Source organism: Enterococcus nangangensis (genome assembly GCF_005405245.1).
GTDB classification, from domain to species: Bacteria; Bacillota; Bacilli; order Lactobacillales; family Enterococcaceae; genus Enterococcus_J; species Enterococcus_J nangangensis.
This window is the reverse complement of the sequence record NZ_BJDR01000003.1, coordinates 1-57,671: the sequence shown is the minus strand read 5'-3', so window position 1 is coordinate 57,671 and position 57,671 is coordinate 1. Positions and strand designations below refer to the sequence as shown.

Sequence of the window (57,671 nt, the reverse complement as noted above, 5' to 3'; positions counted from 1 at the left end):
TAAACGAAATTTGGGCTGTTGTTGTACCTGGCGCCTTGAGTGTTTATAACATGCTAATTATGAAAGCGTTTTTCGAGAGCTTGCCAGATTCATTAGAAGAAGCAGCGGCGATTGATGGCTTGAGTACGTATGGTATTTTCCTAAAGATTGTTTTACCCCTAAGTAAACCAATCATTGCCACCATGATTTTATTTTACGCCGTAGCCTATTGGAATTCTTGGTTTAGTGCATTCTTGTACTTCGATAAGCGGGAGCTCTTCCCAGTCACCGTTTATCTACGAAATATGGTGAAAGGAGCGACGACGGCACAGTCTACCGGGGGCATGTCTTCAGACAATGCACAGCAGGTTAGATCGAATATTAAAGCAGTAACCATGGTTTTATCGGTTTTACCAATTCTGACAGTATATCCTTTCGTACAAAAATATTTTGTCAGTGGGATTATGTTAGGGTCTGTTAAACAATAAAAGGAGGAAGAAAAATGTTCAAGAAAAAATTGTTTGTAGCATTTTCAATTGGGTTAGCTGTATTAGGTTTAAGTGCTTGTGGTAGTGGTGGCGATAGCAAGGATAAAGAGGCCACTGGAGATAGCGCGGCTGGTGTAGAAATTGATAAAGATCATTCTGCAGGAGCCATGGATGATTTTAAAGCGGGAGACACCTTTAAGGCAACTGAAGCAATTGATTTACCTTTAATGTACAGTGATCATGAAGCCTATCCTTATCAAAAAGATTGGCTGTTTAATACGGCACTTACTGAAAAAACTGATGTGACAATTGATCCCACGATTATTCCTCGCTCTGATTACGAACAAAAACGTTCTCTGTTAATCAGCTCTGGTGATGCTCCATATGTTATTACTAAAACATATCCTGGACAAGAAACGCCATTTGTATCCTCTGGTACAATTTTACCTATTAGTGATTATGTTGAATACATGCCTAACTATCAAGCTAAGGTTGAACAATGGGATTTACAAGATACTATTGATACTTTGAAACAAAGTAACGGTAAATATTACTTGCTTCCTGGTCTTCATGAAGTTGTTTGGCAAGACTATACGCTTGCTTACCGTACTGATATTTTAGAAGAAAATGGTTTAGATATTCCTGAAACTTGGGATGATTTCTATACTGTATTGAAGACTTTGAAGGAAAAATACCCTGATTCTTATCCATTTTCTGATCGTTGGACTGGTCAATCATTACTGAAAGTTGCGGCAGCTTCTTTTGGCACCAAAGGTGGTTGGGGTTACGATGCGAAAACTTGGGATGCTGATAAAAAACAATTCGTTTATACAGGAACGTCAGAACAATACAAGGAAATGGTTACGTACTTTAACAAATTAATCAATGAAGGTTTAATGGATCCTGAAAGCTTCACCCAAGATGATGATACTGCTTTACAAAAATTCTACACAGGTAAATCATTTGTCATTTCTACCAATGGTCAAGAATTAATTAATATGCAAACTTCAATGGATTCAACTTTAGGTGAAGGAAAGTACTCAGTTTCCAAAGGCTTGACTCCTGAAGGGCCTGCTGGAGCATATGTTCCAGAACACCGCTTAGAAAACGGGATTATGTTCTCTAGTAAACTTGCTGAAAGTAAGAACTTTAAAGCAACGTTACAATTTATTGACTGGTTGTTCTACTCTGATGAAGGTCAAGAATTTGCTAAATGGGGCGTTGAAGGTACAACCTACACTAAAGATGGTGACGCTTATAAGCTTGCTGCTGACGTTAACTTTAAAGGTTTGAATCCTGCAGGAACAAAAGATTTACAAAAAGATTTTGGCTTCTCTGGTGGTGTCTACTCTTATGGTGGTGCTAAGGAGTTGGTACGTTCAACAATGGATGAAACTGAAGTAGCTTGGTTAGATGAAATGGCGAAGTCTCGTAAAGAGTTAGCTTTAGATCCACCAGCACCATTTGATGACTTGGAACAAGAACAAGCTAACTTAATCGCTACTCCAGTTAAAGACTTTGTCGACCAATCTACTTTACAATTTATTGTAGGTCAACGCCCACTGGATGAATGGGATGCTTATGTGAAAGAAGCGAACGATAAAGGTGCTACGAAGTATATCGATATGGTGAACAAAGCACACGAAGAGTTTGAAAAGAATAACGAATAAGGTTTTTAGGAACCAGTTGGCCTCTGGTCAACTGGTTCGTTTTTTTAGAAAAGGAGCAAACAAATGGGAAATCAACATGAATTTACAGATGGCAAAATGTACAAAATTTCGGCGCGGGTGTATGAACTTTTACTTTTACAATTAGGTTTTATCATCACTAGTAGTCCGTTAATTTTTGCTTTTCTTTTTTTAGAAAAAGTAATCGATAATGTTTTGCTGTGGGGCTTGTTTGCCATCGTGTTGGGGCCTTCCCTTTCAGCAGTAGTCGCGGCCTTACTGACGGATCATCGAGAAGAGTATGCCCCCCTTGTTTTATATTTTAAAAAATATCGGGCTAATTTCTTAGATGCTTTGAAAGTAACTGTTCCTGTAGTGGCGATTGCAGTCGTTTTTATCGTAGATATCGCTTGGCAAATTCAAACGGCCTACAACTTTCTAGCCTGGTTTTTCTTGCTTGCGCTATTTTTACTAGGCGTCTATGCCATTTTTGCCGGGGTAATTAACGTGAAGTTTGCCTTTCGTTTGCGGGATTTGTTACGACTGTCGGCGTACTATATGTTTACCCAACTTAAGTTAACGTTAAAAATTGCCAGTTACTTAATTATTACGCTAGCCTTGATGTACTTTGTGACGGACTTTTTATTGATTTTATTTACAGTCGTTTTAATTTATCTGATTACTCAAGACTTTTTACCTGTTTTAAATGATATTCAAACTAAATTTGTTAAAAAAGGATAGAGGTGTTAAAAATGCAGTGGAAAACAACTTTTTACTATCGGCCACAAGATTATCGCACATGGCCGTCTTATATCAGTCCAGAAAAACAAGTATTACGTTTGAAAACGAATGTTAGTGGCCCGAAAATCAAACTGATTTTTGCCAATGAATTTGGGATTGAACCCTTAATTTTTGCTAAAGTAACGGTGACTTTAGGCAGTAAAACATTGGTTGTAACGAAAAACCATCAAGCAAAAATTGTTATCGCGCCAGGTGTCGTTTTCGAAAGTGACCCAATTGACCTTGCGATGGATTGTTTAGATGAATTGACGATTTGTACGTGGCTGGCTGTGCCCACAATTATCACCTCGGGTACTGTTACATATTCCCGTGCCGTTTTGAAGGTAGAAAACTTTAAAGGAGAAAGTCCCACGCCCATTTCCCAAGTAGAAGAATTTCGGATGGTACAAGAAAATCCGCGGATGTGTATGGTTTATGGTGTTGCTGGTGTGGTGACTTTAACGGCTAAAGGGAAAAATATTGCTGTTTTTGGCGACTCTTTAACGCAGCAAGGCTTTTGGATTGATGGCATGAAGGAACGACTAGTAGCAGAAGACCACCGTGAACTAGCAATTTTAAATATTGGGGTGGGGGGGAACCGTGTTTTAAAAGAAACGGACCACAGTGAAGATGGTTTTTACCGCCACGGTTACGCAGGACTTGCCCGTTTTGAAGCGGAAGTATTTTCGCCTCGTGTTCCGGATTATGTCATTATCAATCATGGGATTAATGATTTTATTCACCGCCAGTTGTACCCGCAACAAGACTTTGTCACCGCTAATGAAGTGATCGCTGGCTTAGAAAAGTATGTTGCGACGGCCAAAAGTTATGGCATTGCGCCCATTGGCGTAACCTTAGCGCCGATGCAAAAATCAATTTTTTACGAAGCACCGTTAGAGCGTGATCGCCAACTGATTAATACCTGGCTCCGGCGTAATCCTGAGCTTAAAGGGCTAATTGATTTAGATCAGGCGCTCCAAGATCCGACAGATCCAACATTATTGTTGGCCGCCGCAGATACTGGGGATGGGCTACATTTTTCGGCTAATGGGGGTCGACTAGCGGCTAAAGCTTTAGATTTAACACTCTTTGCTGAAACTAATTAGGAAATTATGGTTCGTTTATCGTACTAATCAACATTAAAAACAACAAGAGAGGATTAATAAAATGAAATTAAAACGTGATGCTGCTTGGCTAAAAAAAACGGTTAATCAGGAATTTGCTATTTTTATCGGTGGGGTGCAAGACCATGAAGACACTTTAAAAGAAGAAATTCAGCAATTATTTCCCCAAAGCCATTTAGTAACAAAAGAAGCTGCGAATTTTGTCATGGAAATTGCTGAAGCTGAAGTGTCAGGTGCAGAAGCTTATCGCATTACTAAAAATCAGGAACAAATTCTTCTCCAAGGTAGCGATTACCCTGGTTTACTCCATGGCTTTTTCCAAATCTATTTTAAATTAGTCACTCAACAAGAAATTAAAAATGAAACCGTGGTCCCCCAACAACATCTCCGGATGATTAATCAATGGGACAACGCCGATGGCAGTGTGGAACGAGGCTATGCTGGGGAATCCATTTTTTATCACAATGGTCAGTTCCGTCGTGATGATGAATTGGTGAAAGAATACGCCAGACTATTAGCTTCAGTAGGCATCAACGGTATCTCCATTAATAATGTTAACGTCCATGCTATCGAAACGAAATTTATCACGCCAGAGTATTTGCCAGATGTGAAACGGGTAGCGGATATTTTTGCAGCATATGGCATTACGACTTACTTGAGCTTAAATTATGCGGCACCTGTGGAACTTGGCGGCTTAAGCACTGCCGATCCTTTAGCGGAAGAAGTGATTGCGTTTTGGCAAAATACAGTAGCCGCGATTTACCAAGTTATTCCTAATTTTGGCGGTTTTATTGTTAAAGCTGATTCTGAAAATCGGCCAGGACCATTTACTTATGGCCGCAATCATGATGAAGGAGCCAATGTTTTAGGGCGCGCTTTAAAACCCTATGGCGGAAAAGTAATTTGGCGTTGTTTTGTTTATAACTGCAAACAAGATTGGCGGGATCATTCCATTGACCGGGCGCGGGCAGCTTTTGATAACTTTAAACCATTAGATGGTAAGTTTGAAGACAACGTCATTTTACAAATTAAAAATGGACCGATTGATTTTCAAGTACGGGAAGCGGTCTCGCCACTATTTGGCCAGTTACAAAAAACAAATCAAATTTTGGAATTTCAAATTGCCCAAGAATACACTGGCCAACAAAAACATATTTGCTATTTGCTCCCAATGTGGAAAGAAGTATTGGATTTTGAAACCTATGCTGATGAGGAAGCGCCTGTAAAAAAAGTGCTGGAGCACTTTTCCCCTGTGCCGGAAAATTCAGGGATTGCGGCAGTTGCTAACATTGGCTTTGATGACAACTGGACGGGTCATAAATTAGCCCAAGCTAACTTGTTTGGGTATGGCTTACTGATTGGGGCCAATGATTTATCCGCTGAAGCTATCGCCAAATTGTGGATTGCTTTAACTTTTGACTTAAGTCCGCAAAACCAAGATGCACTATTAGATATTTTAATGACCTCGCGGCAAACGTATGAAAATTATACGGCACCTTTAGGCGTAGGGTTTATGGTGGAACCCAATCACCACTATGGGCCTAATGTGGATGGCTATGAATATTCCGCTTGGGGCACGTATCATTACGCTGATCGTAACGGTATCGGGGTGGACCGTACCGCTAAAACAGGCACAGGTTATGTGAAACAATATTTAGGGGAAAATGTGGCCCGCTATGAAAATTTAGCTACCTGTCCCGATAATTTAATTTTATTTTTCCATCATGTAGACTACACCCATGTTTTACACAGCGGGCAAACGGTCATTCAACACATTTACGACACGCACTTTGCCGGCTATGAGACTGCCGAAGAGTACGCCCGTACGTGGGAACGGTTTAAAGAGGAAATGGATCCGGTAGCTTTTGCCAATGTACAGGAGCGTTTGCAAGAACAATTACGTTGTGGCCGCGAATGGCGGGACCAAATCAACACTTATTTTTATCGCAAGTCGGGAATTGCCGATGAACAAGGTAGAAAAATTTATTGAGGTGACTTATGAAAATTCAAAATCCAGTTTTAAAAGGATTTAATCCAGATCCGAGTATTTGTCGAGTCGGGGATGATTATTATATGGCCGTTTCCACTTTTGAGTGGTTCCCTGGTGTCCAAATTCATCATTCTAAAGATTTGGTTCATTGGCAGTTAGTCAGCCAACCTTTAAATCGTGTTAGCCAATTAAATATGTTAGGGGATCCTGATTCAGGCGGCGTCTGGGCCCCTTGCTTAAGCTACGCCGATGGGCAATTTTGGCTCATTTATTCCGATGTTAAGGTCGTGGAAGGGGATTGTTTTAAAGATGTGACCAATTATTTGGTAACCTGTGGGACGATTGACGGTGAGTGGTCAGAGCCAATTTATATGAATACCTCAGGCTTTGATCCTTCTTTGTTCCATGATCCTAGTGGCAAAAAATATTTCGTCAATATGGTGTGGGATTATCGCCCGCAAAACCACCGTTTTTATGGCATTGTTTTACAAGAGTACAGCGTTTTGGAAAAACGTTTAGTAGGAAAAAAAGAAATTATTTTTAAAGGGACAGACCTTGGTTTAACGGAAGCGCCACACCTTTATAAAATTGGCGACTATTATTATTTATTAGTGGCTGAAGGCGGCACTAAGTTTGAGCACGCAGCTAGTATTGCACGAGCTAAAGAAATTCACGGGCCGTACGAGGTGCATCCTGCTAATCCGATTTTGACTTCTTGGGCTGATTTGCGTAATCCACTACAAAAAGCCGGGCATGCCTCTTTAGTAGAAACACAAACTGGCGAATGGTACTTAGCACATTTGCTAGGGCGACCATTAAAACTGCCGCAGTTTAAATTATTAGAAAATCGCGGCTATTGTCCATTAGGGCGCGAAACCGGCTTACAAAAAATTGAATGGCACGATGCTTGGCCTTACGTGGTGGGTGGGCCTGCGCCTAGTGCAACGGTGGAAGCGCCTGATTTACCAGCGGTTTCGTTCCCTCAAGATTATCTAACGACAGACTCGTTTGATATGCCGCAATTAAATCATCATTTGCAAACGTTACGGATTCCTTTTACTGAAGAAATTGGTTCTTTGACAGCACGTCCTGGTTATCTGCGACTATATGGTGCCCAATCGCCCCATTCCACTTTTGTGCAATCCTTGGTGGCGCGGCGCTGGCAAGCTTTTCACTTTGAAGCGGAAACGTATTTAGAATTCACGCCAGAAAGTTTTCAACAATTTGCCGGCTTAATTTGTTATTACAATATTCGCAACTGGACGAGTTTCCATTTGACGATGGATGAAGAAAAAGGACGCATTTTAACTTTATTAAATTGCGATCACTTCCAAACGAGTACCCCATTGTATCAAAGAGAGATTGTTGTACCTGAGAAACAAACCGGCGTGTACTTAAAAGTTGTAGTGGAGGGCTTGACGTACCACTTCGAATATTCTTTTGACGGCCGCACGTTTACACCAGTGCCTGTAGAATTTGCTAGCTGGAAATTATCGGATGATTACGTGGATCAAGGGGGCTTTTTCACTGGTGCTTTTGTGGGGATGCATTGTGTAGACTTAACAGGTGAACACGTTGCCGCGGACTTTGATTACTTCCGGTACCAAGAAACAACTGAGTAATTTTAAAAGCGGAAGCTAAAGGCGGGGTTGGAGGTAAACGTTAGCGTTACCGGTCAGCCCTGTTGTTGTTAGTTGGAAAGGAATGACCATGAATTTAGGGGAGTTAGTAGGAACGTTTATTTTAATTTTCGGTGGGTTGGGCAGTGGCTTTTTATTTCCTAAAAGTAGTCGGTGGCTAGTGGGACTTTTTTGGGGCGTCAGTATTTTAATAGGGAGCGTAGCTGGTAGTGCTTTAGGGAGCGCTGATATGAACATTGTCTTTAGTTTGAGTAGCTTTCTTCAAGGTCAACTGAGCTTAGGTGAACTGGGGAGCAGATTCTGCGGTCAAGTAGTAGGTAGCCTTTTGGCAGTCAGTGCCCTAACCTTTTTATTTCGACAACAAGCACCTTTTGCGTTAAATAAGTTTGCCGCTGTTGCCAGCCAACCACAAAAAAGGAAAAATTTTGGCTGGGAATTTGTTGGCACCTTAGCCATGATGATAGCTGTAGCCCTCATTCACTTAGAGTCCACCACTAGTCTGTTACAAAATATCCAAGTAAGTCTTTTTATTGCCTTTTTAATTGGCTGTTTAGCACCAATTACCGGGGCATCTTTTAATCCAATTCGCGATTTTATTCCCCGCATCTTTTACTGCCGCCATTGTCATCAAGAACAAGAATTTGGTCGCAGTCTCTGCTCGTCTAATTTAGCTCCCCTTTGTGCTGGGTTAGTGGGCAGTCAATTTATTCCCCTATTACTCAATTGAAAAGGAAAATAGTGATGAAAAAATTATTTAATGAAGGTTGGGAGTTTAGCGAACAACCATTGGGTCAACCGACCTTTGATTTTACAACAGTCAAGGAAGCAATTTGGCAGAGTGTCCGGCTACCTCATGATTGGCTGATTACCGATAGTGAAAATTTATATCGTGACAGCGAAGGTTGGTATCGCAAAGCTATCTACCTGGACAAAACGCAAAAAAAAGCGGTCAACATGATTGAATTTGATGGGGTTTACGTCAATAGCCAATTTTTTATTAACCAACAATTAGTGGGAGAATGGAAAAACGGGTATACGAATTTTACCTTGGACTTAACTCCTTACTTAACTGTAGGCGAAAACGAAATTTTTGTCCGCGTTATTCATCAAGCCCCTAATTCCCGCTGGTACTCAGGAGCTGGTATCTATCGCAATGTTTGGTGGCACACGTTGCCGAATGTTTATTGTGCGCCGCATGAAATGTATCTCCATGAAGTGTTATTAGATGATGAGTTGAATGAATGGAAATTGGAAGTCGATTTATTTTTAAATAAGAAAAGTCACCGTGGCGAGGAAATCACCGTAAAAGAAGAAATCTTTTTTAAAAAGAAACGCCTTTTAGTGAAAGAAAATAATTTTAACTTTAAAGCAGCGGAAAAACAGAAAAAATTGCAAATGGTTACGTTATTAACCGATGTAAAGCGTTGGTCACCTGATGAACCAAACCTTTATGAAATCCAGCTGACGATTATTGGTAAAGATTTTAAGCAAGTTTTAAAAGAACACGTTGGCTTTCGGGATATTCAACTGACCCCTGATCGGGGGATGCTGATTAATGGGAAAGCTTTTAAAATCCAAGGAGTATGTCAACACCACGATTTGGGAGCGTTAGGGAGTGCCTTTAATCGCGATGCTCAAAAACGACAGTTGCATATTTTGAAAAAAATGGGTGTGAATGCCATTCGGACTGCCCATAATCCAGCAGCGGAAGAATATTTAAATTTAGCCGATGAAATGGGTTTTTTGATTCAATCAGAATTCACTGACGTTTGGAAACATCCTAAAACAACTTACGATTACGCCCAATATTTTACCGATTGGGTGGCAAAAGATGTGGCTAGTTGGGTTTGTCGTGATCGTAATCATCCTAGTGTGTTTATGTGGAGCATTGGGAATGAAATTTACGATACGCAAGGACGGGAAGATGGGTTAGCTACTTTGGAACAACTAGTCGCCTTAGTAAAAACCTATGATTACAAAGAAAATGCGGTGATTACTTTTGGTTCCAATTATTTACTTTGGGAAAAGACGCAAAAGATTGCGGATCACTTAAAGATTGTCGGCTATAACTACGGCGAAACACTTTATGCTGAGCACCATCAACAATATCCCGATTGGATTATTTACGGCAGTGAGACGGGCTCAGTCGTCCAAAGTCGTGGAGTCTATCATTTTCCTCTAGCCCAAAGTATCTTGGCTGATGACGATGAACAGTGCTCTTCTTTAGGGAATAGTACCACGAGTTGGGGCGCTAAAAGTATTGAGCGTTGTATCATTCAAGACCGTAATATTCCCTACTCGTTAGGCCAATTTATTTGGACCGGGACTGACTACATTGGAGAACCCACTCCTTATCACACGAAAAATTCCTACTTTGGTCAAATTGATACGGCTGGTTTCCCTAAAGATGCCTATTACGTTTTCCAAGCAGCTTGGGTAAATTACCACGAAGCACCTATGATTCATTTATTCCCTTACTGGGATTTTTCTGAGGGGCAAGAAATTGATTTGCGCGTGTGCAGTAACGCACCAGAGATTGAGTTATTCTTTAATGGCGCTTCTTTAGGTCGACAAAAAAACGATGTGTACCACGGTGAAAAATTAATTCACGACTGGCAAATTCCTTATGCTAAAGGCCAACTAAAAGCTGTTGCCTACGACTTAGACGGAAAAATTGTCGCGACCGACGTGGTCACTTCTTTTGGCGATGTTGCTCAACTACAAGTACTTCCTAATCGCCAGCAATTGACCGCCAATGGCACGGATATAGTTTTCCTGGAAATTAACGGTTTAGACGCGGAGGGCACACTAGTGGCCAATGGCAATAATGAAATAGCGATAACCGTCAGCGGTGCAGGAGAACTTTTAGGATTAGATAACGGGGATAGCACCGACTATCGCTCTTACAAAGGCAATCAAAAACGGCTCTTTAACGGTAAACTACTAGCCATTGTCGGGACAACGATTGCGGCTGGAGATATCGTCGTGACTGTCGCTAGTCCTCATTTGCCTCAAAAGACGATTAAAATTCCCGTAGTCGCCGATGGACGGATTGAAGAGGCTTGTCCGGCTGAAACTGCGGTGATTCCAGTTACGCCGGTAATGACGGTGCCAATTCGTAAAATTGAGTTACAGCATAATTTAACCAAATCAATCATTACTGGAACTGCCACCGTGACCATTACAGCTCAGACCTATCCAGCCAACGCAGATGAGCAACCCCTCTTCTGGCGTTTAACGGATGAAAAGGGTATTGATTCTGATTTAGCTGAGATAGAAATTACTGGTAATCAAGTCACCCTCCGACCTAAAGCTAACGGTAAAGTATACGTGCGCTGTGGTTGTCATAATGGCAAACCAGCTTTAGATTTATACGCCCAATTAGATTTTGAAATTCAAGGATTACAAGCAGCTTTTCTAAATCCTTACGAAATGATTTCTGGTGGGAAATATACCCGTAGTAACTTACCCATGACTAATGGCAATGAACGCGGGGTCGCTACTTTACGGGGAGAAGAAAGCTGGGTTGTTTTTGATGATGTCGATTTTGGTAGCACAGGGTCTAATGAAATTACCTTATCTTTATTCCCACTAGAAACGAACCCTTTTGCCGTTGAAATTTGGCAAGGATATCCCCATGATGCCACCAGTCAACAAGTGGCTGTCGTCACCTATACGTTAGGTTCTGTTTGGAATACGTATCAAGAGCAAACCTTCCATTTGCCGCAAAAATTAAAAGGGAAAACTACTTTAAGTTTTGTTTTCCGGCAAAAAGTCCACATGAAAGGTTTCTGGTTTACGCCAGTAACCCATAGCTTCCAAAAAATTAGTGCAGTAGAAAATGACTATATTTATGGTGATCAATTTCAGTTAACTTCCGCAGCCGTGGAAAAAATTGGTAATAACGTTATTCTAGGCTTCCGCGATTTCGACTTTGGCACGACAGCCGTCACCGCAATTGAAGTTGTCGGGCGTGCCGCAACCACCAATAATTCCATTCAATTAAAAGTGAAAGACAATGAAACAGAAGACCTCTACTTGCTAGAATTTACCGCCGCACCGGAGCTGCAACAAAAAATATTTCCGTTGCCTGCTTTTACTGGCAAAAAAAATATTGAGTTTGTCTTTTTGCCAGGCTCTAATTTTGACTTTAGCTATTTTCAATTTTTAACAACGCCGCAAGGAGAATAAGGATGTATTTTCAACAAGAGAGTTTCGCAGCACGCTATGGTACAAATTCTTGGCCCGCAGTGGAAACATTGGCTATTAAATTTATGACGGAAAATCCCCTAGCACCGTATCCTTTGGTGCTGGATTTTCCAGCAATGCGTCTTTCAGACAATGATGGCGCCTATACTGTGGATTTAACACACTTTTATCCTGAATTAGCGATTGGTGAAGTGGTGGGTAGTTTTGCTAAAACTTGGAGTAAGGAAGAGCGAGATACCAATTGGCAAATTCAATGTGTTGGTCCTTCTAGTTTATGGCTGAACGGTGCTAAAGTATGGCAGTCGACACCAGAAAAAGAGAACAACCGTATCTTCAGTCAGTTTTCACTGCATTTGACCGCGGGTTGGAATCAAGTGGTAGTCGTCAGTGAGAAAACGAATTTAGGCCAGGGCTTTGCGCTTAAAAATGCGATGCCCCAGTGGGAGCCGACATTTTTCTATACTTTAGGTAAAGAGCAGGGTGCTTTTCGTAAAATTGGTTTCACCTATCAAAAATTAAATTTAGAACAACAACTTTGTCCAGTGCTTCAGGATAAGTTGCCTACTTACCCGCAAAGAAAGCGGCAGGAGATTATCGCGAATCGTCCACGCTATTATTTAGTTGCTTTACCTGAAAAGAGTTTTTTGTCTGGCAATGTGGAACATTTTTCTTATTGGAATAAAAAAAGCTGGCAACCTTGTTCTACTGATATAGCGGTTGATTTTCTTTTGTATTATGGCGCCAACTTGACGGCGGATTTAAGTGCCTGTTTAACCGAAACAGCAGAGTGGGTCTATCAAGGCCCGTTTGCCCTACAGCCAACAGCAACGCAACATTTAGCTGGCGAGAAATTGTGGCAAGGATGCTACGAGAACTCATATGGACGTTACACGCAACTGCCTAGTGAGTTTGCCCGTTGGACCTATCCTTTAGGGGTGACTCTAACTGGTTTTTGGCAAGCGAGCCAAACTTTTGCCTGGGCACAACTGGCGGAATATGTGATAGCTTTTGCTGAACAAGTGGTGGCCTATGATGCCTACTGCCTCAAAGAACAAGAAATTTTTACTTATGCCACCTTAAATACACAATTATATTGGTTAACTGAACTAGATGACTGTGGTTCTTTTGGGAACTTTCTATTACAAGTTCAACCAGCCCTGAAAAATCAACAAGGGTTGCGCCGCTTACTACAACGTATTGCTGAGTTTATTTATCTTCGCCAAGAACGTAATCCTGATGGTACTTTTGTTCGGGGCAATCAGACGATGTGGATTGATGATTTATACATGTCCTGTCCTTTTTTGACTCATTATTATCAGTTTACGCATGAAGAAAAGTATTTGCTTTGTGCCGGCAAACAGTTTTTAGGTTTTAAAGAGCGCATGTTTTTACCGCAACAAAACTTAATGAGCCATATTTTTGAAACAAACTATGCTAAAGCCAATTTGATTCCTTGGAGTCGGGGGAATGGTTGGGTTATTTACAGCTTGAGTGAATTATTAGTAGTCCTGCCCGCCCAACACGAACTACGGATACCCTTGCAAACTTTTTATCGAGAACTTGTGAAGGGCTTGCTGTCTCTCCAAGATGACAGTGGCTTGTGGCATCAAATTTTAGACGAACCGGCAACTTATGCCGAAACATCAGCTACGGCGATGTTTATTTGTGCCTTTGCCAAGGGCATCTTGCGAGATTGGCTTCCTGACACCATGAAAAATGCGGTATTGTTAGCTTGTCAGCAAGGTTGGCAAGGCATAGTAACCGAGGCGTTAGACGAAAAAGGAAATCTGTATGGTGTCTGCCAAGGCTCAGGTTTTTCTTTTGCACGTAGTTATTATCGTCAATTAGGTTGGCGCTTAAATGACTATCATGGCATTGGCATCACAGTACAAGCAGGTACCGCCTGGCAACAATTACAGGAAAGTTTAAAGGAGTAAAAATGATGGAGTATCGTAATGTATTTCAAGAAATGAATTATCCACCAGCAGAAGTTGCTGCTCGCTTAAAAGAAATTTGGGAGCATCTTTTCGTTGGTCCCCACAAAATTTATTTTGAAAATGATGATCAGACAGGGTATGTCGTAGACACTGGGAACAATGATGTCCGAACAGAAGGGATGTCTTATGCCATGATGTTAAGCGTTCAATACAATCGTCAGGACATTTTTGATAAACTTTGGCGTTGGGTGAAAAAGTTTATGTGGCTGACAACCGGCGAAAATAAAGGTTACTTTGCCTGGTCTGTGCTCCCTAACGGCGAAAAAAACTCCAACGGTCCGGCACCAGATGGAGAAGAATATTTTGCCCTAGCCTTATTTTTTGCCAGTCACCGTTTTGGTAACGGTTCGGGGATCTTAAATTATGAACAAGAAGCTCGCGCTATCTTGCACGTCTGTTTGCACAAAGATGAAGAATTTCCTGGACTTTCCATGTGGGATTTAAAAAATCATTTAATTAAATTTGTTCCTAACTGCGACTTTACGGATCCCTCTTATCATTTGCCGCATTTTTATGAATTGTTTGCTCGTTGGGGCAATACCGAAGATGCAGCATTTTGGCAAGAAGCTGCTAGGGCCAGTCGTAAGTTTTTAGTTGCGGCTAGTCATCCAGTGACTGGTTTAACTGCGGAGTACAGCGAATATGACGGTACACCTAAAAATGTGAAAGATCACGATCGGTTTTATAGTGACGCCTACCGCACGGCTGGTAATATCGGCCTAGCTAATGTTTGGGGTGGTAATTCACCAGCTTTGAATGACTGTGTGACGCGCCTACAACATTTCTTCAATGAAACGGTAAAAGGACACGAAAATCGGGTCTACTATATCGATGGCACTCCAGCTAACGATACTGTTTTACATCCCGTGGGCCTAATCGCCATGAATGCCATGGGGTCTTTAGCAACAAGTGGAGCCAATGCGACGGCTTGCGTCGAAAAATTTTGGCAGACACCTTTAAGAACTGGTGAGCGCCGCTACTATGATAACTTTTTATACGCTTTTGCCTTCTTAGCTTTAAGCGGGAATTATCGTATTTGGGAGGTCCAAGGATGAAAAATCCAATTTTAGCAGGATTTGCCCCTGACCCTTCTGTTTGTCGCGTAGGGGAAGATTATTATCTAGTGACGTCAACTTTTTCTTATTTTCCCGGCGTGCCTATTTATCACAGTCAAAACCTTGTAGATTGGACTCAGATTGGCAATGTCTTAGAGCGCCCCAGTCAATTGGACCTCACTGGTGCGAATCATTCTAGCGGAATTTTTGCCCCCACGATTCGCTATCGTGAAGGAACGTTTTACTTGATTACAACTAACGTGACTCACGGTGGTAATTTCATTGTGACCGCAACGGACCCGCGTGGCCCGTGGAGCGACCCGTACTTTTTACCAACAGCTGCAGGGATTGATCCTAGCTTGTTTTTTGATGAGGATGGTAAGTGTTACTATGTTGGTACGCGCCCTCGTAGTGCAGGTATCCGTTACGATGGAGATTATGAGATTTGGTTACAGGAGTTAGATTTGACGACCATGCAACTTAGCGGTGTCAGCACACCTATTTGGAAAGGTGCTTTACGCAAAAATATATGGCCAGAAGGACCACATTTGTATAAACGCAATGGCTTTTATTATCTTTTAATCGCTGAAGGTGGTACCGGCTTACAACATGCGATTAGTGTGGCTCGTAGCACTAAAATTGACGGGTGGTATGAAGGTAATCCTAACAATCCTATTTTTACCCATCGTAATCTCGGACAGGATTATCCAATTCAAAATGTTGGTCATGGCGATTTAATTGAAAAAGCCGATGGTACCTGGGCCTTAACTTGTTTAGCCAGTCGTTTTTATGAAGGCTACAATAATTTAGGTCGAGAAACTTTTTTGGCGACGGTTATTTGGGAAGCGGATTGGCCGGTAGTTAATCCAGGTGTGGGAAAAATAATGGCAGAAGACGCTGTTCTCATCGCCGATATTGAGATCGACTTTAAACAAGGGATTCCACCAGTTGCTTTACGCTTGCGTAATCCTGAAGAAGCAAATTATCAAGTAACAACTACGGGGCTACAAGTGAACTTAACCCCGATTACTTTTGCTGATTTAGCTTCTCCTAGCTATTTAGGTTTGCGTCAAAATTCGATGCACTACTGCTTACAAGTGGAGCAAGAATTCACGCCAGAAAACAAATACGAAGAGGCAGGCTTAATGATTATTCAAAGTAATCAATTTGCGATGCGCTTCGTCGTTAAAAAAGTGGAGCATCAAGTAGTGGTGCAGGTTATTCAGACCTTAAAAGGCCAGGATGAAATTTTAGTGACACAAAAGCTGCCCCAACCAGATGTGACGTTGGCCATTCAACAGGACAAGCAAGACTTAAGCTTTTGGGTAGAGATTTCTGGCCAACGCCAATTACTCATTGACCATGTTTCGGCTTACTTTTTAAGTACGCAAGTAGCAGGAGGCTTTGTCGGTTCGACACTGGGCGTCTATGCCAGCAGTAATGGCAAAGTGACCAAAAACAAGGCCCTCTTTAAACGTTTGTCCTTACAACAACGCGGATAAAATAGAATTTAGTGAAGGAATCATAAAAAAGTAAAAAATACCTTTACTTCTTTTCCAAAATAGCTTATACTCTGAGTGAAGTTAATTAAGTTTTTCACGAAGTCGGCTAGTGCCAACTAGCCGTTTTTTCAGGAATTACTTTAAGTAAAAAATACTAAAAAAGAATAAGGAGTTTTTTAACATGACGGATTTTGATTCCAAAGAGTATTTAGCCAAGGTGGATGCCTGGTGGCGCGCAGCTAACTATATTTCAGTAGGTCAACTTTATTTAAAAGATAATCCTTTATTAACGCGGCCTATCGCCCCTGAGGATGTGAAGGTCCATCCCATCGGTCACTGGGGAACGATTTCGGGCCAAAACTTTGTCTATGCCCATTTAAACCGGGTAATTAATAAATATAATTTAAATATGTTTTATATTGAAGGCCCTGGTCACGGCGGTCAAGTGATGGTCTCCAACTCTTATTTAGACGGTAGCTACACTGAAATTTATCCAGAAATTACGGAAGATACTACAGGCTTGAAAAAACTCTTTAAACAATTCTCTTTCCCTGGGGGCGTTGCTTCCCACGCAGCACCAGAAACACCAGGCTCTATCCATGAAGGGGGCGAGTTAGGGTATTCTTTATCCCATGCAACAGGAGCTATTTTAGACAATCCAGCAGTCATTGCGGCCACGGTTGTCGGCGATGGTGAAGCTGAAACCGGACCTTTAGCTACTTCTTGGTTCTCTAACACTTTCATTAACCCGGTAACTGATGGTGCAGTCTTACCCATCTTACACTTAAACGGGGCAAAAATTTCTAATCCAACGATTCTTTCCCGTAAGTCCAATGAAGATTTAAGTGCCTACTTTAAAGGGATGGGCTGGGAACCTTACTTTGTGGAAGGCGAAGATCCTGCTAAAGTTCACCCGCAAATGGCTGAAGTATTAGATACCGTGATTGAAAAAATTCAAGAAATCCAAAATAAAGCGCGTCTTGGCGCGGCGAATGAAGTTGCTTCAATGCCTCGCTGGCCCATGATTATTTTCCGCACGCCCAAAGGTTGGACCGGCCCTAAAACTTGGGATGGTGAACCGATTGAAGGCAGCTTCCGAGCCCACCAAGTGCCAATTCCAGTAGATCAAAAGCATATGACCCATATCGACGCTTTAGTGGATTGGTTGAAATCTTATCGTCCGGAAGAACTCTTTACAGCAGAAGGAAAATTAATTCCTGAACTAAAAGAGATGGCGCCAAAAGGAGCTCAACGGATGGCCACCAATCCGATTACCAATGGTGGTATCAATCCGAAACCAATGAAATTAGCTGACTGGAAAAAACACGCCATTGATACGACTAAACCAGGGAGCATCATTGCCCAAGATATGATTGAGTTTGGAAAATACGCCGCCGATTTGGTGCAAGAAAATCCTGATAACTTCCGGATCTTTGGCCCAGATGAATCTAAATCCAACCGTTTGAACCACGTCTTTGAAGTAACGGACCGCCAATGGTTAGAACCAACTGATTTTCCTAAAGATGAATGGTTGTCACCAGCGGGTCGAGTGATTGATAGTCAACTATCTGAACACCAAGCAGAAGGTTTCTTGGAAGGTTATGTCTTAACTGGACGTCACGGCTTCTTTGCTAGTTACGAAGCTTTCTTCCGCGTAGTAGATTCCATGATTACCCAACATTTCAAATGGTTGCGGAAAGCCAAAGAACAAACTTGGCGGAAAAATTATCCTTCATTGAATTTGATTGCCACCTCTACTGTTTTCCAACAAGACCATAATGGTTACACCCACCAAGATCCAGGGATGTTAACCCACTTGGCAGAAAAGAAACCAGAATTCATTCGCGAATATTTACCGGCTGATACCAACACCTTATTAGCGGTAATGCATGAAACTTTTGCTTCTGAAGAGTTGATTAACTTAATCGTCACTTCAAAACACCCACGGCCACAATTTTACTCCGCTGATGAAGCTGAAGTATTAGTTAAAGACGGCTTAAAGATTATCGACTGGGCGTCTACTGAAGGCAACAGCGAGCCTGATGTGGTGATTGCGGCGGCCGGCACAGAACCAAACTTAGAGAGTTTAGCGGCTATTTCCTTGTTACACAAAGCCTTCCCTGCTTTAAAAATTCGCTTTATTAATGTGGTGGACTTATTACGTTTGCGCCACCCACGCCTTGACCCACGCGGTTTAAGCGATGCAGAATTTGACAACTACTTCACCAAAGACAAACCAGTGATTTTTGCTTTCCATGGTTACGAAGGTTTAGTCCGCGATATCTTCTTTGATCGCCATAACCGCAACGTAAGCATCCACGGTTATCGGGAAAATGGCGATATCACTACACCGTTTGATATGCGGGTTTTAAGTGAAATGGATCGTTTCCACTTAGCTAAAGATGCTGCTGAAAAAGTGTACGGTGCGTCTGCCGGCGAATTCGCACAAAAAATGACTGATACCGTTAATTTCCATCATGACTACATTCGCCAGCACGGGGAAGATATCCCAGAAGTTGAAGAATGGCAATGGACTAGCTTGGATTAAGAAAGAGTCGTCAATAAAATAAAAGAAAAAAGCTCGTTGAGTTAGGGAAAAATTCCTGCTCAACGGGCTTTGTTTATTCTTTTAATTGGAGGTAGCGGTGGGGCGTTGTGCCTTTCACCTTTTTGAATACTTGACAGAAATATTCAGGATTATTTTTGTAACCCACAGCTTCGGCCACCTCATGAATACTTTTGCCATTTAAAATTAAAGCTTCAGCTTTTTGCATGCGGAATTCCACCAATTTATTGTTAAATTTATTGCCGGTTAGTTGATAATATTTACGGCCGAGATAATCCGGATTAAGGAACAGCATATTTTTGGCAATCCAGCGGAGAGAAAGATTTTCGTTAGCGTAATGATTTTCAATTAAATAATTAAGACTAGCTGGAATATTGTTGGCATCTAGTGGCGCCTGTTGCTGTTTAATTTGTGCTAAACAATAGTGCAGGATAAAGGAGAGACTTTGAATCTGATTGGAAAAAACAATTCGCAAGCTGGCTTCTTGTAAAATGGTATCCCGCTGTAATTCGTAAGTCTCCATCAAAAAGGCGACAAGGTCACTGACTTGTGCTTGAACTTGCTTGACGGGAGCCAATTGACGTTGACATTCAGCTAAAAATGTATCGACAGCTTGTTTGGCGGCAATAAAGTCTTGTTGATGTAATTGGCGAGGTAAATTTTCTTTTAGTAAAAAATAAGCAGTTAAAATTTGATCCGGTGTCGGATGTTTAAAGTCGGCAGGTTGTAAGATTGTTCCGCGTTTAAAATAAAATTCTTTTTCAAAGCTCAATAGTCCTAAATTAATCGTCGTGTGCAAAGTAGCAGGTTCTTTGCAAGACGCCACAAAGAAAATGCCTGGGGACCAAGTTTGCTGTTGGAGGAGGAGCATTAATTCTTTTTCGGTAATGGTTAAAAGAAAATAGCAGGCGTTTTGATAATGACCATGAATGAAAATTTTTTCGGCTAATTTTTTTTGTAATAGTGGGAGCCAAGCTTTCTCCAACTGAGCATCAAACATCATTAAAAGGGGGTGGGCTTCCAGAATGGCGGGCGGCATGGTCGCTGACTCACCTATTAAAAAACGGTTGAAGTCATTGGCTAATTGGTGGCGCCAGTTAACTTTACGTTTTGCTAAACGCTCCAAAGAATCGAGATAAGCTGTTTTTAATTGTTGCGGCTGGACCGGCTTTTCTAAAAAATGGCGCACGCCAAATTCCATCGCTTGTTTTGCATAGGCTAAAGAGCCAAAACCGGTAATAATGACAATTTCACTTTGCGGATTACTTTTTTGCAAAGCTTCTACTAGTTCTAAGCCACTCAACTCCGGCATATTAATATCAGAGAAAATTAAATCAACAGCATGCTGTGCGAGATAAGCCAAGGCTTCTTGGCTACTAGTAAAAACAGTCACGTTTTGTTGCTGACTGTCGGTAAAAGAACGAATTTTTTTGGCAATACCTTTAGCGATAATCGGTTCATCATCTACAACTAGAATATTGATCACGATGACTTCCTCCTGATTTGTGACTTGGGAATTTTGATAGTAACACTAGTGGCGACGAAAGGTTCAGAGACAATTTTTAAAGTCGCTTCTTCGCCAAAAAATAGTTTTAAACGCGCTTCGATGTTTTTAAGACCAATTCCACTTTGACTAGGTTGGGGTGGCAATTGGCTAAAGCCGCGACCGTTGTCTAAAACCTCAAGCCAAATATCGGCAGCTGTTTCATGAATGTATAACGTAATCTCAACGGGTTTAGCGGATTTTTCAACGGCGTATTTGAAGGCATTTTCTACTAAAGGTTGAATTAAAAATTTGGGCAATTGTAAGGTGAGGTCGGCTAGTTCCAGCCGTTTTTGGTAGTGCACGCGGTTTTCAAAACGAATCATTTGAATATTGGTATAAGCGTCCACCAATTGTAATTCATCGTCTAAAGTAATCACTTCGGCGTCGTTATTAATTTTTTTGCGGAAAAGTAAAGCCAAAGACAAGGCCATTTGCGCAATTTTTTCATCATCATTTTCTAAAGCCAACCAGTAGATAGAATCTAACGTATTGTAGAGAAAATGAGGGTCGAGTTGTGCTTGCAAAGCCTTAAACTCCATTTCTTGCGAGAGAATTTTTCCCTTGTAGTTCTCTTCAATAAGCTGACTCAGTTGGCTAGCCATATCCTGAAAACCGTGATATAAAATGGCGACTTCATCATGGCTTTGACTGTGGGGCGTAAGCTTTTTCAAAGCTTTCAAATCTTCTTCGTCAGTAACGTTACGCATCTTAGCTGCCAGTTCAATGATGGGGTCCGTGAGGCGTTTGCTGATTTTTTTAATGCCTTGATAGAGAGGATAAATGAGAATGAGGAGAACTAGGATAAATAGGATTTCCAATTGAATTAATTGTTTTAAAATTTCATCATCTGGGACTAAGTAGGCAGATTGGAAGGTACTATTTTCTGTAGAGACAATATAATACTTCTTACCTGCAATTTTGATGATCTTATTATCTTGTTTGGCGAGGTTTACATTAGCTAGCTCCTGCTGGATTGTTGTTGTTTTATCAGGGTCATTAAAGGTAGTAATATGCGTCTCTTTGCCGTAACTTAATGTGTAAATATTATCTTTAGTAAAGTTTGCACCATTTTCAAAAGTATTGCGGATAAAAGTAGTATTGAGTAGGAAAATAATGACGCCTTGATACTCTAATTTAAGTTGTTCAGAAGAAAAAATTTTTTGCATGAAAATAGCTTGATTTAGTTCATTAGAAAAAAACCATTGTCCTGGGCTTGGTGTGTCGGGAAGCGTTGTAAAAGCCTGTTCAAAAGATAAATCGCCTAGTAACTGTTCGCGCGTACTTAGGGTGTTTGCTAGACTCTCTTCTTGTTTATTAAAGAGATAGACAGAAATGATACTAGAGTCGGCAGTTAAAGTAGCATTTTGAATAATTGTTCTAATATCTTTAGTAATTGAATATTTGTCAGGAGAAGGTCTAGTTTCTTCATTACTTTGAAGTAAGAGATTTTGAAAAGTTTCGTTGGCCATTAAGTTATAAGTAATACTACGGGGCTCACTTAGTCGGGAAAAAATACTTTGTGAAGTATAGAAAAGCTCTGTTCGACTTTTGGCAAAATCTTTTTGTGATAGTAACCGCCAAAAAAATAAATTAAGTAAAAGGATACAACACAAAAGTAGCGCGCAGATAACCGTAATAAAAAAGCGTAACTTTTCTTCGTAAGATAGAGAATATCGGCTAAGTAACTTTTTAGGATTCATATTTGTCTTTTAGATTGACAATTTTGGTCAATACTTCTCCATGAATGACATTTACGAGGTACAGACTGAGCACAACTCCGAAAAAGAGCAAAATAAAAAATTTAGACCATAAAACAAGAATGATGATAAAAATTGTTAACATGATTGCGATAGTTTGTAGCGGAAAGCGAAACAGTTCAATTAAAATAAACTTCAGATTTTCTTTTAAGTTAAGAGTTATTTTGCTTAGATTAGCCCAAGCTAAAATTAAGCTTGTTAAAAAAATTAAAAATAAAGTTAGGTAGATAGAGCGGAGGAAAAGGTGATTGCTAAAATAAATAAGGGAAATCCGATAGTTAAACAGAGTTCCACCTAAAAGAACGAGGAATAACCAGGTTACATTGTTACTTTTCCAAAAAACTTTCTTATATTGAAAGAAAAACTCACGGAATGACCAACTAACTTGATGACGACGAAAATCTGTTAGGGCCTTAAGCAAAGTAACCGTAGCCGGTCCAATTCCTAAAATAAAAAAACCTAGTAAAGTAAAAAGAAACCATAATAAATTTAGATAAATGAGTGTAAAAAGAGCATCAAAGAAGTTCATCAGGGAATGTTTTAAAGTGTTCATCAAAAGTCCTCCTTCTGGTAAGCGTTTACTTTAAATTATTCTAGCATAAAAAGTACGAGTTTTATTTATTTTTCCGCAAGTTTTTTGGATAGTCTGATTTTTAGGAAAAACACTCGATTTTTTACCTTTCAAATTTAAACCGCTTTCAATATGATGGATATGTAACCAAACACAAAGGAGGATTCAATCTGATGAAAAAGATGAAATTTTTGGTAGGTTCACTAGCAATTGCTACTCTAGCGTTGGCTGCTTGTGGTTCAAAAAAAGATGATACTGCTGGGAGTGACAGTGGGGACGGTCAGACTAAAATTAGTTTTACTTGGTGGGGTTCTGAAGTTCGGCATGAAAAGTATATTAAAGCAATTGAGTTATTCGAAAAAGATAATCCAGATATTAAAGTAGAATATGAATATGCTGCTTGGGATGATTATTGGAAAAAATTAGCGACTAAATCAGCAGCAGGGGAATTACCAGATGTGATGCAAATGGATACTTCCTATTTAGCACAATATGGTGAGAAAAATCAGTTAGCCGATTTAAGTGATTTGGTTGGTGAAGGTAAAACAATTGATACTACAAACTTAGAAGATTCTATTGTCGATGCTGGTAAAGTTAATGAACAGATTTTTGCGATGACACCAGCTATTAATGCAATGTCGATGATTGTTAATAAACAAGTTACAGAAGAAGCCAATTCAAACCTTGATTTCAGTAATTATACTTTTGAAGATTGGGTAAAATCTGTGAGCGATGTGCATAAAAATACTGGCAAATTGGGAAGTATTGACGTTGTAGATAATTATGTATTGTTACAATATTATCTTCGAACTAAAGGTGAAGAGCTAATTGAATACGATAAGGATGGGAAACCTACTTTAGCTTTCTCTAAGGAAAACTTTATTGATTTTATGAGCGCGATTCAAAGCTTGACTAAAGAAGGGGCTATGCCTACTGCGGAAGTAGCTAGTAACATTAAAAGTTTTGATGAAAATCCGTTTTCTTTAGGAGATGTTGCCTATTACCAAAACTGGAATAACCAATATGTGACGTATTCGCAATCAGCAGCTGAAGGTGTATCTTTTGATCTTGAGTTGCCATATGGTGCAACAGAATCAGGTGCTCTATTCTATCGTCCAAGTTTCTTCTATTCTGTTGCTAAAAATTCAAAACATCAAGAAGCAGCAGCAAAATTAATCGATTACTTGATTAACAATGAAGAGGCAAATAAAGAAATTGGTACCGAACGAGGAATTCCAGCAAGTTCTGCTGCTAAAGCTGCAATTTATGATCAAATGTCTGATGATGAAAAAATTGCGTCTGATTACTTAGATAAAATTAAAGATTACGTTGGTGAAGCATCGCCAGTGCCACCATTAGGATTTTCAGAATTAAATACACACTTTAAAGAAATATTTGCTGAAATCACTTATAACACAATGACACCAGAAGAAGCTTATGACAGCTATGTAGAAAAAGCAAAGGAGATTTTTGATGAAAACTACGACTAAAAATAGTTCTCGGAGTATTTTGAAGTCGAAGTTTAACAGTAAGAGTACCGAGAAACAAGACTTAATTTCCGGATACTTATTTATTTCACCGTTTATCATTGGTTTCTTGTTGTTTATTATTGTGCCAATGGGGATTTCCTTATTTATGGCTTTCCACAATTATGATTTGTTAACCAAAGCTGAGTTTACGGGACTGGACAACTTCAAAAAAATATTCTTTGATGACCCTAAATTTAGACAAGCTCTTAAAGTAACTTTGAATTATGTAATTTGTGCCGTTCCTCTTCGTTTGATTATTGCATTAGCAGTAGCGATGTTAATTAATCGACCATCGAAACTTTCGGGTGCTTATCGGGTACTATTCTACATTCCTTCCATTATCGGAGGGAGTGTAGCAGTATCCATTATGTGGCGGAATATCTTTGGCGATTCAGGTTTAATTAATGGACTTTTGGAATCAATCAATTTAGATCCAATTTATTTCTTTAAGAATCCTGGTACCGCGTTGTTGACATTAATTTTGTTAGCCGGCTGGCAATTTGGTTCTTCCATGTTAATCTTTTTATCAGGATTAAAAAATATCCCTAACGATTACTATGAAGCAGCACAGATTGATGGAGCAGGAAAGTTACGACAATTTGTTTCAATTACATTACCTTGCTTAACTCCAATCATTTTCTTTAATTTAGTTATGCAAACAATTCAATCGTTTTTAACTTTCACACCAGCTTTTGTTATTACTAATGGTACAGGGTCACCGCGGAATGGTACATTGGTCTACTCTTTGTATGTGTATCAGAAAGCTTTCTCTGACTTTAAAATGGGTTACGCTTCGGCGCTAGCTTGGATTTTGATTATCTTAATAGCAGTGATTACTCTTATTTTCTTTGCAACATCGAAATTTTGGGTATTTTCTGAATCGGAGGAGGTCTAAAATGGTTGCCAGTAACCGTAAAAATATAGCGTTTGATATAGTTATCCTGCTTGTAGCCATTGTGATGCTCTATCCTATTTTTTGGTTGATTTTTAGTTCTTTAAAGCCAAATTCGGAAATTTTTCAGACGGCTACACAATTAATCCCATCTAACTGGACGTTAGATAATTACGTAAAAGGATTTCAAGGGATCGCTGGAGTGCCCTTTATAACTTACATTTTCAATTCCTTACGTATTGCTTTGATTGCTACAGTAGGTGCTGTTTGTTCTTCAGCAGTCATTTCTTACGGCTTCGCACGAATTCCATTTAAAGGGAAAAAGTTCTGGTTTTCTTGTGTTTTAATGACTATGATGGTTCCTCAAGAAATTATCATGGTTCCTCAATACTTGTGGTTTGGTAAGCTTAACTGGATTAACACTATTTTCCCAGTGACGGTTCCTTCATTCTTTGGACAAGCCTTCTTTATTTTCATGATGAATCAATTCATCCAAGGCATCCCGACTGAATTGGATGAAGCAGCTAAAATGGATGGTTGTGGTCGTATTGGAATTTTCTTCAAAGTAATTTTACCGTTAATCAAACCAGCATTAGCAACTTCGGCAATTTTTAGTTTTTACTGGAAATGGGAAGAATTAATCGGACCAATGCTTTACTTGACTAAGCCTGAAAGTTACACTGTTTCAATTGCATTAAAACAATTTTTAGACTCTAGCAGTAGTTCCAACTGGGGTGCGATGTTTGCCATGTCGGTAGTCTCATTACTCCCAGTGTTGGTCATCTTCTTCCTCTTCCAAAAATATATTGTAGAAGGAATCAGCACTACTGGCTTGAAATAACTTCAAAAGGACAGTCACGCTTCACTAGCGGACTGTCCTTTCTTTTTTGTAAACGCCGGGAGGGCAACCTACTCGTTGCTTAAAGGCACGAATAAAATGATAATAGTTGCCAAAACCCGTTTCACTAGCGGCTTGTTCTACAGAATAGCCGTAGCCTAGTAATTCTTTGGCAAATTCGATGCGTTTATCAATAATATATTCTTGTAAAGTGATGCCGGTAGCTTTTTTAAATGTCCGACTTAAATAATTGCCATTCATAAAAAAGGCTTGACTGAATCGTTGTAAAGATAAGTCTTCTTTGAGATGTATATCAATGAAGAGCATCATCTCTGTAATGAGGCTAGGAAGATGAGCCGCTACTAGATTATGGGAAATCTGTGGTGCTTGGTTGGCTAATAACAAAATTTCGGTAAGAGCTATTTTTATTTTTAAGTCATTGCCATAAACTCCAGCCGATAGTCCTTGCTGAATGGTTTGAATGTGCTGTAAAAAAGTTTGGCTCGCGGATGCAGTTAACTGAATAACGCTTTGCTTCTGCAGATTTTGACGGGTAAAGCATTGGGCAAGGTCAGTCTGTGGTGTGGAGAGTTCTTTGACTAAGTTTAAAGAACAATTAATGTAAGCACGTTTATAAAGCGCGTCACTATTCGTTTTAGCTTTGTGCCAAGTTCCCGGAGTGATAGGGACAAGATAACCAGGTTGCAACAAAAAACCATCTTTAGCTGTTAAAAAGTTAGCGTCACCGGCTAAAAATAAATAAAGTTCATAGCCTGTGTGCCGATGAAAGGGACTAGTGTGGTGGATGGTCTCTTGGTAGTCACAACTTACTTCTTGGTAAATGTTCAAAGAAAACGCCTCTTTTCTGGGTGCGATTATGCAATATATTTTACATAATGTGCCAAGAAATTACAAATTCAACTTCGTATACTAAGAGAAGACAGTAATATAGAAGAGCAAGGAGAAAATTATGCCAACATTATTCAATCAAGAAAAAATCACCCTTTGTTTATTACCGCAAGCTCCCCGCAGTGTAGCCTTAGCTACAGAAAATTTCACCCATGATTTAGCAACGGTTTTTAGTAAAGACGTGGTAGTCGTTGAAAAAGATGCGGCAGAAATCGTGATAGGAACGCTTGAACAATTTACTGCTGCCAACCTAACAAGTAAACTAGATGTTACTGCCCTTTATGCTGAATCTGGGGCGTTACGTTGGGAAGCGTACTTGCTGCAACTTGTGGGGAAACAACTTTGGATTATCGGCAGTGACTCACGAGGGACGATTTATGGGCTGTATGAGCTTTCGCGGCGTTTAGGGGTTTCACCGTGGCATTATTTTGCCGATGTGCCGGTGAAAAAAAGGAGTGCGTATCAGGTGCCGGCAGATTTCTGCGTTACAGAATATCCTGCTGTTAAGTATCGGGGAATCTTTATTAATGATGAAGAAGAGCTGAATAACTGGGCGCAGGCCCACACGCAAGATGGAACGATTGGGCCGGTGCTTTATGCTAAAATTTTTGATTTGTTATTGCGTTTAAAAGCCAATTATATTTGGCCGGCGATGCACGTGAATTATTTTAATGAGAATCCGCGGAACAATCAGTTAGCCAACGAGATGGGCATTGTGGTGGGGACGAGTCATTGTGATATGTTGTTGCGGAGTAACCAAAATGAGTGGGACCCATGGCTAAAAAGCAAAGGCTACACGCACGATGAAGTAAAATACGATTATTCTTTGCCAGGAAAAAATCGGGAAATCTTACAAGCGTATTGGCAGGAAAGTGTGGCGGCTAACCGGGAGTATGAAGTGAGTTACACCGTGGGTATGCGGGGGATTCACGATAGTGGTTTTGTGACCCGCACTATTGATAACGATACAATGCTAAGCACTGATGAAAAATTTCAAGCCAAAAAAGAATTGTTGGAAAGAGTTATTCATGACCAACGGGACATTTTAGCTAAAACAATTGGGCGACCAGCAGCAGACATTTTACAGACGTTTGTGCCCTATAAGGAAGTGTTGCCCTACTACGATCAGGGGCTAGCTATTCCGGAAGATGTGACGATTATCTGGGCCAACGATAACTATGGCTATGTGCGACGCTACCCGAGTTTGCAAGATCAAAAACGTAGCGGGGGTCACGGCTTGTATTATCATAGCTCTTATTGGGCAGCTACGAATATGCATTATTTATTTATTAGTTCGACGCCTTTAGCGCGGATGAAAAATGAGTTGCAAAAAGCGTGGGATAATGGCATTCAAAAACTTTGGGTCTTAAACGTGGGAGCCTTAAAACCTATCGAACAGGACTTAGAATTTTTCACGCGCTTTGCTTTTGAAATTGGCCAGGAAAAAACAACCCAAAATGTGGAAAACTTCTTAAGTCAGTGGTTGGATGATAATTTTTCAGGGGGAATTGGGGCTAAAGTCGGCCCACTACTGAATCAATTCACGCAGATCACCAACGTCCGCAAAATTGAACAATTGGATCCCAATACTTTTTCACAAGTGTGTTTTGGCGATGAAGGAGCCCGACGGATTAACGCGTTAAAAGTAATTTTTGATGAAGTAAACGCGGTAGCTGAAACCTTACCTGAAGCAGAACAAGCCGCTTTCTTTCAATTAGTGCAAATGAAAATTCATGCGGCGTATTATAAAAATTGTGAGTTTTATTTTGCCGACCGCAGTGTGCTGGCTCACCAACAAGGCAAGTTACAAGCCGCGGCAGCTTACACGCAACGTTCGGCCACCTTCACTAATTTTTTGCGCTGGATGTTGCATTATTACAATAAAGTGATGGTTGACGGTAAATGGGATAAAATTTTAACGCCGGAACTAGCGCCACCGCCTAATATGAAAATGTATCCTACAACGAAGCCACCGTTGCAACTGGGGGCACCCCAATTAGGCTATGTTTTGTGGCAAGGGGCTAACGTTACCGAAGAAATTATTTTAGAACAAGGAAGTGTAGCTCCCCGTTGGTTGGAAGTTTTCAACTATGGCGCAGGGACTGTCGACTATACGCTGACCGCCTCGGAAGGTATCACCCTTACGAAAATAAAAGGAACCGTGGCTACCGAAGAACGGATTTTTATCGGCTTGACACTGGCAGCGCAAGTAGGAACTGGTGAAATTATTTTAGGCAGTGGGGAAAAAACGCAAGCGATTCCGGTAAAAATTATTGCCGCCAAAGCCCAAACGGCTGAGCGTGAGGGTGCCGTTGTTTTGCCGGCGACGTCCTTTATAAAAAAACAAGATACTGCTGCTGCGGCCTTTACCGTGCTGCCAGCTTTAGGTCGCGGTGGTGGTGCTGCACTACAAGCTAGTTCTCCTAAGTTAGCTGACCTCACCGCTACTAAGTCAGGGCGTCCTTTTGTGGAGTATGAGTTCTTTCTAACGACTGCCGGCAGCCATCTGTTGGAATTTTATCGCTTCCCAAGTTTAAATTCAGTAGGTCAAATTCGAATTGAAGTGCAAGTAGATCAAGCTGTGACTAGTGTGCTCGCTAGTGCGACGACTGACGAACACCGTGGCCAATGGGCTAATGCCGTGCTAGATGAAGTGGATAAACTTTATTTGCGCTTACCTTATTTGGCAGCTGGCCAGCACACTTTGCGTTTAACAATGCTGGATAGCTATGTTGCTTTTTCGAAACTCGTAATATACACACAAGGATTTAAAAAGACCAGTTTAGGCCCAGTAGGAAATGTAAAAGGAAACGAAGCGATTCCTACAGTAGATAACTTACTAGCACTTGCCGAAAAACAATATCATTCTTTAGCAAGTGATGTTAGTGGGCCAGAAATGTTATTCGCTGATCCTAGTTATTACCAACAGCACTTTTTAGCGGCGAATTTAATTCGTCAACCGCAAAAACTAGGATCCATGATTTTAACTGAAGAAGTTCCGCAAAACTTAGATCGTTTGACTGCACTGTCGAAAAAGCAGATTTTAGAACGGGACGAAAAAATTGCTTTTGAAGCCGAAATGGCTTTAACCAATACAGCAGTCGCTTATGAAACGCCAGCTTTGCCTGGTGCGTATCCTGGCGCTTTTGACTATCTAGGAACGCCCACCAATCAAGGCCAAGGCTTAGGTCTTTATCTGCCGGGAGCAGCCGGGCTTTTATGGCCAGATCCGGAAGCTGCGCCTAGTATTCATTATCGTTTGACGGTGCAAAATCCCGGTAAGTACTACGTCTGGGCTCTTTTGAAATATGATGATAAAGGAAAAGACATGCTTCATGTTGGCATCAATAATACGTGGCTAGCCCCTGACGCGCAATTTAATCACGGTCGCCTTTTCTCTTATTTAAATCTTTCAATCTGGCATTGGAATTGTTTAGCCCAAGTCGATTTGCAAGCTGGCGAAAATATTTTCAGTATTGCTGGTCGTTCAGCAGGTGTGAAATTGGATCGTTTTTATTTAAGTAAGAGTACTGATTTACCCCCACTAGATGATGCGTGGACCAACACTTGGTCTTAAAGAGGAGAAAAAATGACAGATAGCAAACAGATTGTAAGAAATTTACAACTAGCGCCGGCGACTTTACAAAGTAGGGCGGTGACGTGTATCTGGGAAAAACCACAAGCTAAAGCAAATCTCGCTGGTTACCATGTCTACTGTAACGATGAATTTGTCGCCTTACGAAAACCAGCACAAACGCATCTCACTTTGACTGAATTGACGCCGGATACTTTTTATCGGATACGGGTCGTTACTTTGGATGCACAAAAACAAGCAGTTGGCGAAAGTGAAATAACCTTTACTACTTTAACGGCAGCGTCTCTTCTTGATGTCACAGCGGCTCCGTATTTTGCCGATGCCACGGGAAAAACAAGCAGTACGACCCGTTTACAACAAGCAATTTTTGACTGTCCGAAAGGGGGAACAGTCCTCATTCCCAGTGGTGCTAAAATTTTAAGCGGTGCGCTGCAATTAAAAAGTAACATCACCTTCCAAGTGGATGGTTTGCTACAAGGTTCTTCGCAGCCAAAAGATTATGTCTACACGACAGTCACGGCTAAAAACTACGCCGGTCAAGTGAATGAAGAAGGCTTAATTTTGAATCGCTATGAGGGCTGGGAGCTGTATTGTTACCGCAGCTTGCTAAATAGTGGGTATCTTGAAGCGACCAATCGGCAAAAAATCACTTGTGAAAACGTCCGGATTTGTGGGACGGGGACGATTCGTGGTGGCGGTGATGCGTTAGGCAAAGCGATGCGCCAAGACTTTTCAGACATCGAAAAATATCCGCAATACGTCTCTGATGGTCGTCCAGGTCGGCGCGTGCGCGGTCGACTGTTGAATTTTATTCAAACTAAAAATATTCACTTAACAGGTGTCCATTTGGAAAATCCGCCAGGGTGGACCGTGCACTTTATTTACTGTGATACTGTGACGACGCATGGTGTAGCGATTCGTTCGCGGGGCGTAGATAATGGGGATGGTTGGGATCCGGATTCTTCTCGGAACTGTTTGATTTTTGATACGACATTTGACACAGGTGATGATTGTATTGCCATTAAGTCAGGCAAAAATCCGGAAGGAAATCGCATCAATTTACCGACTGAAAACGTGCGGATTTTTGACTTAGCAATGCTAGGCGGGCACGGGATGGCTATTGGTAGTGAAGAATCCGGTGGTGTCCGTAACGTCATTTTGCAAGATTGTCGTGTGGAAAATACGCTGTTTGGTTTGGAGTTAAAGGCGCATCCCGATCGTGGTGGTTTCATTGAAAACGTCCACGTGCTGGATTGCCAGTTAGACCGTTTTATGGCCCACAGTGTGGAATACAATAGTGACGGCGCTGCTGCTCCCACGCTCCCGTATTTTAAAAATTTAACCTTAACCGACTGTACGTTAACTGGCGCAGGACAGGTGGTGGAGTTAGCTGGTTTCTTAGATCCACAAACGAAAAAAAGTACCTTGACGGCGGTGAGATTAACCAATGTCACGCTGACTAATCCCACTGAGACAACGTCAATTTATTTAACGGCCTGTGAAAATGTTCAGTTGCATCATGTGAGATTTGCGACCGGTCAACCCGTACCCTTAAGGCAAAGCAGTACAGCACAAGCTATCGTAGTGGAATAAAAAAATTTACAGGGAACTGTCGAGGGCAGTTCTCTTTTTTGTCGACAATTCACCGTTTCAGCCAAGAAAATATAAGCCTTTACCAAAATTGTGTTAACTTTTTCTTTAAGAAAGCGATTACAATTTCTTTAGAGATAAGGTAAGCCTTTTCAAAAATGCATGCTTGAAAAGTTTTAGATACTTATCGGTCTTTGGAATGAAAAGCGCTTTTGATTTTAGTTTTAAAGCAAGACCAACGGACAAGAAAAGGATGGAGGAACTTTACTGTGAAACTGAAAAAATTATTACCGTTAATTGGGTTAGGCGCAATGACTGCTGTGTTACTTAGTGCTTGCGGGGGCGATAAAGCAAAGAATTCAGAAAAATCAAAGTCTGAGGCTACTATTAGTTTGATGGTGCCTTATATTGAAACGACTCCCCCTAAAGAAGGCAATTTAATGCAGCAAGAAATAGAAAAATTTACTGGGAAGAAGATAAATGTTACTTGGGTCCCTAACACTTCTTATGCGGATAAAATGAATATCACTTTAGCTAGTGATGATATTCCTGAAGTAATGGTTATTCAAGGAAAAGATGCAGGTTTTATTAAATCTGCTCAAAATGGTGCTTTTTGGGATTTAACTGACAAGTTAAAGGATTATCCTAACCTTGCTAATGCTAACCCTGATGTAGTTGAAGCTTCCAGTGTAAATGGGACGGTTTATGGTATATATCGAGGTCGTGACTTAGTTCGTTCCACTGCGATTATTCGCAAAGATTGGTTGGAAAACTTGGGACTGGAGGTGCCAGAAACAGTAGAAGATTTATACAATGTGGCAAAAGCATTTACAGAACAGGACCCAGACGGTAATGGTCAAAATGATACATTTGGATTTAATATGCCTAAATGGCCAGGGACTATAAATACGAATAGTCCATATGATTTAATGGCATGTTGGTTTGGGGCTGGGAATGCTTGGGTTGAAAAAGATGGACAGTTAGTACCATCATTTCAGTCAACTGAGTACTTAGATTCTATGAAATTTATTAAAAAAATGATAGATGAAGGGTTAGTAAATAAAGACTATGCTACTTTAGACGCTGAAAAATGGAACGAAAACTTTTTAAATGGTAAATCAGGTATTATTCTTGATACGTATTCACGTGCAGAGTCAATTGCAAAACTATTTGATCAACAAGAAGCAGACAGTGGTGCTTCTAAAATAGTGATTACTGGGAACTTAAAAAATTCTGAAGGGAAAACATACTCGTTACCTACCGCAGGATATTCTGGCTTTTTGTCAGTTCCTAAATCTGCTGTTAAAACAGAAAAAGAATTAGATGAAGTGTTAGATTTCATTGACAAACTCAATTCTGATGACATGCAATTATTGATGAATACCGGTATAGAAGGAGTAAACTATGAATTTACAGATGATACTAAACAATTCACTAAAGTAAAAGAGAGTGAACAAACATCTGAAATAACTAATGCGGTTCATAGTTATGCTCAGATGTCTATGGGGGTGACTGGCTATAAGCTTCCTAAAGCTGAGCCAACTTCTGAAGGAAACAAAGATTTTATAGAGTTACGTTCAACATTGGAAGCGCGAGACGCGAAAACTGCAGTTTATAATCCAGCTGCTGCTTACATTACAGACACTTATGCAACCAAAGGAGCCCAACTAGATCAAATTATCTCTGACGGTCGGATTAAGTATTTTGCCGGTCAAATTGATGATAAGGGTTGGCAAGATGCATTAGATTTATGGAGTAATTCTGGTGGTAACGATATAATCAAAGAAACTAACGAATTGAATAATAAAAAATAAATAGATAGCTTGCAAAAATAAAGTGAATAAGTCACCATCAACGACGCTCCATTTTGCGTCTTTATCAATTAGTGTTGTTACACATTAAATTTGCTTAGGGAAGTACCCCCCGGTACTTCTCTTTTTGTTTTTTGATTCACCGTTTCAACCAAGAAAATGTAAGTCCTTACCAAAATTGTGTTAATCTTTTTCTTAAGATAACGGTTACAATATATTACAGAGATGAGGTAAGCCTTTTCAAGAATGCATGCTTGAAAAGTTTTAGACACTTATCGGTCTTTGGAATGAAAAGCGCTTTTGATTTTAGTTTTAAAGCAAGACCAACGGACAAGAAAAGGATGGAGGAACTTTACTGTGAAACTGAAAAAATTATTACCGTTAATTGGGTTAGGCGCAATGACTGCTGTATTACTTAGTGCTTGCGGGGGCAACAGTGCTAAAAAAGATAGTGCTGAAGCGGCAACTTCTGATGAGCCAATTACTATTATGGCACCTTATATTGAAACCACCCCACCTGCTGATGGCAATGTCGTACAAAAAGCGATTGAAAAATATACGGATACTAAAATTAAAATGAGCTGGGTACCTAATACTTCTTATGGCGATAAAACCAATATCGTGATGGCTGGCGATGCGAAAGATATGCCAGAAGTCATGGTAATTAGTAAAACGGCTGGCTTTATTAAATCAGCGCAAGCTGGCGCCTATTGGGATTTAACGGACAAGCTAAAAGATTATCCTAACTTAGCTAAATCCGATGAAAATATCGTTGAAGCTTCCAGCGTTAACGGTACCGTTTACGGAATTTATCGTGGCCGAGATTTAGTGCGTTCTACGGCTATTATTCGTAAAGATTGGCTGGAAAATTTAGGACTGGAAGAGCCTAAGACTGTGGAAGATTTATACAATGTCGCCAAAGCTTTTACCGAGGAAGATCCTGATGGCAATGGTCAAAATGATACAGTGGGGATTAACATTCCTAAATGGCCTAATCTAAATAATGGTGGTCCTTATGACCTTTTAGCTACTTGGTTAGGTGCCGGCAATGGTTGGGTGGAAAAAGACGGTAAATTGATTCCATCTTTTGAAACAGATGAGTACATGGATTCCCTTAAATTAATGCAAAAAATGGTGCAAGAAGGTTTAGTCAATAAAGACTTTGCTACCTTGGAAACCGATAAATGGAACGATAATTTTGTCAGCGGTAAAGCAGGGATTATTTTAGATACGTATTCACGAGCTGCTTCTTTAAGAAGTTTATTCAATCAACAAGAAGAAGGCTCTGGCAATGATAAAGTATTGATTACCGGCAACTTAGCCAATAACGATGGCACAACGTATTCTTTACCAACAGATGGTTACTCAAGTTTCTTAGCGATTCCGAAAGCTTCCGTTAAAACAGAAGCAGACCTAGATCGCGTGTTGACTTTCTTAGATAAATTAAACGACACCGAAATGTTAACCCTCTTGAACATTGGGATTGAAGGGGAAAACTTCGAATATACTGATGATACGAAGCAATATTACACTTTAATTGATACGCCAGAAGCCTCCGCCGTAACGGACGCTACCAAGAGCTTTGCCCAAATTTCTATGGGGACAACCGGGGAAAAATTACCTAAAGCTCAACCGGCAACAGATGGCGACAAAGAGTTTGCTGAAGTTCGGGCTACCTTAGAAGCTCGCGATGCAAAAACGGCCGTCTTTAATCCGACTGCTTCTTTCATTACCGATACCTACACGACCAAAGGAGCGCAATTGGATCAAATTATTGGCGATGCTCGCACTAAGTACTTTGCAGGTCAATTAGATGATGCTGGTTGGCAAGCAGCGGTTGAATTATGGCAATCCTCTGGTGGTAATGACCTCATTGAAGAAACCAACGCGTTAAATAAATAATATTAAGGAAAGGGAGTAAGCCGCTACCAGTGGCACTCCCTTTTTACATAGGGATTCCCAAGATAATTCAAGAATCTCTCAAGATTGGCTAAATGTTTGTGAGGGATTCTTAGTACAATAGAGGCAAGAGTAAATAAAAAATGGAGGTTCCACATGAAACTATTATTAGCTGGTGATTCCACTGTCGCCGATTACATTCCTAGCCGCGCACCTATGATGGGGTGGGGACAAGCTTTGCGGGAAAAAATTGAAAGCGCTCAATTAAAAGTTGTGAACTTTGCTAAAAATGGTTCGTCAACGAAAAGTTTTGCTGATGAAGGACGCTTTACTAACTTATTAACCGCCGCCGAAAAAGGGGACATTGTCTTGGTGCAATTTGGTCACAACGATCAAAAAGGTGTACCCATGAATGACTATTATCAATTTTTGACCGACTGGGTAAAAAAATTACAAGCTAAAGGAGCACGGCCTATTTTATGTTCGCCAGTGGAGCGGCGCAATTTTATCGCCGGCCAACAAGTGCCGACTTTAAAAGAATACACTCATGTTTTAAAACAAATTGCTAAAGAATTTGAAATTCCCTTCTTTGACTTAAACGCCTACACTAATGCTTATTACGAAGCACTGGGAGAAGCCAAAAGCCGGGAACTTTTCACGCACCAAGCTCCTGAAAGCACCAACTATCCAGTCGGGGTTATGGACAATACTCATTTTTGTGCTCAAGGAGCGGCGGCAATAGCGCGTTATGTTGCTATTCGGCTACAAAGCTATTTGACTACAGCACCACTTTTTGACAAGTATTACTATGGTGCTTGTATGTATCCCGAGGTTTGGTCCAAAGAAATTATGGTAGCAGATGTCAAGCGCATGAAAGAATTAAAAATGAACTTCGCTCGGATTGGCGAGTTTGTTTGGAGTAGCTTAGAGCCTGAAGAGGGCGTGTATGACTTTACGTTATTAGAGGATGCTTTAAGTTTGTACGCGGAAAATAAGATTGACGTCTGTCTTTGTATTCCCACTCCGACCCCACCTCGTTGGCTGACGTATCAACATCCTGAACGCTTAATTACTAATCTCGATGGCACGAAAATGGTCCATGGTTCCCGCCAGCACGTCTGCACCAATAACGACTATTTCCGGCAAAAAGCGTATGCTTTAACGCAAAAAGTAGCGGCCGTAGCAGCTAAATATCCCAACGTTGTGGCAATTCAACTGGACAACGAATTTAAATGTCACGTGGATCTGTGTTATTGTGATGCCTGCCAAGAGAAATGGCACCAATGGTTAGAAGAGGAATATTTAGAAATTGCCAATTTAAATCGCGCTTGGGGGACTAAAATTTGGAGCGAAGAGTATGGGAGTTTTGCAGAAGTTCCCATGCCGCAAAAGACACCTTTCATCCACAATTCGTCTTTAATGAATGCTTTTCGCCGCTTCACCGCAGAATCTTTAAATGATTTTGCTCATGGGTTATGTCACCGCATTCGCATGGAGACTGCAGTGCCCATTACCCATAATACGGCACTAGGCTTTAATCTATTGAATGAAGAATTATTTTCAGAACTTGATGTGGTGGGCTTTGATACGTATCAACCCCATACCAATTATCCTGGTTACTTATTGAATCTTGATTTGTGGCGCAATTTAAAAAATAATAATCATGAAATGCTCCTGTTAGAAACCAGTACGGCCCATGTGGGTCATTTGGAAAATTATGTGGTGAGTCATCCGCAAGGGTATTTACGAATGGAAGTCTTCACAGGTTTTGCCGGGGGGCTGAAGTCCTTTAATTATTGGCATTTCCGCGGACATCGTTACGGCGTAGAACAAACCCACAGTTGTGTGGTAACGGCGTGGGGTGAACCAGATCGCGGGTATCAAGATGTGGTGACGAGTGGGAATTTAATTCAACAATTAACGCCGCTTTTAAAAGACAGCACCTATCAAAGTTCTAATGTAGCTGTGCTGTACTCTGACAATTCCCGACGCGTGTATAATATTGAAACGGGTGGGATGTATAATTATCGTGATTTGATTACCGAGTACTATCGGGGCTTGGTCCACGCGGGTATTACGACGGAAGTCATTCAAGAAAATACGGATTTTGCGCCGTATACTGTCATCTGCATCCCTTTTATTCGTAGCGTTAGTCCCACCCTTTTACAAAAGATGCAAGCTTTCGTAGCGCAAGGGGGCAAACTATTGATTGGCCCCATGACAGGCGACCGGACGAAAGAATTAGCTTGGCCGGAAACTAATGGCTTAGGCAATGTCGGTACGTGGTTAGGCTTGAGTCAAATTAATCAATTCCGCGCAAGTGATGTGGGGCAAAGCTTACACTATGGCCAGCTAAAAGATAACCTCGATGGTTTAGTGACGACGTTTAAAGTAGATGAAACCTGGGAAATCTTAGGACAAAGCGAGTTTGCCGAAACCTTAATCGCTAAGAAAAAAATAGGTGCAGGAACGGTGATTGTCACTGGCGCTTTACCGACTTTTGCCGCAGCAGGTAGTGTCTGGCCAAAACTGATTGCTGATGAGATTTTACCGCTGGATAAAAATTATCAACTTTGCCGTTTAAGCCAAGGACTTATCCAATATCGACGTGAAACAACTTCGGCAGTTCAACTTTATCTAGCAAATATGCAGCAAACTACAGGCTCTTTTGAATTGATGCAACCGGCTACCGATTTATTAACCGGGGCTGCGTACGGCGTGGGTACACATGAACTGGCGGGGTATCGCTATCTGGTCTTAGCTTTCAATAAATAGTTAAAAAAACATTTAACGAGGCGAAAAATTAATGGAAGTAGCACAAAAGGAAAAAATACTAACCACCATGTCGGCGCTAGTACAGCGGACCATGGCTATGGATTTAACGTGGGACTGGGAAGGCGGTGTTGCCTATTATGGCATTTGTCGCGCCGCAAAAGTAACGGAAAATAAAGCGTATCTCCAAGCAGTCAAAGAGCGCGTTGATGAGCTGATTGCTTTAGGCTGTGGTGATTCTTGGACGGTCAATAAGTGTGCCATGGGGCATTGTCTACTAGATTTATATCAGGAGTATCAAGAACCCATTTACTGGGAATTGGTGGAGTCGAAGATTACTTATTTACAACATGACGCGCTGCGTTTTGGCGAGGGTGTTTTACAGCACACTGTTTCTAAAAATGATGATTTTCCCCAACAAGCGTGGGCGGATACTTTATTTATGGCTGCTTTTTTCATGTTACGGGTGGGGATTATCAAAAAAGATGAGACGTTAATTTTAGATGCGTTAAATCAATACTATTGGCATATTAAATTTTTACAAAATCCGGAAACAGGGCTGTTTTATCATGGGTATAGTCATGTGGAGCAAAGTCATTTATCGGGCATCTATTGGGGGCGGGCGAATGCTTGGGCGGCCTACACCATGTCACAAGTCGGCGCGCGTTTACCGGAAGCATATCTTTATCCGCAATTCATGGATGTGCAAGGTTCTTTAAAAGAGCAGTTGGCTAGTTTAAAAGGTTTCCAGACAAGTGACGGCTTATGGCGCACGATTATCGATGATGAAAAGTCTTACGAAGAAGTTTCGGCTTCAGCGGGCATTGCCGCTGCCCTGGCGGTCAATGGCAATCCATTGCAGCGCAAATATGTGGAAAAAGCTTTGCCAGCAATTTTAGCCAATGTGACCAAAGACGGGCGCGTCTTAAATGTATCAGCCGGAACTGCCGTCATGAAAGATCGCCTAGGTTATCAGTCCATTTCCAAAGATTGGCAGCACGGCTGGGGTCAAGGTCTAGTGCTTACTTACTTAGCTGAGCTATTCATGCGAGCGGACCAATTTTAAAATAAGAAAAATAGTCACGGTGCCAGTGGAAATTTTGTCAAGAAAGAAGAACAAATCATGGAAACCATCCAACGCTATCATTTTTTGGCGTCTTTACCAAAAGAAACAGAACTATCAGGGGTAATCGCGGCTTTACCGCCAATTAGTGCGCGTCTGAAAGTCCTGATTGCGGCTGAGAAATTAGAAACAGTTGGGTTATTTTACGCTGATGAGAAACTGTATCTTTATTACGAAGAACTTGTAGAACAAACAGCAGCTAGTCAGGGCATGGCTAGCGCCTTTTCCTCGGCTGAACTTTTAGCCGAAGTTACGCCATTTTTAGCCACACCTTGGGAGCAAATGGAGCTGGTTTATTACTCAGCGGCACCGCAAAGCGTGGCGGATTGGCGCCGTAACCAACAGCCTGATGCGCGCTGTGGGCGCATCGCCTATTTAAAACCAGCCAAGGCTGCTTCTTATTTAGCCCATCATCGCGCCCTGGTGGCGGAAGGCTTATTAAAAGGCGACAAGTATCAAGCCATCGCCTTTAAGGATAATATTTTATTTTCCTATTACGAAACGCCACGGGATCGTGAAGTGGTGAACGTAAAACGAGTGGCCCAAGACCAATCGCAAGAAATTGCCAAGTGGTTAGCGGTCGATCCTGAAAGTCATTTTATGCGGGATGGGCGGACTAACGGGAAAAACTTTGGCCCCCTTACTAGTCTGTTAACTCTCGGGCGCTAAAATAAAAACACACACTGACTGTTAAACGCGCACTCCCAAATAAATGGGGGAAGGCGCCGTTATCAACAGGCAGTGTGTTTTTAATTTAAATAAAGCTGACGGAACTGAATCGGGGTGTAGCTGGTGAGTTTTTTAAAGGTAGCAATGAAGTGGCTACTGCTTTTAAAGCCCACTAGTTGGCTAATGACTTGGATTTCGGTATCTTTTTTAGTTAGTAAAAGCTCTTTGGCCTTTTTAATCCGTAGGCGCATCAAGTATTCGGAAGCAGTCACGCCATAAAAGCGGCGGAAGAGGCGGGTTAAATATTGCGGCGTCACGAAAATAGTTTCCGCTAAGATTTCCACCGATAAGTCTTCGGCAAAATGTGTTTCGATATACGCAATCGTTGGCTTCAAATAGGTTTGGACTAATTTATTTTCCAGGGGCGGTTGCCACTCTAAATGTTTGGTGAGTTGCAACAGCAACCGATACGTTTCCACCGAAAGTTCTGTACCGCTAATGCTTCTTTTTTCGTATGAATCAACGATGCCGTGGAGCCAAGTTAAAATTTGCGGCTCTTTTTGCACGTAAAGATAATTTTCTTCTTGCATCATCTCGCTAATTCGGTCAGCAAAAGTTCCTTTAATGGTGACAAAAGATGTGACCCAGGGTTCGCTTCCTTTGGCGGCATACTGATGGGGAATAAAAGGCGCGATTAAGACTCCAGCATCTTTAGGTAAGGATAATTTCACTTCCCCAATGGTAATTTCACCTTCGCCGCTTTGGGTTTGTAGCCAATGATAATACGGATGCCCGTCTGGCCGCTTAATGGGGACTTGCACCCAGTCACAGCCGATACTTTCCAACATAAAGGGAAAGTCGCGATTAACTAAATCGAAATAAAGGGGCATGGACTCACCTGTTTCTATTTTTGATATTAATTAGTTTAGCAGAGAATACTTAAAAGGGAAAACTCTTTTATACTAAAAGTAGTAAAAAATTGGAGGGACCCAAATGACCTTTAGTAAAATTTTATACGGCGGCGACTATAATCCTAATCAATGGCCGCAAGAAGTTTGGCGGGAAGATATGCGGATTTTTAAGGAAGCAGCGATTAATTCGGCAACGATTAACGTTTTTTCTTGGGCAAAAATTCAACCCGCTGAAGAGGAATACAACTTTCAAGAGCTGGATGAAATCGTGGACTTATTAAGTAAAGAAAATTATCAAATTGTCTTAGCGACTTCCACAGCGGCACTACCTGCTTGGATGTTTAAAAAATATCCGGAAGTAGGGCGAAGGGACTTTAACGGACGACTTCATCGTTTTGGTCAACGTCACAATGCTTGTCCTCATAGGTTAGTCTATCAAAAATTTGCCAGTCGTTTAGTAGCGAAGTTAGCAGAGCGCTACGGCAAAAATTCCCACGTTAGTTGTTGGCACATCAACAACGAATATGGCGGTGAGTGTTACTGCGAAAAATGCGAAGCAGCTTTTCGTGTCTGGTTAAAGGAACGCTATGGCACGATTGCGGCATTGAATCAAGCATGGAACTTAGAATTTTGGGGCCATACTGTCTATGCGTGGGATGAAATTGTCACACCCAACGGCTTAGGGGATGCCATGAGTCCTGAGAAGACCGCTTTTGCAGGGTTATCCTTAGACTATCGACGTTTTATGTCGGATAGCTTGTTGGCTAATTATCAAATGGAACGGGATATTATTCGGCAATATGACGCCACGACACCAATTACCACTAACTTGATGGGCACCTACAAGGGTTTGGATTATTTTAAGTGGGCGAAAGAGATGGACGTCGTTTCATGGGATAACTATCCGGCTTATGATACACCGTGGAGTTCCATTGCCATGAAGCACGATTTAATGCGGGGGCTCAAGAAGCAACCTTTCATGTTGATGGAACAAACCCCTAGTCAACAAAATTGGCAAGCGTATAACTCCTTGAAAAAACCGGGACAAATGCGAGCCCAAAGTTATCAATCCATTGCCCACGGCGCCGATACTATTCAATTTTTCCAATTACGTCGTTCCGTTGGTGGCTGTGAAAAATTCCACGGCGCGGTAATTGAGCACGTGGGTCATGAAGATACACGTGTCTTTCGTGAAGTGGCCCAACTAGGCAAAGAGTTAGCCCAACTACCCGCCTTAATCGGCGCCAAGAATCACAGTGAAGTGGCCATTGTTTTTGACTGGGATAACTATTGGAGCTTGGAATACACCAGTGGCCCCAATGTAGATTTAAAATACGTGGCCCAAATTCAACAGTATTATCGTTACTTTTACGACCGGCACATCCCGGTAGATTTAGTAGCCGTGGATGCCGACTTTAGCCAGTACAAAATGGTGGTGGCTCCCGTCTTGTATTTATTAAAAGATGACGTGGCGGAACGTCTAACGAGCTACGTGGAACAAGGCGGCCATTTTTTAACCACCTTTATGAGTGGTATTGTCGGCGCATCCGATAATGTGATTCTTGGCGGCTACCCAGGTCCTTTTAGAAAATTATGTGGTGTTTGGGCAGAAGAAATTGACGCTTTGGCCCCGGAACAACACAACACCATCGCCTTTACTGATGGCACTCTTGGAGAAGCCCAACTCTTATGCGACTTGTTACATTTAGAAGGGGCGCAAAGTTATGGCAGCTACACGAGTAATTTTTACGCCGGTCAAGCTTTTGCCACCAAAAATAATTACGGCAAAGGCCAAGCCTTTTACGTGGGCACGCAGTTAGTACCGCAAAGTTTAGACCATTTATTGGATCAAATGACCGCGGACCTGCATTTAACGCCAACGATTAAAGAAGCCACGCCGTTAGAAGTTACGCAACGGGTCACCAAAGACCAAGTGTTTACTTTTGTCATGAACTTTACCGGCACTACAGTTTCCTTACCCCAAACCTTCGCTGGTGAAACCGATGCTTTAACCGGCAACATGTTAAATGCCGAAACACCTGTAGCACCATTTGCAACGTATTTAATTATTAGTAAGCGCTAAGTCTCAAAGACTCCCTGAAAAAATTTTTTTCAGGGAGTCTTTTTACAACAACTTATCTTGACAAGGGGCCACGTAACTTCTAAAATACGGGAGAATTGATGGAACAGGGGGCAGGAGATGACAATAACGACAGCAGAATTAGCGGACCAACGACACTTATTAGGGCGCACTATTTTATTAATGGGGAAAAGTTTAATTGAAGCCGGGTCGGAACTGAAGCGGGCTGAAGACACCATGAATCGCTTGTTGCAAAATTCGTCATTTTTGACGATAGCGGAAAAAGAAGAGATGGCCGTTTACGTGACGATTAACGCCATTTTTTTGCGGGAAAAAACCGCCACTGTAGATTTTGTGTCTATTGGCCCACGAGACTTTGACTTAACGAAAATTAGTCGGCTTAATCAGCTCTCCCGTGCCTACTCTAACCAAACCTTAACTGTTGAAGAGCTCTACGACAAAACCAAAGCAGTCGTAGCAGTAAGTCCCCAGGATCAAGGCGCGTGGTGGGCCTACTGTTTATTAAGTAGCAGTATCACGTTGATTTTAGGAGGAAGTCTCCTTGCTTGCGTCGTGGCGGCTTTCATTGGTTTAGTGATGCGCCAAGCTTTTTTCAGTTTGAAAAAAATAATTAGCAATGTCTTTTTACTGGAAGTTTGCGCAACTTTTGTGGCGGGGCTTTTGGCCGCCATCTTTTGTAACGTGACGCAACAAGATCCAACGCTTTTATATATTGCCGCCATTATTCCGCGGGTGCCGGGGATTAATTTAACCAATGGGGTCCATGATACCTTTGATAAATATTATATTTCAGGTCCAGTGATGATTTTGGAAAGTTTAACTAGTCTGGTCTCTTTGTCGCTAGGGATTGTTTTTTTGCAGTTTTTACCTTTTGCACCGGTGGCTTCAGGGCAGATTATTTTTACTAGTGTTCCTCTTCTTTGGCAAATTGTCGGCAGTGCCCTTTGTTCCATTGCCTTTGCAGTCATTATTCATGCTCCCAAACATTTATTTGCCGCCATCGGCTTAGCGGGGGTGGTGACCTGGTGTAGTTATGTAGCTATTTCTGGAGCGGTAGCGGGTAACTTGTTAAATAATCTGTTGAGTATCAGTTTGTTGTCCATCGTTTCGCAATTGTTAGCGCGCCGTTGTAAAGAGCCCATGACAATGTTTTTCATTCCCGCTTTAGTAGCGGTGGTGCCGGGGATTACGTTATTTGTCGGCTTAAATCAGTGGTTCACTGGCACCATGACGGCAGCTAGCTTAACCTTCAGTAATGTTTTATTGAGCTTGTTGGCGTTGGCGATGGGGAGCTTATTGGGGGATGAACTTTACGCCATCTTTTTCAAACGCTTATGGCTAAAAAAGAAGACCTGAGACACGCGTCTCAGGTCTTTTAACGTCGCCGCTCAATACATAACGTAAAAGGCGGCTGATTTTTTTGATTAATAAAATTGTAGCAGGCCACATGCCAAATTTTTTGCGGCAAACTTTGACAAAAGTCTAGCAAGGCTTCTTTTTCAGTCTCCCCGCCGGGATGGCCCCAATAGACCACTAGGACGATGCGCCCACCAACAGCTAAACAAGCTAGTAAACTTTTTAAAGCGACTAAGGTAGTGCTTCCCTGCGTCACCACTGTTTTATCCCCTTGAGGTAAGTAGCCGAGGTTGAAGATGGCCCCTTGGAGCATGGTGTCTGGTGGCAAATGTTGGGCTACCGTCTCGTGTCCAGCTAAGAATAGCTGATAGTTCGGCGGGCACTGTGCGGCGCTTAATAATTTTTCCGTCAGTACGAGGGCGGACTCTTGAATATCAAAAGCATAAACTTTCCCAGTTGTCCCAACGCACTGGCTTAAAAATAAAGTGTCATGGCCGTTACCCATGGTGGCATCCACCACCACGTCGCCGGTCTTTAAAATTTCTTTTAACAGCGTATGACTAAATTGTAAAGCATTATCTAACATAAAAGGCGGGCACTCCCTTACGGACATCTTTGGCTCCTTGGTAAGTATCGCGGTGCGCTAATTCGTCGTCAATGGCGTTTAAGACTTCCCATTTCTTTAAGCTCCACGCCGGGCCAATTAAAGCATCAAAAGGCGCATCCCCAGTCAAACGGTGAATGATAATTTCTGGCGGAATCATTTCTAATTGATCCACAATTAACTGGACATACTCATCCCGGGTTAAAAATTTTAAGCGGCCTTCTCGGTAGTCTTTCACCATCCGCGTTTTTTTCATTAAATGTAAAAGATGTAGCTTGATGCCTTGAATATCTGAGTCCACAATGGTGCGGCGCACATTTTCCAACATCATGGGAATGGTTTCTCCCGGAAGACCGTTAATCAAGTGGGTGCAGACGCGAATGTTGTGTTTGCGCAAACGCTCTACGGCATCTAAATAAGTCTGATAATCATGAGCGCGGTTAATGGCGTTGCTGGTACTTTCAAAAGTCGTTTGCAAACCTAACTCCACCCAAAGATAGAGCCGTTGATTTAGCTCGGCTAAGTATGCAATAGTTTCAGGCGGCAAGCAATCCGGACGCGTGCCGATACTTAGGCCCACCACACCGGGTAAATTTACCACTTGTTCATAGCGTTGCCGCAAGACTTCAACGGGGGCATGGGTATTGGTAAAATTTTGAAAGTAGACGATGTATTTTTTCGTACTTTCCCATTTATGATGCAACTGCTGGACCTCTTTGTGGAATTGTTGGGGTAAAGGATCAGTGGGGGCGATAATCATATCGCCAGAACCGGAGACAGAACAAAAAGTACAACCGCCTTTTGCTGCCGTACCGTCACGATTGGGGCAGTCAAAGCCACCATCAATAGGCACCTTAAAAATTTTTTCGCCAAATTCGTGGCGCAATTCATAATTCCAAGAATGATAACGTTTATGTAAATCATCCCGATAAGTAAAAGTCATTTCATTACTTCCTTTGACGTTGAGTTTGTTTGAAGCGTTCGATAAAGCTGTAGCGGTCATATAACGGATAAGTGGCAAAAAGCCAAGTAACACCCAAGAGCCAGCCACCTAAAATATCACTTGGAAAATGAACACCAAGATAAATTCGGCTGATGCCAATAAGGACAACTATGAGCCCTAAAAAGATGCGCCCAGCCCACTGCCATTTTTTAGTGGTAGCTAAAAGAGGAACAAGGACGATGAGGGTACCAAAAAACATCATGCTCCCCATAGCGTGACCGCTAGGAAAACTATAAGTAAGTTCCGTCACTAAATGGGGAAGCGTGGGGCGTTGTCTTAAATAAACCAGTTTCAATAAATTATTCAAAACCCCACTACCTAAGGCGATATTCACCAAGAGGTAAAGAGCCGCCACTCTTTTTTTCTGACTATAAAAAAGTACCGCCACTGCCAAGGTTAAAATAATTAAGGGCACCGGATTGCCAAATTGGGTAATCCATTTGAAAAATTGGGTCGCCCCATTGGAAAGTTTGCCACGAATGATATTTTGCAACGGCGCATCAAAAAACAACCAGTCGTCGTAAAATTTCACCACATATCCTAAAAAGACAAAGAGTAACGCACTAGACGAGGCCCAGTGCCAATATTTTTCTTTATTTTGCATAGCTGCTCCTTTAAAAAATGATGAACTTATTGTAGCATAAATTTCTTAACAAAGGGCGAACAAAAAAAGCCGCGCCATGTGTAGCGCGGCTTTCGCCGTAGAATAATTTAATCCGTCGTCGAACTGGTGACAGTACTGTCGGCCGTACTACTTTCAGCAGTAGTGCTGGCCACGGTAGCTCCGTTATCTAAATCTTCTTCTGGGGCACTTCCTTCAATAGAGACGGAAGCTTCTGGCTGCTGGTCATCATCATCGTACTCTTCATCGTAGTCTTCTTCATAGACTTCAAATTGTTGAAAATGAATGTCGCCAATCGTCGTACTTAAGTCCCAATGATATTTGCTATTGGCCGCACCGAAAGTTTTACTATCCTCTTGATCAAACAAAGCAATGGTCCCAGTAGTAGTGTTGGCAGTAATTAGGATATTGGCTAGTTGATCATTTTCCAAATAACCTGTGATGTTGCCACGTTCTAATTTTGCAGTGAGATTACCAGCTAAGCGGTCGTTGATTTCTAAGTTTAAGCCGTCACCAGTGACTGCTACATCACCATTATGATTACGTAAGGAGACACTGCCGCCACTTAGCTCTTGAAAGTCCATAGGGCCAAAACTATTATCCAATTGGAAATCATTGTTGTTCCCATTAAAAGTGCTGCTGGTAATTTTACCATTGGTTAAAGTCAGTTGACTGCTGTTTAATTCTTTGGTGACTAAGGTTTCAATTAAAGGTTCCGTAAAGGAGAAGTTCCCATCATTACCACTGACGGTTAACTCGTTGGTTTTTAAGGCGTCAAAGTACCAGTAGCTACTTTCGTTTTCGTAATTAAGTTTGGTTTGCGTAACGCTGAGACTCGCCAAAGTTAAATTGTGAGCTTGTAAGCGGGGACTCTCTATACTGAGATTTTTGATGGAGCGGGGAATGGCAATATTTAAAACGCCTTCGCCACTAGCCAAATCCGTGATGAATTTCTTCGTGCTATCTTGGCTCGTCCCTTTTTTAATCGTTACAGAAACAGTGTTGTCCGCTTGTTGGGTAGTCACTGTGGAGTCATTGAGGGAAACGACAGTCCCAGTGATTTCCACTTTTTGCGTATCAGAAGTGGTGAGATAAATTTGGGTAGGACTACTTAAAACCAAGTTTAAAGTGTCCCCAGAGACAGTGTAGGCTTCGTCAATATTTTTCGTGACGCTGTCTTTGGCACCGGAAAAAGTTAAAAGAGCGGTAACGCCGCCCCCAACGATTAAAAGAAAACCTAAAACTAAAAGGGCAATGGAAGATTTTTTCATTTAGACTCCTCCACTAAAGACGGTACGGTTAAAGCGCCAGTAACGTTTCGTTAAAGAAAAGAAAAAGTGGGTAATCGGCCGACCGACACAAAGGCCTAGTAAGCCACAACCGAATAAAATCATGGCAATAGCCATTTGGAAGATGGCTGCACTAAAGGGTAAGAAGAAAAAGAGTCCCACACCAATTAATGGAGCGCAAAGCAAGACGACTACCGTCAGCCAACATGCGATGCAGGTCATGAAAATACTAAACCACGCCCAAATGAAAATGAGTAAGTTAAAGGCTAAGAGCATTAATTTTTTTAAAACGCTCTGGGACTTTGGTGGCCGCCGATAGTCCCCGTATTGTTCAGCGTAAGGGAAATCGTCTTGTACCCCTTGTGTTTGCTGATTATTTTTGGTCTGTGACGTCGTATAGTCCTTTTGATCAAAACGTGGACCTTCATACTTGCGATGTTCAGGTTTAAATTCTTGCCAACCGTTACGATAGATTTTTTTTTCTTGAAAATCCAAGTGATGCTCAGCCAAAATATCAGCAGCGATGTCTTTGGGTTTCCCTAAGCCTTTGGCAATGACTTCTTCTGTTTGCCCTTGGGCTAAACCATCTTGAAACAGCTCTTCGTAGGTGGCGAGAATCTCAGCTCGTTCTTTTGGGGAGAGGGGTTTCAAATAAATAGTCAGCTCAGTAAGAAAATGTTCTTTATTCATGGCGGACTCCTTCAATTCGTTTTTGTAACTTTACTATATGAAGAAAAGGTGAAGATTTCAAGCACTTCTAGTCAAAATCAGTCTAAGGTAAAGACGGCCCTCAGACTAAAGTCGCAGGAACAAAAAGGGGAACAAACAAGCACTGTAACTTTGCTGTAATGAAACAGTAGTCCATCAAAAATAAAGCGTTAGGACTGAAGCCTTAGAAGACGGCGTTTTGTAAGCACGAAATAACGTACTTTTTGTCAATGTTACAAGGGGGTTAAATATGCGCTGTTCCCCTGATGTATTCTTTAAGAATTTCTTAAAAGAAGGTATAATTAAGTATCGGCAATTTTCGCTAAAATAACATTATGAAAAAACTAGGAGATAAGTATGAAGACAAATTTTACGCCCCGAAAAGTTAAACGTAAAGCTGCCCAGAAGAAGTTACAATACGCGCGTGCTAAACGAGGCGCGGCTTTGACCACTTCTGCTTTAGCTCTTTCTGGTATTGCTGTAGGGTTAATGCCTACGCCTAAAGTAGCAGCAGCTTCCAGCAGTTACAGTGCTACGAACCAACAAAATTTTATCGCGATGGTAGCTAGTCATGCAGCCAAGTGTGCGGATGAAAATGACCTTTACGCTTCCGTGATGATCGCCCAAGCCATTTTAGAAAGCGGTTGGGGAACTTCTTCTTTAGGGAGTGCGCCAAACTATAACTTATTTGGGATTAAAGGCAATTATAACGGTCAAAGTGTAAGCATGACTACGAGTGAATATTTAAATGGTCAATGGGTAACGATTCAAGCGGCTTTTCGGAAATATCCTTCTTATTACGAAAGTTTCCAAGACAATGCGCGCTTGTTGAAGAATACCTCCTTTACAGCAGGTACGTATTTTTATGCTGGTGCTTGGAAGAGCAATACCACTAACTATCAACAAGCGACAGCTTACTTAACCGGTCGTTATGCTACTGATCCAAGTTACAACGTGAAGTTGAATAATTTAATTGCTACGTACAATTTGACACAATATGATACACCAAGTTCTGGTCAACCTACTGACGTGGATCATAACAACAATACTGGTAATAATACTGGTGGCAGCACAGGGAGCTCAACTAGCGGCACAGCCATTTATTATACGGTTAAAAGTGGTGAGGGTTTATGGCGTATTGCACAAAATAATGGCACCACGGTAGCGCAAATTAAAAGCTGGAATAATTTAACTAGCGATTTAATTTTCCCAAATCAAAAATTGATTGTGGGTTACACAGCTAGTGGCAGCAACTCAGGCAACAACACAAATAATTCCAACAACGCAAACAACAATAATAACAACGGTGGCAGCACTGGCGGGACAACAACACCAACTATTCCAAGTGCCACCACTCATACAGTAGCCAAAGGCGATACCCTTTGGCACTTAGCCCAAAAATATGGTGTGACGGTGGCTCAAATTAAGAGTTGGAATAATTTAACCAGTGATACGATTTACTTGAATCAAAAATTAATTGTCGGCCAAACAGCAGGAGCTTCCACGGGGAGTAACACAGGTGGAAGTACAGGCGGGAGCACTAGTAACAATGCCGGCAACAACGGTGGTAGCACTAGTACGACACCAAGCCCAAGTACGCCAAGTACCTCGGCTAAGACTTACACCGTCAAAGCTGGCGATGGTTTATGGCGCATTGCATACAACCATGGGCTAACCGTAGCACAGTTAAAGAGTTTGAATAACTTAACTAGCGATATGATTCATCCTGGCCAAGTATTAAAAGTAAGTAGTGGCACAGTGAGCAATACCCCTAACGCCAATACAGGGAGTACCAGCGCTACAACGAACTACAAAGTGGTGAAAGGTGATACTTTATGGAGCATCGCCCAAAAGCACAACACTAGTGTCGCTCAATTAAAGAGCTGGAATAATTTGAGTAATGACACCATTTACTTGAATCAAACTTTACGCGTAAAATAGTTTTAAAGCTTGTCTTTTAAAAAATTATTTGTTAGGATAGGCTTACGAAGAAGAGGAATAGTAAGAGGACTGCCCTTGTAGCGAGCGCGTGGTGGGTGAAAACGCGTAGGTCAAGCTCTGAACTCGCCTTGGAGAATAACTGTGAGAACAGTTCGACTGACTTTCGTTACAAGTCTTAAAGGCGGAAACTTTTCCGTAAAATTAGGTGGTACCACGTAGATTTACGTCCTATAGCTGAGGCTATAGGGCGTTTTATTTTTGAAAGGAGCAAAAGTTTCATGAATTACGATCACAAAGCAATTGAAAGCAAGTGGCAAAAATATTGGGCGAAAAACCATACCTTTAACACCCATGATGAACTAGATAAACCAAAATTTTACGCCTTGGATATGTTTCCTTATCCATCTGGTCAAGGGTTGCACGTGGGACATCCTGAAGGTTACACGGCGACAGATATTTTAGCGCGGATGAAACGTTCCCAAGGGTTTAACGTTTTACATCCCATGGGCTGGGACGCTTTTGGCTTGCCTGCAGAACAATATGCCTTAAACACTGGCCACAATCCAGCGGACTTTACGAATAAAAACATCGCCACTTTTAAACGGCAAATTAATTCCTTAGGGTTTAGTTACGATTGGAATCGGGAAATCAATACTACCGACCCGGAGTATTACAAATGGACGCAATGGATTTTTACCAAGCTTTACGAAAAAGGATTGGCCTATGAAGCCGAAGTTCCCGTCAACTGGGTCCCGGAATTAGGCACCGTGATTGCCAATGAAGAAGTTATCGACGGTAAGAGCGAACGCGGGGGTTACGATGTCGTGCGTAAACCAATGCGCCAATGGATGTTAAAAATTACCGCTTATGCCGACCGTTTATTGGAAGACTTAGAAGATTTAGATTGGCCCGAAAGTATTAAAGATATGCAACGGAACTGGATTGGTCGTTCCGTCGGGGCAAAAGTTACGTTTAAAGTAGCCAACAGTGATTATGACTTTGAAGTGTTTACGACACGGCCCGATACTTTATTCGGTGCGACCTATGCAGTTTTAGCACCAGAGTTACCGTTAGTCAAAGAAATTATGACGGCAGAGCAAACTAGCGCGGTCTTAGACTACGTGCAACAAGCAGAGAAAAAATCCGACTTAAATCGGACCGACTTAGCGAAAGAAAAAACGGGAGTCTTCACTGGTGCTTATGCTATTAATCCGGTGAATGGCAAAGAAATTCCCATTTGGATTGCCGATTATGTATTAGCTAGTTACGGCACAGGGGCCATCATGGCCGTACCTGCCCACGATACGCGGGACTATGATTTTGCTAAACAATTTAATTTAGAAATCGTGCCCGTTTTAGCTGGCGGCGATGTAGCAAAAGAAGCCTTCACTGAAGATGGTGTCCATATTAATTCTGGCTTTTTAGATGGTTTAAATAAAACGGAAGCGATTGAGAAAATCATCGCTTGGTTAACAGAAAAAGGCGTCGGTCACCAGGAAGTTTCGTATCGTTTGCGGGACTGGTTGTTCTCTCGTCAACGTTATTGGGGTGAACCGATTCCCATTATTCATTGGGAAGATGGCACCACAACTACCGTGCCAGCAGAAGAGTTGCCTTTGATTTTACCACGGACGGAAAATATCAAACCTTCCGGCACAGGGGAATCCCCATTAGCCAACATTGCTGATTGGATTAACGTGGTAGATCCGGTGACCGGTAAAAAAGGTCGGCGGGAAACCAACACCATGCCACAATGGGCGGGGAGCTCTTGGTATTATATTCGTTACATTGATCCCCACAATAAAAAAGCCTTAGCCGACCCTGAAAAATTAAAACGCTGGTTGCCAGTGGATATTTATATGGGGGGCGCGGAACACGCCGTCTTGCATTTACTTTATGCTCGTTTCTGGCATAAATTCTTGTACGATTTAGGTGTCGTGCCGACCAAAGAACCTTTCCAAAAATTATTTAACCAAGGAATGATTTTAGGGCAAAGTTTCCGCGACCACCGCGGGGCACTAGTGGCGACGAACTTAGTAGAAAAACGCGACGGCGCTTGGGTCAGCACCGAAACTGGTGAAGTATTGGAAGAGACACCAGCGAAAATGAGTAAATCTTTGAAAAACGTCGTCAACCCTGACGATGTGGTGGAACACTACGGCGCTGACACTTTACGACTTTACGAAATGTTTATGGGACCTTTAGACGCTTCCATTCCATGGAACGAAAATGGTCTGGAAGGCGCACGGAAGTTCTTAGACCGCGTTTGGCGCTTAATCGTCGATGAAAATGGCAAGATGCGGGATCGGATCACTACTTTCAACGACGATCATTTAACCAAGGTATATCACCAAACTGTTAAAAAAGTAACGGAAAACTACGAGAACTTACATTTCAATACGGCAATTTCCCAATTGATGGTCTTCGTGAATGAGGCCAACAAAGCGGAAGCTTTACCTTATGCATACTTTGAAGGGTTCGTCCAATTGTTAGCGCCAGTTGCGCCACATTTAGGAGAAGAACTATGGGCTATTTTAGGCAATCAAGAAACCCTTGCTTATGTACCGTGGCCAACATATGATGCCGAAAAGTTAGTGGAAGCAGAAATTGAAATTGTTTTCCAAGTTAACGGCAAAGTGCGGGGGAAAATGACGGTGCCAGTGGGGCTAAGTAAAGACGAATTAGCCGCCTTAGCTAAAACCAATGAACAAATTGCGCCCTATATTGCGGACAAAACTATTCGTAAAATTATCGCGGTGCCTGATAAATTAGTCAACGTGGTAGCAAACTAAAGATTTGTAGACTGTGGAGAATTTTTCTTCGCAGTCTTTTTTTCTAGGCTGAATGCCAAAGTTTTAGTCAGGTGCTATGTTAAAATAAAGAAAAACTTGGAGGTAAAATGGATGGACACCATTATTGAATACGAAGCACAAATTCCTGAAAAATGGCGGGCCAGTTATTTTGCGTTAAAAAAAGTTGCAGAAGAACATTTGCCAGCGGGCTTTCAATTGGTACTGCAATATGGCATGCCCACTTTTGTGGTACCCTTGAGTATTTATCCGGCCGGTTACTTGAACCGGACAAACGAACCGCTCCCCTTTGTTTCTATCGGCGTCCAAAAAAGACACTTGGCCCTTTATCATCTGGGTTTACTGGGAAATCCAGCCCTACTAGCTTGGTTTAAAGAAGAGTATGTTCAACAAGTTCCTACAAAATTAAATTTAGGCAAGAGTTGTCTACGCTTTACTAACCCCCAACAGATTCCTTATGAATTAATTGGCCAACTGTTAGCGAAAATTTCCGTAACGCAGTGGTGTAGCCAATATGAAAAATATCAGCAACAAAAAGCAAACAAGAATACTAGCCGTGCGGTGGACTAAGATGCAGTCCATCGCTTTTTTTGTAGCGAAATGATTGACAAAAATTTGCGAGGATGGTTTAATGGTTTAAAAATATAAACAAAAAAAGATAAAGGAGTAAAATTATGAAAAAGGTATTAGTGGTGGAAACGAACGTTACGCGTTACCAAGGCACCAACGAACCCACCGGCTTGTGGTTAGGAGAAGCTGCCGAATTTGTGGCCGAGCTAGAAAAAGCGGGGATTGCGGTGGATTATGTCAGTCCTAAAGGGGGCTTCGTGCCTATCGATCCACGGAGTATGAAGTATACCGATGCAAGCATTATGCAAGTCTATGAGAATGCTGATTTTGTGGAGCGCGCCTTGATCCACACGTTACGACCTGATGAAGTGCAGCCCGCCGATTATGCTGCGATTTATTATACGGGCGGTCATGGGGTGATGTGGGACTTTCCTGATAATTCTGCACTACAACAAATTGCTTTAACTATCTACCACAATGGGGGGTATCTGACTTCTGTTTGTCATGGCATTGCCGGCCTGTTGAATATTAAAGATGCGGAAGGACAGTACTTAATTGCTGGCAAGCAAATTACCGGCTTTACTACCGCTGAAGAAATTTTAGCAGGTAAAAAGAAAGTTGTGCCTTTCTTGAATCAGCAAGTAGCAACAGCCCGTGGTGCTCACTTTATCAAAAAACGCTTTTACAGTGAATTTGCGGCAGCGGATGGTCAATTGTTAACCGGCCAAAATCCTTTTTCCGTGAAAGCCGTGGCGCGTCTACTGATTGAAAAACTGAAATAGCAAAAGACAACCAATTCCTCGCCAAAAATTGATTGTCTTTTTTACTGCTTTGAAAAGAATAAGCGCAATCGTCATTGCAGCGCCTTCTGTCGGTCATCATCAGCCATTTGTAAAATAATTTTTCCTTTGGCTTGTCCTGAGTGGGAGTAATGTAGAGCTTCAGCAATGTTATCAAAAGGCACCACTCGATCAATAATCGGCCGCAACGTACCAGCATCCACCATTTGGCCTAAGGTAGCTAGTTGAGCACCACTAGGCTTCATAAATAAAAAAGTGTAAGTAGCACCAGTCTGTTTTTCTAGTCGAGTGAGTTTGCGGGTGACAAAACCAAAGGCCAGTCGTTTCCATAAAGGAACGCCATATTCGCGACCAAAACGCGCGTTAGGCAAACCGGCAATACTCACAACTTGTCCGCCAGCGTTTTCCCCCCACGAGTATCTAAAACATAATCATAATCCTTAAGAATTTCAGCAAAATTTGTTGTACGGTAATCTAAGACTAGATCGGCTCCTAGGGATTTGACAAGTTCAAAGTTAGTAGCTGAAGTGGTGGTAGCGACAAAAGCTCCTAGTTGTTTGGCAATTTGAATGGCCACCGTACCAATCCCGCCAGAACCTCCTGGAATCAAGACTTTATCGCCTTGACGAAGTTTCATAATATCGTGGAGTGCTTGATAGCTAGTTAATCCCACTAAAGGTAGTGCCGCGGCCTCAGTAAAAGTCAAAGACTGAGGGATTAAGGCAATGTCTCCTTGATCTACTGCAAGATATTCAGCAAAGGTACCAATCCGTTTCTTTTGCACCCGGCCGAAAATGTGATCTCCTGTCTGGTAATTAGTGACTTGGCTGCCGACTTTTGTAATAATTCCGGCAAAATCGCTTCCCATAATTAAGGGCAATTTATAAGGCAAGAGCATCTTTAAACCACCATCTTTGGTTTTTAGGTCAATGGGATTTACGCTAGCAGCGATAATTTTGACTAGGACATCGTTTGGCCCCATCACTGGTAAAGGAACCATTTTCAGCGTAGGTAGTGGCTGTTTATAGGTGTCAATTACTGCTGCTTTCATTTGTTCAGTCATTTTAGTTTGTACTCCATTCATTATCGTTTAATTTTAAGAACCATTAACTGCTTTGAGTGTAAAATATTGGTTTAAAAAAGTCAACGAATTTTTTTTAAGGAATTTTAGCTATCTTGCTTTACAAGTTACTGAAAAAGGAGTATCTTGTAATACAAGATAGTTAGGAGGGGTGAGATGGCAACAGGAAATTCTTCGCAAATGTTAAAGGGCGTGCTAGAAGGCTGTCTTTTATTAATTATTAGTCAAAAAGAAGTCTACGGTTATCAACTACAACAAGAACTAGCAGCGTATGGCTTGACCCAAGTAGCGCCAGGTTCAATTTATCCTTTACTATTAAAAATGCAAAAAGAAAAATTAATTGTTGGCCAGTTGCGGGCTTCAGCCGATGGACCGCAGCGGAAATATTTTCGATTGACGACTTTAGGGCAAGAGCATTGCCAAATTTTTAAAGCAGAATGGCGCCAATTAGCAACAAGCGTCAAGCGTTTGATGGGAGAGTAAGCAGATGAATAAGACGACAGATAAAATTCAACGGAATAATCAATTACGGGAACAGTTAACTCCAGCCAACAAAAAATATTACGAAGATTTATTAACGTATCTCCGCTTGCGGTCGCTTTTTAAAGATGAGGCAGAGTTGGAAGATTTATTGTTAGACTTATTGACTGATGTCTTAACGGCGCAAAGCGATGACCTTAGTGCAGTGGAATACTTAGGGAAAGAACCTGAAGTACTGGGGGATGAAATTTTAGCCAATCTTTCCGGCAATTCATGGCGTAAAACACTACTTTTTGCTTTGCAAGGAATTGGTATCTATTTGGTTTTTGCTAGTGTCGGTTTAATCGCTAGCGCTAGTAGTCGTGGTGTGGTCTTAGGTCATATTTTTTTGAGTTGTCTCGTGGTGGCTGCTGGCATCGTCGCTGTTCTTTATCTCTTAGCCCGTAGTGTCTATCACGCTTTACCTAAAATAATTGTCGCCTTGCCTTTTGCTTTGGCTTTTGGCTTATTTATAGTGATTCCTTTGGTTGTACCGCCATTTTGGGTCATTATTTTAACACCTAAGATGACTTTGAGTTTACTGGGGCTTATTTTTATTGCGGCGCTAGGCATCACTGTAAAAAGTGGGAGCTTTGAATTTATCCCGCCCCTGATAGTCATGGCGTTATTAGGCGGTGCTCAACAATTTTATCTGGGGCAACTGTGGGTAACGAGCCACGCAGTAATTGTAGTAGTTGCACTGGTGGTAAGTGTGGCTTTAAGTTTCTTCTTAGGTTATCGACGATTAAAAAAATAAAAATAAAATGCCAAATGACTGTTATGAAGCGACCCCCAAAAGTTAGACCAAAAATCTAACTTTTGGAGGTCGCTATTTTTATGGCTAAATATGATTTAGAA

General features: G+C 41.5%; 40 protein-coding genes, 1 pseudogene and 1 other annotated feature (1 of these 42 running past the window's edge). Of the genes and pseudogenes, 30 read left to right on the top strand and 11 right to left on the bottom strand.

What is annotated here, in order from left to right; genetic code table 11:
• From FFM57_RS09805 to FFM57_RS01985, 12 genes are all read left to right on the top strand, one after another.
• Nucleotides 1-467: the 3' portion of a carbohydrate ABC transporter permease gene (locus FFM57_RS09805; RefSeq protein WP_170999850.1), read on the top strand. The gene continues 406 nt to the left of window position 1, outside the view; only the last 467 of its 873 coding nucleotides appear in the window; its start codon lies off the left edge, out of view; its stop codon occupies nucleotides 465-467.
• A 14-nt stretch (nucleotides 468-481) separates the two neighbouring features.
• On the top strand, nucleotides 482-2,137 hold the full coding sequence (locus FFM57_RS02035) for an ABC transporter substrate-binding protein (protein WP_137598863.1): 1,656 nt from the start codon (nucleotides 482-484) through the stop codon (nucleotides 2,135-2,137).
• A 63-nt stretch (nucleotides 2,138-2,200) separates the two neighbouring features.
• The gene (locus FFM57_RS02030; protein WP_137598862.1) at nucleotides 2,201-2,875 is read left to right on the top strand and encodes a YesL family protein; all 675 of its coding nucleotides are present in this window, start codon (nucleotides 2,201-2,203) and stop codon (nucleotides 2,873-2,875) included.
• Between the two features lie 11 nt (nucleotides 2,876-2,886).
• Entirely contained in the window at nucleotides 2,887-4,020 is a 1,134-nt protein-coding gene (locus tag FFM57_RS02025; protein ID WP_137598861.1) for a GDSL-type esterase/lipase family protein, read from the top strand.
• Between the two features lie 61 nt (nucleotides 4,021-4,081).
• Nucleotides 4,082-6,028, top strand: a complete 1,947-nt coding sequence (locus FFM57_RS02020) for an alpha-glucuronidase (RefSeq protein WP_137598860.1) — start codon at nucleotides 4,082-4,084, stop codon at nucleotides 6,026-6,028.
• 8 nt (nucleotides 6,029-6,036) lie between these two features.
• Nucleotides 6,037-7,650, top strand: a complete 1,614-nt coding sequence (locus tag FFM57_RS02015; RefSeq protein WP_137598859.1) for a glycoside hydrolase family 43 protein — start codon at nucleotides 6,037-6,039, stop codon at nucleotides 7,648-7,650.
• An 82-nt stretch (nucleotides 7,651-7,732) separates the two neighbouring features.
• Complete coding sequence (locus tag FFM57_RS02010; RefSeq protein WP_137598858.1) at nucleotides 7,733-8,395, top strand: aquaporin; 663 nt, start codon at nucleotides 7,733-7,735, stop codon at nucleotides 8,393-8,395.
• A gap of 14 nt (nucleotides 8,396-8,409) precedes the next feature.
• Nucleotides 8,410-11,859, top strand: coding sequence for a glycoside hydrolase family 2 TIM barrel-domain containing protein (locus tag FFM57_RS02005; RefSeq protein ID WP_137598857.1), 3,450 nt, complete (start codon nucleotides 8,410-8,412; stop codon nucleotides 11,857-11,859).
• Nucleotides 11,860-11,861: 2 nt separating this feature from the next.
• A complete protein-coding gene (locus FFM57_RS02000) occupies nucleotides 11,862-13,814 on the top strand; it encodes a glycoside hydrolase family 88/105 protein (RefSeq protein WP_137598856.1) in 1,953 nt (650 codons plus the stop codon).
• A gap of 5 nt (nucleotides 13,815-13,819) precedes the next feature.
• Nucleotides 13,820-14,929, top strand: a complete 1,110-nt coding sequence (locus tag FFM57_RS01995) for a family 8 glycosyl hydrolase (protein WP_246023351.1) — start codon at nucleotides 13,820-13,822, stop codon at nucleotides 14,927-14,929.
• Nucleotides 14,926-16,431 carry a glycoside hydrolase family 43 protein gene (locus FFM57_RS01990; protein WP_137598854.1) on the top strand — a complete coding sequence of 502 codons (1,506 nt, stop codon included), beginning with the start codon at nucleotides 14,926-14,928 and terminating at the stop codon, nucleotides 16,429-16,431. The genes FFM57_RS01995 and FFM57_RS01990 overlap by 4 nt, the downstream gene beginning before the upstream one ends.
• Before the next feature lie 181 nt (nucleotides 16,432-16,612).
• Complete coding sequence (locus tag FFM57_RS01985; protein WP_137598853.1) at nucleotides 16,613-18,979, top strand: phosphoketolase family protein; 2,367 nt, start codon at nucleotides 16,613-16,615, stop codon at nucleotides 18,977-18,979.
• A gap of 73 nt (nucleotides 18,980-19,052) precedes the next feature.
• Here FFM57_RS01985 and FFM57_RS01980 read toward each other — a convergent pair whose 3' ends face one another.
• The 3 genes from FFM57_RS01980 to FFM57_RS01970 all read right to left on the bottom strand — a co-directional run bounded on the left by FFM57_RS01980 (nucleotide 19,053) and on the right by FFM57_RS01970 (nucleotide 22,853).
• Nucleotides 19,053-20,483: a response regulator gene (locus tag FFM57_RS01980; protein WP_137598852.1), complete on the bottom strand. Its 1,431-nt coding sequence runs from the start codon at nucleotides 20,481-20,483 to the stop codon at nucleotides 19,053-19,055.
• Nucleotides 20,480-22,012 carry a sensor histidine kinase gene (locus FFM57_RS01975; RefSeq protein WP_170999849.1) on the bottom strand — a complete coding sequence of 511 codons (1,533 nt, stop codon included), beginning with the start codon at nucleotides 22,010-22,012 and terminating at the stop codon, nucleotides 20,480-20,482. The genes FFM57_RS01980 and FFM57_RS01975 overlap by 4 nt, the downstream gene beginning before the upstream one ends.
• 220 nt (nucleotides 22,013-22,232) lie before the next feature.
• Nucleotides 22,233-22,853 (bottom strand): DUF624 domain-containing protein, encoded by a 621-nt coding sequence (locus tag FFM57_RS01970; RefSeq protein ID WP_137598850.1) that lies wholly within the window; start codon nucleotides 22,851-22,853, stop codon nucleotides 22,233-22,235.
• A gap of 191 nt (nucleotides 22,854-23,044) precedes the next feature.
• On the opposite strand from FFM57_RS01970, the gene FFM57_RS01965 reads away from it, so the two are divergent.
• The 3 genes from FFM57_RS01965 to FFM57_RS01955 are packed head-to-tail and all read left to right on the top strand — an operon-like array spanning nucleotide 23,045 to nucleotide 26,133.
• Entirely contained in the window at nucleotides 23,045-24,361 is a 1,317-nt protein-coding gene (locus tag FFM57_RS01965; RefSeq protein WP_137598849.1) for an ABC transporter substrate-binding protein, read from the top strand.
• On the top strand, nucleotides 24,345-25,295 hold the full coding sequence (locus FFM57_RS01960) for a carbohydrate ABC transporter permease (RefSeq protein ID WP_137598848.1): 951 nt from the start codon (nucleotides 24,345-24,347) through the stop codon (nucleotides 25,293-25,295). The genes FFM57_RS01965 and FFM57_RS01960 overlap by 17 nt, the downstream gene beginning before the upstream one ends.
• 1 nt (nucleotide 25,296) lies before the next feature.
• The gene (locus FFM57_RS01955) at nucleotides 25,297-26,133 is read left to right on the top strand and encodes a carbohydrate ABC transporter permease (protein WP_137598847.1); all 837 of its coding nucleotides are present in this window, start codon (nucleotides 25,297-25,299) and stop codon (nucleotides 26,131-26,133) included.
• Nucleotides 26,134-26,157: 24 nt separating this feature from the next.
• On the opposite strand, the gene FFM57_RS01950 is transcribed toward FFM57_RS01955, so the two are convergent.
• Nucleotides 26,158-26,979 carry an AraC family transcriptional regulator gene (locus FFM57_RS01950; protein WP_137598846.1) on the bottom strand — a complete coding sequence of 274 codons (822 nt, stop codon included), beginning with the start codon at nucleotides 26,977-26,979 and terminating at the stop codon, nucleotides 26,158-26,160.
• A gap of 121 nt (nucleotides 26,980-27,100) precedes the next feature.
• Between FFM57_RS01950 and FFM57_RS01945 the strand changes: the two genes are divergently transcribed.
• The 7 genes from FFM57_RS01945 (at nucleotide 27,101) to FFM57_RS01915 (ending at nucleotide 40,498) form a co-directional block, all read left to right on the top strand.
• Nucleotides 27,101-30,616: a glycosyl hydrolase 115 family protein gene (locus FFM57_RS01945; RefSeq protein WP_137598845.1), complete on the top strand. Its 3,516-nt coding sequence runs from the start codon at nucleotides 27,101-27,103 to the stop codon at nucleotides 30,614-30,616.
• A 12-nt stretch (nucleotides 30,617-30,628) separates the two neighbouring features.
• A complete protein-coding gene (locus FFM57_RS01940) occupies nucleotides 30,629-32,227 on the top strand; it encodes a glycosyl hydrolase family 28 protein (protein WP_137598844.1) in 1,599 nt (532 codons plus the stop codon).
• A 266-nt stretch (nucleotides 32,228-32,493) separates the two neighbouring features.
• Nucleotides 32,494-34,038: an extracellular solute-binding protein gene (locus FFM57_RS01935; RefSeq protein ID WP_246023349.1), complete on the top strand. Its 1,545-nt coding sequence runs from the start codon at nucleotides 32,494-32,496 to the stop codon at nucleotides 34,036-34,038.
• A 354-nt stretch (nucleotides 34,039-34,392) separates the two neighbouring features.
• Nucleotides 34,393-35,937: an extracellular solute-binding protein gene (locus tag FFM57_RS01930; protein WP_246023347.1), complete on the top strand. Its 1,545-nt coding sequence runs from the start codon at nucleotides 34,393-34,395 to the stop codon at nucleotides 35,935-35,937.
• A gap of 153 nt (nucleotides 35,938-36,090) precedes the next feature.
• Entirely contained in the window at nucleotides 36,091-38,709 is a 2,619-nt protein-coding gene (locus FFM57_RS01925) for a beta-galactosidase (protein WP_137598843.1), read from the top strand.
• Between the two features lie 31 nt (nucleotides 38,710-38,740).
• Nucleotides 38,741-39,772, top strand: a complete 1,032-nt coding sequence (locus FFM57_RS01920) for a glycoside hydrolase family 88 protein (protein WP_137598842.1) — start codon at nucleotides 38,741-38,743, stop codon at nucleotides 39,770-39,772.
• Between the two features lie 57 nt (nucleotides 39,773-39,829).
• Nucleotides 39,830-40,498 carry a hypothetical protein gene (locus tag FFM57_RS01915; protein ID WP_137598841.1) on the top strand — a complete coding sequence of 223 codons (669 nt, stop codon included), beginning with the start codon at nucleotides 39,830-39,832 and terminating at the stop codon, nucleotides 40,496-40,498.
• Nucleotides 40,499-40,578: 80 nt separating this feature from the next.
• On the opposite strand, the gene FFM57_RS01910 is transcribed toward FFM57_RS01915, so the two are convergent.
• Nucleotides 40,579-41,388: an AraC family transcriptional regulator gene (locus FFM57_RS01910; protein WP_137598840.1), complete on the bottom strand. Its 810-nt coding sequence runs from the start codon at nucleotides 41,386-41,388 to the stop codon at nucleotides 40,579-40,581.
• 103 nt (nucleotides 41,389-41,491) lie between these two features.
• On the opposite strand from FFM57_RS01910, the gene FFM57_RS01905 reads away from it, so the two are divergent.
• Nucleotides 41,492-43,492 (top strand): beta-galactosidase, encoded by a 2,001-nt coding sequence (locus FFM57_RS01905; protein WP_137598839.1) that lies wholly within the window; start codon nucleotides 41,492-41,494, stop codon nucleotides 43,490-43,492.
• Between the two features lie 117 nt (nucleotides 43,493-43,609).
• Nucleotides 43,610-44,866, top strand: a complete 1,257-nt coding sequence (locus FFM57_RS01900; RefSeq protein ID WP_137598838.1) for a threonine/serine exporter family protein — start codon at nucleotides 43,610-43,612, stop codon at nucleotides 44,864-44,866.
• 19 nt (nucleotides 44,867-44,885) lie between these two features.
• On the opposite strand, the gene mnmM is transcribed toward FFM57_RS01900, so the two are convergent.
• The 5 genes from mnmM to FFM57_RS01875 form a co-directional block, all read right to left on the bottom strand.
• The gene (gene mnmM / locus FFM57_RS01895; protein ID WP_137598837.1) at nucleotides 44,886-45,452 is read right to left on the bottom strand and encodes a tRNA 5-(aminomethyl)-2-thiouridylate-methyltransferase MnmM; all 567 of its coding nucleotides are present in this window, start codon (nucleotides 45,450-45,452) and stop codon (nucleotides 44,886-44,888) included.
• The gene (gene mnmL, locus FFM57_RS01890) at nucleotides 45,442-46,413 is read right to left on the bottom strand and encodes a tRNA modification radical SAM protein MnmL/YtqA (RefSeq protein ID WP_137598836.1); all 972 of its coding nucleotides are present in this window, start codon (nucleotides 46,411-46,413) and stop codon (nucleotides 45,442-45,444) included. The genes mnmM and mnmL overlap by 11 nt, the downstream gene beginning before the upstream one ends.
• A 4-nt stretch (nucleotides 46,414-46,417) precedes the next feature.
• Entirely contained in the window at nucleotides 46,418-47,077 is a 660-nt protein-coding gene (locus FFM57_RS01885) for a phosphatase PAP2 family protein (RefSeq protein WP_137598835.1), read from the bottom strand.
• Nucleotides 47,078-47,184: 107 nt separating this feature from the next.
• Nucleotides 47,185-48,366: a DUF4097 family beta strand repeat-containing protein gene (locus tag FFM57_RS01880; RefSeq protein ID WP_137598834.1), complete on the bottom strand. Its 1,182-nt coding sequence runs from the start codon at nucleotides 48,364-48,366 to the stop codon at nucleotides 47,185-47,187.
• Nucleotides 48,367-49,074, bottom strand: a complete 708-nt coding sequence (locus FFM57_RS01875; RefSeq protein ID WP_137598833.1) for a DUF1700 domain-containing protein — start codon at nucleotides 49,072-49,074, stop codon at nucleotides 48,367-48,369.
• A gap of 375 nt (nucleotides 49,075-49,449) precedes the next feature.
• Between FFM57_RS01875 and FFM57_RS01870 the strand changes: the two genes are divergently transcribed.
• The 4 genes from FFM57_RS01870 (at nucleotide 49,450) to FFM57_RS01855 (ending at nucleotide 55,195) form a co-directional block, all read left to right on the top strand.
• Nucleotides 49,450-51,033 (top strand): LysM peptidoglycan-binding domain-containing protein, encoded by a 1,584-nt coding sequence (locus FFM57_RS01870; RefSeq protein ID WP_137598832.1) that lies wholly within the window; start codon nucleotides 49,450-49,452, stop codon nucleotides 51,031-51,033.
• Nucleotides 51,034-51,071: 38 nt separating this feature from the next.
• Nucleotides 51,072-51,267 (top strand) — a binding site (T-box leader).
• Between the two features lie 44 nt (nucleotides 51,268-51,311).
• Nucleotides 51,312-53,825, top strand: a complete 2,514-nt coding sequence (gene leuS, locus FFM57_RS01865; protein WP_137598831.1) for a leucine--tRNA ligase — start codon at nucleotides 51,312-51,314, stop codon at nucleotides 53,823-53,825.
• Nucleotides 53,826-53,936: 111 nt separating this feature from the next.
• On the top strand, nucleotides 53,937-54,413 hold the full coding sequence (locus FFM57_RS01860; protein ID WP_137598830.1) for a DUF1801 domain-containing protein: 477 nt from the start codon (nucleotides 53,937-53,939) through the stop codon (nucleotides 54,411-54,413).
• Between the two features lie 104 nt (nucleotides 54,414-54,517).
• Nucleotides 54,518-55,195, top strand: a complete 678-nt coding sequence (locus FFM57_RS01855) for a type 1 glutamine amidotransferase domain-containing protein (RefSeq protein ID WP_137598829.1) — start codon at nucleotides 54,518-54,520, stop codon at nucleotides 55,193-55,195.
• Between the two features lie 71 nt (nucleotides 55,196-55,266).
• Here the strand turns inward: FFM57_RS01855 and FFM57_RS01850 are convergent.
• Nucleotides 55,267-56,276: pseudogene (locus tag FFM57_RS01850) on the bottom strand (NADP-dependent oxidoreductase).
• Between the two features lie 174 nt (nucleotides 56,277-56,450).
• Here FFM57_RS01850 and FFM57_RS01845 point away from each other — a divergent pair.
• Both FFM57_RS01845 and FFM57_RS01840 read left to right on the top strand, forming a co-directional pair.
• Nucleotides 56,451-56,777, top strand: coding sequence for a PadR family transcriptional regulator (locus FFM57_RS01845; RefSeq protein ID WP_137598828.1), 327 nt, complete (start codon nucleotides 56,451-56,453; stop codon nucleotides 56,775-56,777).
• Nucleotides 56,778-56,781: 4 nt separating this feature from the next.
• The gene (locus FFM57_RS01840) at nucleotides 56,782-57,570 is read left to right on the top strand and encodes a DUF1129 domain-containing protein (protein WP_137598827.1); all 789 of its coding nucleotides are present in this window, start codon (nucleotides 56,782-56,784) and stop codon (nucleotides 57,568-57,570) included.
• Nucleotides 57,571-57,671 lie beyond the last annotated feature (101 nt).

Bases quoted from the DNA above. Each gene is read 5' to 3' on its own strand.
- FFM57_RS02005 (WP_137598857.1), top strand. From the start codon at position 8,410: ATGAAAAAATTATTTAATGAAGGTTGGGAGTTTAGCGAACAACCATTG.
- FFM57_RS01995 (WP_246023351.1), top strand. From the start codon at position 13,820: ATGGAGTATCGTAATGTATTTCAAGAAATGAATTATCCACCAGCAGAA.
- FFM57_RS01970 (WP_137598850.1), bottom strand. From the start codon at position 22,853: ATGAACACTTTAAAACATTCCCTGATGAACTTCTTTGATGCTCTTTTT.
- FFM57_RS01845 (WP_137598828.1), top strand. From the start codon at position 56,451: ATGGCAACAGGAAATTCTTCGCAAATGTTAAAGGGCGTGCTAGAAGGC.
- FFM57_RS01985 (WP_137598853.1), top strand. From the start codon at position 16,613: ATGACGGATTTTGATTCCAAAGAGTATTTAGCCAAGGTGGATGCCTGG.
- FFM57_RS02025 (WP_137598861.1), top strand. From the start codon at position 2,887: ATGCAGTGGAAAACAACTTTTTACTATCGGCCACAAGATTATCGCACA.
- FFM57_RS02015 (WP_137598859.1), top strand. From the start codon at position 6,037: ATGAAAATTCAAAATCCAGTTTTAAAAGGATTTAATCCAGATCCGAGT.
- FFM57_RS01955 (WP_137598847.1), top strand. From the start codon at position 25,297: ATGGTTGCCAGTAACCGTAAAAATATAGCGTTTGATATAGTTATCCTG.
- mnmL (WP_137598836.1), bottom strand. From the start codon at position 46,413: ATGACTTTTACTTATCGGGATGATTTACATAAACGTTATCATTCTTGG.
- FFM57_RS01905 (WP_137598839.1), top strand. From the start codon at position 41,492: ATGACCTTTAGTAAAATTTTATACGGCGGCGACTATAATCCTAATCAA.
- FFM57_RS01915 (WP_137598841.1), top strand. From the start codon at position 39,830: ATGGAAACCATCCAACGCTATCATTTTTTGGCGTCTTTACCAAAAGAA.
- leuS (WP_137598831.1), top strand. From the start codon at position 51,312: ATGAATTACGATCACAAAGCAATTGAAAGCAAGTGGCAAAAATATTGG.
- FFM57_RS02000 (WP_137598856.1), top strand. From the start codon at position 11,862: ATGTATTTTCAACAAGAGAGTTTCGCAGCACGCTATGGTACAAATTCT.
- FFM57_RS01875 (WP_137598833.1), bottom strand. From the start codon at position 49,074: ATGAATAAAGAACATTTTCTTACTGAGCTGACTATTTATTTGAAACCC.
- FFM57_RS02030 (WP_137598862.1), top strand. From the start codon at position 2,201: ATGGGAAATCAACATGAATTTACAGATGGCAAAATGTACAAAATTTCG.
- FFM57_RS01860 (WP_137598830.1), top strand. From the start codon at position 53,937: ATGGACACCATTATTGAATACGAAGCACAAATTCCTGAAAAATGGCGG.
- FFM57_RS01870 (WP_137598832.1), top strand. From the start codon at position 49,450: ATGAAGACAAATTTTACGCCCCGAAAAGTTAAACGTAAAGCTGCCCAG.
- FFM57_RS01885 (WP_137598835.1), bottom strand. From the start codon at position 47,077: ATGCAAAATAAAGAAAAATATTGGCACTGGGCCTCGTCTAGTGCGTTA.
- FFM57_RS01975 (WP_170999849.1), bottom strand. From the start codon at position 22,012: ATGGCCAACGAAACTTTTCAAAATCTCTTACTTCAAAGTAATGAAGAA.
- FFM57_RS01840 (WP_137598827.1), top strand. From the start codon at position 56,782: ATGAATAAGACGACAGATAAAATTCAACGGAATAATCAATTACGGGAA.
- FFM57_RS01880 (WP_137598834.1), bottom strand. From the start codon at position 48,366: ATGAAAAAATCTTCCATTGCCCTTTTAGTTTTAGGTTTTCTTTTAATC.
- FFM57_RS01940 (WP_137598844.1), top strand. From the start codon at position 30,629: ATGACAGATAGCAAACAGATTGTAAGAAATTTACAACTAGCGCCGGCG.
- FFM57_RS02010 (WP_137598858.1), top strand. From the start codon at position 7,733: ATGACCATGAATTTAGGGGAGTTAGTAGGAACGTTTATTTTAATTTTC.
- FFM57_RS02020 (WP_137598860.1), top strand. From the start codon at position 4,082: ATGAAATTAAAACGTGATGCTGCTTGGCTAAAAAAAACGGTTAATCAG.
- FFM57_RS01945 (WP_137598845.1), top strand. From the start codon at position 27,101: ATGCCAACATTATTCAATCAAGAAAAAATCACCCTTTGTTTATTACCG.
- FFM57_RS01990 (WP_137598854.1), top strand. From the start codon at position 14,926: ATGAAAAATCCAATTTTAGCAGGATTTGCCCCTGACCCTTCTGTTTGT.
- FFM57_RS01920 (WP_137598842.1), top strand. From the start codon at position 38,741: ATGGAAGTAGCACAAAAGGAAAAAATACTAACCACCATGTCGGCGCTA.
- FFM57_RS01965 (WP_137598849.1), top strand. From the start codon at position 23,045: ATGAAAAAGATGAAATTTTTGGTAGGTTCACTAGCAATTGCTACTCTA.
- FFM57_RS01925 (WP_137598843.1), top strand. From the start codon at position 36,091: ATGAAACTATTATTAGCTGGTGATTCCACTGTCGCCGATTACATTCCT.
- FFM57_RS01960 (WP_137598848.1), top strand. From the start codon at position 24,345: ATGAAAACTACGACTAAAAATAGTTCTCGGAGTATTTTGAAGTCGAAG.
- FFM57_RS01910 (WP_137598840.1), bottom strand. From the start codon at position 41,388: ATGCCCCTTTATTTCGATTTAGTTAATCGCGACTTTCCCTTTATGTTG.
- FFM57_RS02035 (WP_137598863.1), top strand. From the start codon at position 482: ATGTTCAAGAAAAAATTGTTTGTAGCATTTTCAATTGGGTTAGCTGTA.
- mnmM (WP_137598837.1), bottom strand. From the start codon at position 45,452: ATGTTAGATAATGCTTTACAATTTAGTCATACGCTGTTAAAAGAAATT.
- FFM57_RS01900 (WP_137598838.1), top strand. From the start codon at position 43,610: ATGACAATAACGACAGCAGAATTAGCGGACCAACGACACTTATTAGGG.
- FFM57_RS01855 (WP_137598829.1), top strand. From the start codon at position 54,518: ATGAAAAAGGTATTAGTGGTGGAAACGAACGTTACGCGTTACCAAGGC.